Origin of the sequence: Streptomyces sp. NPDC014870 (assembly GCF_043081505.1) — a bacterium.
GTDB lineage: Bacteria > Actinomycetota > Actinomycetes > Streptomycetales > Streptomycetaceae > Streptomyces.
In genome coordinates this window covers 559,588-610,727 of the sequence record NZ_JBIBWQ010000003.1, presented here as the reverse complement: position 1 = coordinate 610,727, position 51,140 = coordinate 559,588, and the positions used below count along the sequence as shown (strand labels likewise).

Sequence of the window (51,140 nt, the reverse complement as noted above, 5' to 3'; positions counted from 1 at the left end):
CCCGGGGACCGGGGACCGGGGACCGGGGACCGGGGACCGGGGACCGGGGACCGGGGACCGGGGACCGGGGACCGGGGACCGGGGACCGGGGACCGGCTCCAGCGTCTCGACCGTCGTGGCGGACCGTGCAAAGGGGACCGGGACTGTCGACGTCCGGTCCTGGCATCCAGATCCGCCCCCCGAGCGACAAACGCCAGGTCACACGGGGTAGAGCAGTAGCCGCCCTCTCAGATACCAGCCGGGGACCGGGGACCGGTCCCCCAACCCGTCGGGGACCGAGCGGGGAGGCGCTCCGGGGACCGGGGACCGCGGGCAACAAGACCCGGGGACCGCGAGACGCCTGGGGACCGGGGACCGGTCCCCACCGGATCAGCGCAGATCAGGCCGTCACGGTCCCCTCCACCAATCTCAGGAGACGCCTCCCATGCACGACACGCACCCCACCCCGCAGCAGGCAATCGCCGCCGTCCCAGCCCCGGGCGGAGCAAGGTATGGCGTTGGACCGTCCAAGGGCCGGTCCAACGCAGGTTCCTCCACCCCGGGGGTGGCGGAGGAGGGGCTCCGGAGCGAGGGCGCACCGGAGCAGGAAGGGGTGGACGACTCCGTCGTCGTCCGTGCCGCCGACCACGCCGCGCTCTACCGCGTCGCACGCCGTCGCGCGCGAAAAGAAGTCCAGCGCAAGGAGCGCGTCGACGTCCGCTACAGCGTCGACGAGAAGACCGACATCCTTGCCGAGGCCCGCCGGCTCGGCCTGGCCGGCGCGCACTTCGTCGGCGCCGTCGTCATGGCCCACCTGTACGGCGACCTCGCCCTCCCCGACCAGCGCACCGGAGTAGACGACCTGATCGACGAACTCGCCGCCCTGCGCACGCAGGTCGCCAAGATCGGCACGAACGTGAACCAGATCGCCCACCGCCTGAACGCCGGCGGAGATCCACACCCTGTGGACACAGTCGTGCTCGCCGAGGCCGGACGGCTCCTGACTACAGTCAAGCAGGCGGCCACCGCGATCGACTCTGCCGCCGATGTGGCAGCCACCCAGCGTCGGGCGGCCTGATTGATCGCGAACATCGTCAAGCCCGGCCACAAGACCAGGGGCGTCCTCAACTACCTCTACGGGCCCGGCCGGGCCAACGAGCACACCGACCCGCACCTCGTCGCCTCATGGGACGGCTTCGCCCCCGACCCCGGCCGCGACCCCGACGCCACCCTCGCCCAGCTCGCCACCGCCCTAGACCTGCGCGTCAAGCAGGCCGGCGACCGCGCACCGAAGAACCACGTCTGGCACTGCTCGATTCGGGCCGCGCCCGAAGACCCCATGCTCAACGACGAGCAATGGGCCACGATCGCCCGTCGCGTCCTGAACGCCACCGGCATCGCCCCCGCCGGTGACCCCGACGCGTGCCGCTGGGTCGCCGTCCGCCACGCCGACGACCACATCCACATCGTCGCCACCAAGGTCCGAGGCGACCTCCGCCCGCCCCGGAACTGGAACGACTACCTGCACTCTGACAACGAACTCGCCGCCATCGAGAAGGAATACGGCCTGCGCCAGGTCCCGCGCGGCGACCGCACAGCCGCCAAACGCCCCACCCGGGCCGAACAGGAGAAGGCCCACCGCGTCGGAAACGCCAGGACCGCTCGCGAGCGCCTGCGCACTACCGTCCGCACAGCCCTGGCAGCAGCGACAGCCCCGGAGGAGTTCTTCCGCATCCTCAAAGGCTCCGGGGTCCTCGTGGACATCCAGCACTTCCCCTCCGGCGACATCCGCGGATACAAAGTCGCCCTGGACGGCGACACCAATGCCCAAGGCCAACCCGTGTGGTTCTCCGGCTCCACCCTCGCCCCCGACCTCTCCTATCCCAAGATCGCTGACCGTCTCGCAACCTCCGACACAGCATCGGTGTTCCCGCCCGAGTCCGCCGCCTGGTTGAGGCTCACCCAGGCTGTCGACCGGATGCCCGACCACATCGCCCACGACGACGACGGAGCCGGTCAGGCACACATCGTGGTCCTCGCCGAAACCCTCGACGCCCTGCCGATAGTCGCGCCAGCCAACCTCCAGCCCCAGCTCGTTCACGCAGCCGCCGCGTTCGAGCGGGCCAGCCGCTCCCGCATCCGCGCCCGCCACCAGCAGGCCCAGGCCACGCGACGGGCAGTGAAGGCGATCCTGCGTGAACCCGCCCCCAAGGACGGAGCCCTCCTCGCAATCCTCCTCGACGCCGTCCTACTGGCGGTCGTCGCCGCACAGCACTGGCACCGCACCCGTGACCACAGCCAGCAGGCCGAGGCCGCCCGACAGGCAGCCGAGCACCTACGCTCCGCCTACCAAGCCGCAGCAGCCGAGCCATTGGCCGTGCTCCACCAGCGCGGAAGTCGGCTGCCCGAGTCGGTGCGCCGCCACCAGGCCAACACCCTGCGCCAAGCGCTCCCGGATCTGGCCGACCAGATCCTCGCGGAGCCCGGCTGGCCCGCACTCGCAGCCACCCTCGCCGCAGTCCGGTCAGCCGGGCACAACCCCGGGACACTCCTCGTCGAAGCCGCCACGCAGCGAGAACTCGACACCGCGACGAGCGTCAGCGAAGTCCTCACCTGGCGCATGGCCCGCCTCAACGATCTGGCCTTGGACTCCGCCAGCCGTACCGACTCGACGAGCAGCGCCGTACCTGCTGCCGCCTTGGCTACGCCGAGCAGCTCTCGTCCCGGGTCCCGGCGAAGGGGATAGGCAGTCGAAGACACCGCGGAGCTAGGCCGCCCGGCATGTTCACGGAGTGAAATGCAAGGACGTTCACCCGGTGGGTGATCGCTCTGTTCACCAGGTGAACGGGAGGCAGGCCATGCGGCCGGCCGGCAGTCGTGTCCCATGGCCAGGCGCTCCATTGGGAGACTCCGGCCGGGGTCTGCCTCCGAGGCACGCGCCCCTGCGCACTTGCGTGCGCCGAGCTCCCCCTTCGTACCGTCCGGCGGATGGTCGATCGCTCGCCCAAGCCACGAGGGGGAACTCTGTGAAGCCGACCGAGGAAGTGCTCGAGTACCTGACCCACTCATCGAACGTCGCCGTGCACTCCGGCGACGCGCTCGTCGGAAAGGCGGAAGCCGCCGTCGCGGCGGACGACAAGAAGAGAAAGGAGAACGACGACGAGCCCCTCCGCCGTAAGCCTCGCCTCGTCCCCATCCAGCGGGCAGAGCTGCCCCGGCAGTTCGAAGTGACCGTCTGGGACGTGCTGCACACGCTCGGCCGAGCCACTGCCCTGTCGTGGCGAGGCGCGGGCCGGGGTCTGGCCGAACACTGGGGCGCCCTGAAGTACACGCAGGCCCTGGCAGGCGGCAGCGACTCGTTCCTCGGCCTCACCGACGAGGGACGCCACATCGCAGACCACTACAAGTCACTGCAGTCCGGCGAGCTCGGCATCGGCTTCGCGCTCACGCTCGCCGAGCATCTGCTGAGCCGCCGGTTCCCCGATCACTCCGTGACGATCGTCCCGGCCGACACGGCGTTACGCGCCGGCTGGGCCCTGACCAGCAGGGACAAGGGCGAGAAGGTGCGGTACCGCTACCGCCCCCAATACTTCGCCGAGGTCTGGCGGCCGGGCGAGCCGTCCCTCGTCATCCCCGTCGCCTGCAAGGGCAACCACAGCAACGCCGCCACGTCCGCCGACCAGCTGGCCTCCGCCTCCGCCCATGCCGAAGCGGTCCACATCGGAGCGTGGAACGAGACCCCCAGCTTGCTGTTCAGCACGGAGCTGCCGACGGACGGCACTGTGACCGTGCATGCCCTCCAGGCGCCAGGCCGGGGAGGACGTCTGTCCGCGACGCGAGTCCGGAAGGTGAACCTCGATGCGATGCCTGCGGAGGAGAACGTCATGCCGGGCATCCAGCCGCCGGACGAGGGTCTCGTGTCTCCGGAGCCCGTGCCCGGCTGCCACGTGACGCCCACGTACTACCCGTGGTTCCAGGAGACCCTCGCACACACGACGGCAGCCGGACTCATGGCCTTCACGGGCTCCGGCAAGGCGACGGCTCGTCACCTGACCGAGCGGCAGGGCAACAAGCGCTTCACGGGCTTCGAGCACGCGGCCAGCACGAGCGTGCAGGACATCACCCACGAGCTGCTCGGAACCGAGTTCGCCGGCACCGACCACGTCTTCCGGCTCAACGGCCCCCGCGTCGAAGCGTTCTCCGGTGTGGACAAGAGTCTCTTCGGTCTCCTTGCCGACGGGCACGTCGAGGAGTACCGCGCCGCCGTCCACGCGGCCCGTCACCATCGCCCCCAGCTCACGTTCGACGAGGACTGGGGCGGCCCCGTTTCGGTGCACGCCGACGGTTCGGTCTTCGCCCTCCGGCTATTGCCCGGCCAGGACCAGGCATCTTGCGAGTGCTCGGACGGGTGACGCTGTGGCCCCCTTCTGTTCGACGGTCCGTCCGGGCAGCTCCCGGGCGGACCCCTCCCGATGATCGGGCGATGCCGTAGGGCTGCAGTCACCTTCCAGCCGAGCGAGGAACCTTGCCGTCGAGCAGTTCCAGTGCTTCGTCCCACCGGAAGCGCTCCGCTCCTCCGCCCGCTTTCGGGCGATGCGGCTCGTACGAGCCGACCAGCACGCCCATCTGCCCCAGCTGCTCCAGACTCCGGCCGTAGGCCGGGTGTGCGGCCATGGCGGCGTTCACGTATGGCAGGACGGCGGTCGGGATGCCCATCCCGTACGCCTCGCACAGGATGCCGAGGGCGAGGGTGTCGGCGATGCCGGCAGCCCACTTGTTGATCGTGTTGAAGGTGGCGGGCGCGACGGCGATGGCGTCGGCGGGCGGTAGTGGGCGCGGGTCGCCGGGGCTGCGCCAGGCCGAGCGGATCGGGTAGCCGGTCTGGGCCTCGATCGCCTCGGTATCGAGGAAGCCGAGCCCCTGGGGGGTGGCTATGACGCCGACGCCCCAGCCCTGCCTCTGCGCGGCGGTGATCAGCTTGTGGGCGTCGCCCGCGATGCCGGCGGCGCAGACGACGACGTACAGGAAGGGCTGTGCTGTCACGCGGGGACTCCCAGTCGGCGGCTGAAGTGGTGGAGCTCGGGCAGGGTACGTCGCCGGTCGCGGGCGGCCATGTCGGCGACCAGGTCGCGGACAGCGGGGCGGCGTACGTCCTGGGCGGCGCAGGTCTCGGCGATCCGCAGGGCCTGATAGCCGTTGGCGAGACGGCCCTGCTGGCTGTAAGCACGTGCTGCTTCGACCCACAGAGCCGCTCTGCGTTCGGGGACAGGAATGTGGCGGCGCATGAGGGGCGCGGCAGTGTTCAAGGCGATGCCGGCGTCACCGAAGGCGACCGCAGCGCTGACGGCGTGGAGGGCGACGTTGGTAGGGCTGAAGTTCGCCCAGGCGTCTGGCCGGTCGAGTGCGACGTAGCGGGCGACGTCCTGGGCTTCGTCGAGGAATTCGCGGGTGGCGGCGCGGTCGCCGGCGGTGCTGGCGGCCGTCACGCCCCGCAGGAGGAGCAGGCCCACGGCGGCGAGATAGCGCGGCGGACGCTGGTCGTAGGAACCGGCGAGCTGTCCCGCCGTGTGGCGGACGAGAGTGACGGCCTGGGTGGTGTGCTTCTCGCGGGTCAGGACGTGGGCGTGCACACGGACGCTGGAGGCGAGGACGACGGGGTCGCCGGAGCGCTCGGCTTCGGCGAGGGCACGGCCCACCGCGAGCCAGGCGTTGCCGTGGTCCCCTTGCTTGAGCAGCAGGCTGGTCGAGGTCTGGTACGCGGTGGCCAGGAGTCCGGCCATCTCGGCCTCGTTGCGGTGGTCGCCTGCGGCTTCCCGCAAGTCGGCGAGGAGGCCGGGCAGGGTGGCCTCCAGCTCCGCGTAGTCGCATGTGCAGAACAGCCGCCGGGCGGCAGAGAGACGGGCTTCGAGCGAGCCCACGTCCACGGCGCCCTCCTGACCGGAGACCGTCCGCGGACCGGGGAGGAGGGCGCGGACGAGGTTGTCGTGGGCAGCCGTTGCAGGGGCGGTGGGGGCCGTGAGGGAGGCGATGCTCGCGGCGAGGAAGGTGCGGCGGCGCATGTCTTCTGTCTCGGGATCGTCGGTCGGTGCTGCGGAGGGGCCGTGGTCGCTCAGGCCGAGGAAGTGGAGTGGGATGGCGAGTTCGGCGGCGACGGCACGTAAGACCCTGGTGTCCTCCGTGCCCCGCCCGCTCTCCAGGCGGCTGAGCTTCGACTGGTGGTAGCCCAGCGCGGTGGCGACGTCCATCTGCGAGCGGCCGGTGTGCCGTCGGGCGTGCTTGATCGTCTCGCCGATCTTCTCGGCTTCGGTCTTCACGTCTGCCATCCATGCCCTTCCGTCCGCCCCGAGCATGCCCCTGCGGACGAGCGTAGGCGAGTCGCACGAGCACTTCATGCAGCTTCTGCATGGACGATGCGGTACGGGCACGGAGCGTCGCGAACTACTAAGTCCACGCGGTTCCTTGGGGTGGTCGATCCGACCCCTGGAGGCCGCTCGTGGAAGCGCACCAGCTCACCTTCACTCTCCCGCCAACACCGGTAGCCGTGCCCACGGCACGACACCAGGTACGGGAAGCCATAGCCGCCTGGCCGGCGGTGACCGCGGCGGAGGCCATCCAGACGGCCGAGCTGGTCGTCAGCGAGCTCGTCACGAACGCGGTCCGTTACGCCGGTCACCAGCCGATCAGCGTCGTAGCCCAGCTCTCCGACACGGTGCTGCGGGTGGAGGTCAGCGACGCAAGCCGCACTCTGCCGAAACCGGCGCTGCCGGACGAGGACAGCGAGGGCGGACGCGGTCTCTTCCTCGTCGGTGTCCTCGCAGACCGCTTCGGCACGGTGCCGACGGACTCCGGCAAGTGTTGCTGGGCCGAGATCGATGTCGTCGGCGCACCCGCCACCAGAGCCGACGCCGCCTTGTCCGTTCCCACGCAGAGGAGTTGTACGTGAGTACCCGCGTCCCCGCCGTCACGTCTCAGGTCATCGCGATCCGGCCCGGCCGCCCCCTCGCCGGTGCCGTGACGGTCGACGGCTCGAAGAACGCCGCGCTCCCGCTCGTAGCCGCAGCGGCAGCCCTCCTTCGCCCCGTCCGACTCGACAACGTGCCCGCCAGCTCGGACGTCCAGACCCTGCTGGACCTGCTGCGTCAGGCGGGCTGGAACACCGCCCATCCGGTCGGCCACGACCACACCGTCCTCGTCCTTCCCCGCGAGGCGGCCCCGACGCCCGACGGCCTGGGCGAGGCCGCGTCCAGCATCCGGGCCTCGTACTACCTCGTCCCCGCTCTGATCGCCCTGTGCGGCCGGGCCCGGCTCCCCTGGCCGGGCGGATGCCGGATCGGCGACCGCGGGATGGAGCAGCACTTCAAGGTGTACGAAGCCTTCGGCGACCGCGTCCGCGTGGACGATCGTGGGTACGTCGTTGAAGCCGGCAGGGCGGTCCGTGGCACGGTGTCGCTGGCCCTGCCGTTCCGGTCGCGCGGGGCGACGATCGCCGCAGTCCTGCGCGCCGTGGTCGCGGGTACGCCGCTTCGGCTCGGACAGCCGAACCTCTCCCCGGAGGTCCTCGGCGTCCTGAACGCGCTGACGTCCATGGGGTACCAGTGCCGTGCCGGCGAGCGTGTCCTCGCCCTCGTGCCGCCGTCTTCCCTCTCGGAGGAGGAGGTACCCGTCTGGAACGTGCCGGGAGACAAGATCGAGGCCGGGACCTTGGCCTGTGCCGTGGCCGCGACCGGCGGCACCGCGCGGATCGAGGGCGTCCACGGCCCCGATGTCGCGCCGCTGGTCACCGCCCTCCACCGGATGGGCATCCCCACGACCAACGAACCGGAGACCCTGGTCGTCCACGGTCGGGACACCCAGCCGACCGGCCGCCCCCTGCGGGCCTTGGCGACGCTGGCCCCGGGCGGCCTCGACGCCGACTTCGAGCCGCCGCTCCTCGGCCTGGCCCTGGGCTTCCCCGGCACCCACCTGTTCTCGGACCCGATCAACCCCGGCCGCCACAGCAACCTCATCCCGCAGCTCGTCCGCATGGGCGGCGAGATCACCGAACTGTCTTCCACCGAGTGCAAGTTCACCGGCCCTCAGCGGCTGACGGGTGCCGGAGTAGAGGCGACCGACATTCGCACGGGTTCGGCGCTGATGGTCGCCGGCCTCACCGCACGTGGCGTCACGACACTCGGCGGGGTCGACCAGATCCGCCGCGGCCACGCCGACCTGCCCGGCAAGCTCCTCGCCCTCGGCGCCGACATCTGCGAGGTCACCCCATGACCGCAGCCAGACATTTCCAACGGATCATCGCCACCACCGACTTCCACTCGGCATTCGACGACGCTGTGCCGATGCTCGCCCACCTGAACGCCATGAGGCACGACAGCCTCGTCGTCGATTGCGGCGACTTCTTCGAGGGCACGGGCTACTACCGCCTCGGTCAGGGCCGCGCCGAGCAGGACGCCCTCGTCCGTCTCTACGACGCCGTCGCCCCGGGCAACCACGGCTGGGGCCACCACTTCGAACCCGACCTCTACGACATCACCGTGTGCGCGAACGCCGTCGACGACGAGACCGGCGAACTGCTCTTCCACCCGCTCCGCCTGGTGAGCATCGGCACGCGCCGTGTCGCCATCACCGGCATCATCGGCCCGCGGGCGTTCAACGCCATCCCAGCCGACCAGCGCGCCGGCCACCGTGTCATCGAGCCCGTCCAGGCGCTACGCGAGCTGATGCTGGCCCATCACCACCAGGCCGACTCCTGGGTGGTACTGAGCCACTCCGGCTTCGACGAGGACCTCAAGCTGGCCGAGTCCTGCCCATTCCTGGACGTCGTCTTCGCCGGACACTGCCACAGCGACCGACCGGAGCCTGTGGTCGTCGGTGACACGCTCGTCCTCAAGGGTCGCGAGCTCGCGGCCGGGTACGCCGTGGCTCTTCCCGTGGGCTCCGGCTGGGCCGCTCATGTGTCCGCCTTCCCCTCAGCCGCCGTCATGCCCGACGAGCTCGGCTCGGTACGGGAGGCCATCGACGCCATCCACGAGGAACTGCGCACACCGCTCGGTCCGCTCCGCGCCCCGTACGCGAACGGCCTGCTCGACCGTCACGCACTGCTCACCGACATCGCCGGCCGCCTCCACAACGGTCTGGGCGCCGACGCCGTCCTGCTGAACGAGACCGCACTTCGGTCTCCCCGGCTGGGGACCGTACTCACGCAGGGCGACCTCCTGGCCATCGAGCCCTTCGACAACCAGCTCGTACACGCCCACGTACCAGAGCGCTGCCTCACAGACCCAGCGGCCCTCCTCGCCCACCTCACCGCGCAGGCCGGCCCGATGGTGTCCGCGCCAGTACCCCTGCCCGACCGCCTGCCGACCGTGCTGACCACCGGCTATCTCGCCGACGCGTATCTCGGAGGCCGCACCCGGCAAGCCGGCATCCGATTCAGCCAGGCCGTGCAGCGCACGCTCACCGATGGAGACTCCCGATGATCCTCACCGGCCCCGAGATCACCCAGGCCACGGCCGACGGCCGCATCCGTATCTCCCCGTTCGAGCCGACGCAGGTGAACCCGAACAGCTACAACGTCCGACTCGGCGGGACCCTGCTCACCTACAGCGCCGACACACTGGATGCCCACCGGCCGAACCCCACCGAGCCGACCGAGATCGGCCCGGACGGCTACGAACTCCAGCCCGGCCAGCTCTACCTCGGCCACACCATCGAGGAAGTCGGCTCGGACACCTTCGTGCCCCTGCTCTTCGGGCGCTCCTCGGTCGGCCGCCTCGGCCTGTTCGTCGAGATCACCGCGCCCATCGGGGACATGGGCTTCCACGGACAGTGGACGCTCATGCTCTCCCCGATCCGGCCCCTGCGCGTGTACCCGGGCATGCGGGTCGGACAGATCATGTTCTTCGTGTCGGTCGGCCCGGTGGCGCTCTACGCGGGCAAGTACCAGTCCTCCGCCGGCCCGCAGCCCTCCGCCTACTGGCGCGACCTCGCCGCCCTCGGGGCGCTGGCCTCGTGATCCTCACCGGCCCCGCCATCGCCGCCGCCAGAGCCGCCGGCGAGATCACCATCGAACCGTACGAGCCGCGGAGGATCTCCCCCAACGCCTACGACTGGCGCCTCGGCGACACCCTCCGCCTCCACGCCGGCTCCCTGGACGCGGCGACGCCGACCGACTTCCAGGAGGTGCCGATCCCCGCCACCGGCTACGTGCTCCGGCCGGAGGTCCTCTACCTGGGGACGACGTACGAGCGGACCGGCTCGGAAGCGTACGCGCAGTTCCTCAACGGCGACCGGACCATAGGCGCACTCGGCATCTGGGTCCACGTGTCCGCTCCCCTCGGGCACCAGGGCCACGCCATTCGCTGGACGCTGGAGATCCGCGCCAGCCGACCAGTCCGGGTCTATCCGCGCATGACCTTCGGCAAGCTGGTCTTCCTTCAGGCCCTCGGCGCTGCGGCCAGCTACCAGAACCACGGCCTCAAATACCGGGCCAGCCAGGGCATCGAAACGTCCCGCCTCTACGAGGAGAACCCGGGAGGCCCCGCGTGAACCCCACCGTCGTCACGGCCCTCGACCTGCCGTTCCCGAGCCCCGGCGGAAGCGTCGAACTCTTCCTCGACCTGTACACCGGCCGAAGTCCCCTCCTGCCCGCCCGCGCCTTCATGCTCGCGCCCGAGCACATTGGGCTGCGGCCGTCCATACCGGCGGGTCTTGAGCTGGTGCAGGCACCAAGGAAGTGCCTGAGCGGGTACCCGTTCCGCCGCTACGTGGCCACCCTCCAGCGAGCCCTCTCGCACGCAGTCGGTCCCCGCGACGGAGGAGTCCTGCATCTGCAGCACCTCGCCTTCGGGGCCACGCCGGCGCTGCTTCGTGCCTTCCCCCGTCACGCGCGGATCGCGCTCGTCCACGGCACCGACCTTCTCTTCGCCGAAACGCACCCCGACCAGCTCGCCACGCTGCGGGAAGCCGCGTGGGCCGCGGACGTCATCGTGGTGCCGACCGGGGCGATGGCGGACCGACTGCTGCTCCTCGCCCCCAACACCCATCGGAGCAAGATCGAGAAGATCCCCTGGGGCATCCCGAACCATCTCATCACCAGCCCGCCCCCACGGCGCCGGAACCAGCCCTCCAGCCACCTGCGGATCCTGTACGCCGGCCGCCTCACCCCCGAGAAGGGCTTCGACACCCTGCTCTCAGCCGTCCCGCTCACTCAGTCCGCCGAGCTGTCCATCGCCGCACCCCGAGCCGAGTTCCACGCCCTCCGCCCCCGCCTCCACCAGCACGGAGTACACGTCCACTACCTCGGCTGGCTACGCCGCCCACAGCTCTGGAAGACCTTCGCCGACCACGACGTCCTGGTCATGCCCTCCACGACACTGGAGGCCATGGGCCTCGTGGCCCTCGAAGCCCAGGCATGCGGCCTCCCCGTCCTCTACCAGCCGGTTCCCGGACTCACCGAGGCACTGGGCGGCACCGCCCTCGCGACCGACTTCGCCGACCCGCACGCCGTCGCCCGCGAACTCGACCGCCTCCGCACCACCCCTGGCCTCCTGCCGGCGCTCCGTGCGGCCGGCGTCACCAACGCGGCCCGCTTCCCCCTGAGTGCCACCGCCGAAGCCCTCGCCGAGCTCGGCAGGCGCCTCGCCTGATCACCCGTGGCGCATCCCCACCAGACCCGGCCGTCTCACTACGATCGGAACACCATGACGCTCGACACCGCACGCATTGAGCAGCTCCTCCAGGCCGGCGTCCGCGACCGGGTCTACCCGGGAGCCGTCTGGGCCGTCGGCGACGCCGGGGGCACGACGGCGAGCGGCGCGGTCGGTCTCCTCGACCCGACCCGTCCCGACGAGCCGATGCGGCTCGACACCGTCTTCGACATCGCCAGCCTCACCAAGATCGTCGCCGTGTGGGCCGTCATCGGCACCCTCGTCGAAGAAGGCAAGCTCCAGCTCCACACCCCACTCGGCGCCTTCTGGCCCGAGGTCGCTGGCCACCCGCTCGCCCAGGTCACCACCCACGAGCTCCTGACCCACACCGCCGGTCTCCCCCTGCGCGCCAACCTCAGAAACCTCTACGGCACCGACCCCCAGGACATCCGCGACGGCGTCCTCCACGAGGCTCTCCACCGTGCGCCCAGCCAGGCCGTCGAGTACACCGACCGGGCCGCCCTCATCCTCGGCTACCTCGCCGAGTACCTCGCCGGTCAGCCCCTCGACCTCCTGGCGGCCAGCCGCGTCTGGGAGCCGCTCGGCATGACCGAGACCCGCTTCGGCCCCCTCCCCGCGGCCGTAGTCCCCCGCTGCGCCCCCACCGAACGGGACGAGGAAACCGGCACCCACCTCCAGGGCACCGCCCACGACTTCTCCGCCCGCCTCCTCGGCGGCACCTGCGGCATCGCCGGCACTTTCTCCACCCTCGACGACCTCACCCGCTTCCTCCAGCACATGCTGGCCCCGACGCAGGCCGCCTTCGGCCGGACCTGGATCTGCGACTCCCTGCGCATCCACACCGGAGAACTCACCCCGGCACGCGGCCTCTTCTGGCACCCAGCCCCCGGCACCGGGCTGCGCGACGACGTCTGGGTCCACTACGGCTTCACCGGCACCGGCATGTGGATCAGCCCGAGGCAGCAGCGATGGGCAATCCTCCTCACCAACAAGCTCTACTTCACCCGCGACCGCGAACCGCTCACCGCCGTACGCGACTCCTACCGCGAGTCGGTCTTTACGGACGGCACCCTGCCGGGACGCGCACGGGCCGATCGGTGATCCAGTCCCCAGACGCGACGAGGCCGCGGGTCCCGCAGAGCGGCACGAGCCCTGCGGGGTTCCCACGGCCCGTTGGCCGGTCACTTCGATCAACACCCGTGACATGTACAAGGCGGACAGGGCATGGGTATGGACCTCGGTGACGCCGAGCGCGTCGGTCACCACCTGTGCGGCCTCGGGGCGTCGCGGGTCAGCAGACGCAGGCGGGAGACGCCGAGTTCGCGCAGTTGGCTCACGCCGGCGCCGGCGCGCACGGCGTCGGAGACGCCTGCGAGCACGAGCCAGCGGCGTGAAAGCCCCCGGCCGGACGGTGGTCGCAGCCACGGCACCGTCCGGCCCGGCCTGCCTGTCGCGCGCAGGTCAACAGCCATGCGCACGCCCCAGTACCGGGTGATTCCCAAGCTTGTAGCGCGGGTTCAATTCCCGTCATCCGCTCGTGAACGAAACCCAGGTCACGGTCTCGGGACTTCTTCGTTGTCCAGGTCGCGTGGGGCTGCCGTGCCGCGCACGCGTCCATCAAGGCCATTCGGTGGCCGCTTGCTGTGGCTCGTCGCACAGATGTGGGTCTGGCGGGGCTGTGGCCGGTTCTGCGATGCTTCCGTCCGTCAAGCGACGGCGGAACGAGGAAGCCGGTGAGATTCCGGCACGGTACCGCCACTGTGTAGGGGGAGCGACTCCGCCCATGGCCACCGCCCCATCCGGGGGTGGGAAGGCCGGAGAAGCTGTGATCCCGAGTCAGGAGACTCACGCCGTCGCACCTCGATGTACGGGGCGGATTTCCCCAGGAGAGGCGGTGGCACTCGTGTGCCTGTGTACGTGTGGGGTCGGCTTCACGCTGCCCTTGGCCCGTCGGAGCCGACCTGTCCGGCTTGACGTAGGGGTCCGTTCCCCCAGGTTCTGACGACCTCCTCCTTCAGCGAGTTCCTTTTCGTACGCCTCATCCGCGCACCGGTATGCCGGTACGCGCTGCCCACGCACGCCACCAGGAGTCACCTTGTCCGTACGATCCGTCATGCCCGACCGGCGTCGGGCCGCCGCGGCGGCCTTCCTCGCCGTCGCCCTCACGCTCACCGCGTGCGGCGGCGACGTCGGCACCACAGCCGACCCCAAGACCCGGGCCGAGGGTGAAGGGTGCATCAAGGACTTCGACCCGGCCAAGGACTACTTCCCGGTCAAGTCGACGATGAAGCACGCCGAGAACTTCACGCTCCGGTACGAGAAGAGCTATCAGGTCCTCACCGTCAAGGAGCCCTTCCCCAAGGGCAAGCCGGAGTCGTACGTACTGGTCAAGTGCGGTGCCCCCAAGCCGAAGCTGACCGGTGACCTGGCCTCCGCGCAGCAGGTCACCGTCCCCGTCAAGAGCCTGTACTCCGCCTCCACCACCCACTTGCCGCTGCTGACCGAGACCGGCACCCTGGACGTCCTGACCGGTGTCGCGAGCGCCACCGCCATCTCCTCCGCCGAGGTGCTCGAGCGGGTGAAGGCGGGCAAGGTCACCGAGTACGCCAAGGACCGCACCCTCAACGCCGAGACGGTCATCGGCGCCAAGCCCGATGTGCTGATGACCCAGGGCACCGACGACCCGCAGTACCCGAAGCTGCGTCAGGCGGGCATCGCCGTGGTCGCCAACGCCGAGTGGCTGGAGGCCAGTCCGCTCGGCCGCGCCGAGTGGGTCAAGGCGATGGCCGCACTCACGGGGGCGGAGAAGCGCGCCGGCGAGGTGTTCGACACCATCGAGGGCGACTACCGGAAGGTCGCCGCGAAGGGCGCGCAGGCAGTCAAGGCGGGCAAGCCCGTCGAGGTGCTGCCCGGCACGATGTATCAGGGCACATGGTCCATGCCTGCGGGCGGCAGCTACGCCGCCCGGCTGATCAAGGACGCGGGCGGTACCTACCCGTGGGCCGGCGAGGCGGGCACCGGCGGCCTCCAGCTGAACTTCGAAGCCGTGTACGCCAAGGGCGGCCAGGCCCCGGTCTGGATCGCCGACCAGCAGTGGAAGTCCACCGCCGACGCGGTGAAGGCCGACAGCCGGTACGGGCAGCTGAAGGCCGTGTCCGGCGGCGCCGTGTGGACGAACCAGAAGGCGCTCGGTCCCGGCGGCGGCAACGACTACTTCGAGCGCGGTGTGCTGCGCCCGGACCTGGTCCTCGCCGACCTGTTCGCGCTGATGCACCCGGACCAGGCGAAGGGGCACACCTTCACCTTCTACCGGCCGGTGCCCAAGGCGTGACGATGCATCAGACAGCCGTGTCGGCACCGGCCGCGGGCACCCCGCGGCCGGTGCGGCGGCGCCTCGTCGTCGTCCTCGCCCTCGCGGCCGGGACCGCCGTGCTGTTCGTCCTCACCATCGCCACCGGCTCCCATCCGGTGCCGGTTGCCGAGGTGGTACGGGTCCTGTTCGGTGGCACTGCCGAGGACCCGCGGTGGAACGTGATCGTCGAACAGGTCCGGCTGCCGCGCGCGCTGACCGCCACTGCCGTCGGCGCCGCTCTCGCGGTGGCCGGCGTACAGATGCAGACCCTGTTCCGCAACGCGCTGGCCGACCCGTTCTCCCTCGGGGTGAGCTCGGGGGCCAGCATGGGTGTCGCCGCCGTGGTGGTCGGCACCGGCGGGGTCGCCGGCAGCTTCACCGGAGACCTGGCCGGCCTCGGGCGGGTGGGCGTCGTCATCGCCGGCTCGCTCGGCGCCGCCGCCGTCCTGGCCCTCGTGCTGCTGCTCTCGCGATGGGTGCGGTCGGCCGTCACCCTGCTCGTCATCGGCGTCATGATCGGCTCGGCGGTCACCGCGGTGGTCGGCGTGATGCTCGTCTACGCCCGGCCCGAGCGAGCCCAGCAGTTCGTCGTGTGGAGTCTGGGCAGCTTCGGTGGCACGACCTGGCCGGACCTTCAGGTCATGCTGCCCGTCGTCGGTGCGGGCCTGCTGGTCGCGTTGCTGACGGCCAAACGACTCAACGCCCTGCTGCTCGGCGAGGACTACGCCCGCACCATGGGCCTGAACGTGCGGCGCAGCCGCGATCTCGCCCTGTTCGCCACCTCGCTGCTGGCGGGCGCGGCCACCGCGTTCTGCGGCCCGGTCGCCTTCCTGGGCCTGGCCGTTCCACATCTGACGCGGGTGGCGCTGGGGACCTCGGACCACCGGGCGCTGATCCCGGCGTCGATGCTCGCCGGGGCGTTTCTGGCGCTGGCGTGCGCGCTGCTGAGCCAGCCGCCCGGCACGGATGCCGTGCTGCCGCTGAACGCCATCACCTCGCTGTTCGGCGCACCGGTCGTCATCGCGTTCCTGATCCGCAGCCGTCGCGGCGTACAAGGAGTGGCCTCGTGACCGACACCATGACCGAGCCGGTCACGGACGCGACCGGCGGGTCGGGCCGCTTCGGCGGCCTGGTCACGCAGGGGCTCGCCGTCGGCTACCGCACCCGGTCCGCCCGCAGGCCGGGAGCAAGGCGGGCCGTGCTCTCGGGGCTCGACCTCGAAGCACGGGCCGGCGAACTGACCGTCCTTCTCGGCCCCAACGGCGCGGGCAAGTCCACGCTGCTGCGCACCCTGTGCGGGCTCCTTCCGCCGCTCGACGGACGGATCCGGATCGGCGGCGCCGACCTGGCGCAGACGTCGCCGACCGCGCTCGCCAGGCGGCTGGCGGTCGTCCTCACCGACCGGGTGGACCCCGGGCTGCTGTCCGTACGGGAACTGGCCGGGCTCGGTCGCCACCCGCACACCGGGTTCACCGGCCGCCTCACGGCCGCGGACCACGCGGCCGTCGAGTGGTCACTGAAGGCGGTGGGCGCGGGGCATCTGGCGGACCGGCCGGCCGCCGAACTCTCCGACGGCGAACGCCAGCGCGTCCTGACCGCGCGCGCCCTCGCCCAGGAGCCCGAGGTCGTCCTGCTCGACGAGCCGACCGCCTTCCTCGACGTCCCCTCGCGGGTGGCGCTCACCGTGCTGCTGCGCGACCTGGCCCGGGACAAGGGCCTGACCGTAGTGGTCAGTACGCACGACCTGGAGCTGGCCCTGCGGGTGGCCGACGCCGTCTGGCTCGTCGACCGCGAATCCCGCGTTCACGCCGGAGCACCCGAGGACCTGATCCGCAGCGGCGCCGTCGCGGGGGCGTTCGACGCCGACCACCTCGCCTTCGACCCGGCCTCCGGCACCTTCGGCCTACGCCGCACCGCACGCGCCGCCGTCGCGGTGGACGCGCCGGCCGATGTGCTCCCGCTCCTCGAACGCGCCCTCGCCCGGGAAGGACTGGCCGTGGCGGACCAAGGCGACCCGCCTGCCGACAGGAAGGTGAGCTGGGACGGCGCGGACCGACTCACCTTGACCGGACCGGACGGACGGAGCGCCTCCGTCCGAGGCTTCCACGAGCTCACACGGACGGTACGGACGTGGTGACCACGGCTCTCACCCCCGACGCCCTGGCGCGGGTCTCCACGATCGGCCCGTACTTTGCGCTGGCCACCGGCCATTGCCCCGACACCGAGGGCTTCCGTCCCCTGACCGACCTGTACGCGGACCGGGGCGCGCTGGAGGAATGCGTACGGGCCGTCTCCGGGCGGCTCGGCACCGACCAGCCCAGGGTGGCCGCGTCCACCCTGCACCTGGGCACCGCCTCCCGGCTCTGGTCGATCGCCCTGGCCTGCGCCACGCTCACCGGCCGCGTCCCCGACCTGGCGCCCGACCGGCTGTGGTGGCGCCTGCCCGCCTCCGGCCCCCTCGACCTGTGGCTCCCCGACCTGAGAGAGGTCGACCAGGAGCCGCTCCCGGCCCTGCTCCGCACCGTCGTCGTCCAGAACCTGGGCCCCTGGGCCGACGCCGTACGGCACGTGGCCGGTGTGTCCCCGCACACCCTGCGCGGCAACGCCGCCTCGGCACTGCTCGGAGCCCACCGCGTCCTTCTCGCCAGGGCGCCGGACCCCTTCCTCCCCGTCGTCCCTCTCGTCCGCGCGCTGCTGGACCGGCCTCCGCTGGCGGGCACCGGCACGTACCGCGCCACGCCTCCCGGACCGCTCGCCTTCCGACGCCGCAGCTGCTGCCTGTACTACCGCGTGCCGGGCGCGGGCACCTGCGGCGACTGCGTACTCAACCCCAAGGAGAAGACCTCATGACCACCACCGAGCCGACCGTCGTCGAAACCCCCGGCGGCGGCACCCAGCACGTCTGGCCCCTCCCGGTCGACGAGGCCACCCTCCTCGACCTCGTCACGACCGTCTTCACCGACCACTGGCAGCACATCCACTTCGGCCCCATCATCGAAGGCGCTGCCTGGGAGGTCGGTGCCCCGGGCGCCCCGACCGCCATCACCATGAACGACGGTTACGCCACCATCGACTTCGGCGCATGGCACTTCCACCTGTGCATCGGCGAGCACACCGCCTCCGGCCCCGAACTCGGCCGCATCCGCCGCTGCTCGCGCGCGGAGCTCTACCGCAGCATCGGCTCCGACGGCTCCCCCGTCAGCTGGGGGATCCGCCTGTTCAACGGCCGCGACGAGCAGATGATGACCGTCCTGCTGCCCAACCCCTTCCTCACCGACCGCCAGGACATCCTCGACGCGCCCGACTTCAGCCGCCTCGCCGCCTGGGACGCCCTCCGCGACCAAATCCTCGGGCTCGCCCCCGACCCTCTCGACCGCACGGGCAAGGGCTTCCGACACGGCGGCTGACGCAAGGACGGATCCCCCTTAGGCGCGGCAGACACAAGCAGCCCTACGCACGGGGAGGCGCTCGCTCGGGACCGGGATCCGGCTTCCGCGGGTGCTCGATCGGATCGGGCTCCCAGTACCAGTCCTCACCCTGGTGGACCGCCCGTCCAGGCCGGGGGTTCGGTCCGCCGTCCCGGCCTGCGTCCCAGTGGATGAAGACCACCACCGCGATGAAGACCAGAGGTAGTGCCCGAGCCACCAGGCCGCCATCACCAGCACATACCCGAGCCCCAGGAGGAAAGGCAGGAAGACCAGGCCGATCGCCAGACAGCCCTTGTCCACGCCTCCCCGGTTCATCGCCGCCCCCGTTTGCCGCTCCGTGTCGCCGAGGCGGGGTATGCCCGGCCTCAGCCACAGGACCCCGGGTGAGTCGTCGGCCGCAGCAGAGCCGGCAGACGCCGTCGCCCCAGTTGTTGCCTGCCCGATCTCCCTGGGCAGGCAGTACCTCGGACTGGTCCCTGGAGGACCCGGCCGGCAAAGGCGTCGAGGCCATCCGCCCCATCCGCGACCAGATCAAGAACCGCATCGAGGACCTGATCGCCGAGAAGACTCTCGGCGCTCAACCGTCGGACGTCTGTCCCCGGCCCGGTACCTGGGGCGCCTTCGCGGCCTCGGCCTCGGCCTTCGCGTCGCTGACTACGGCGTCGGCCTGTCTCGCCACCTCATCAGCAGCCGCGGCGGCGTCGAGCGAGAGGGGCGAGCCTCCCTCCAGCTCCGGCGCCCCGCCTTCGTCCGCCACGCCGTCGGCATCGGCAGTGGCTTCTCCTTCCGGTGACGCGGCTGACACGGCTCCGGGAAGACCCATCGTCGACCGGTCGCCGAATGCGCTGGTCACAGCACGGACCGCTTCGGTCAGTTCCCCCGGGATGACCCAGAACGTGTTGTTGTCGCTCTTCGCCAGATGCGGGAGCGTCTCAAGGTACTTGTACGCCAAGATCTTCGGGTCGGCGTTGTTGCGATGAACGGCCTGAAAGACGCGCTCGACCGCTTTCGCCTCTCCGTCCGCCCGCAGGATCATGGCTTGCTGCGTGCCCTGCGCCTCCAGGATGTCCTTCTGCTTCGTACCCTCCGCCGTGAGGATCTTGGCCTGTCGCTCCCCCTCGGCGTGCAGGATCGCCGCACGCTTGTCGCGTTCGGCCCGCATCTGTTTCTCCATCGCCTCCTTGATGGTGTTCGGCGGGTCGATGGCCTTGATCTCGACGCGGTTGACCCGGATCCCCCACTTGCCGGTGGCGTCATCGAGGACGGCGCGGAGGCGGGCGTTGATCTCCTCGCGCGAGGTGAGCGTCTGCTCCAGGTCCATGGAGCCGATGACGTTCCGCAGGGTGGTCACGGTGAGCTGATCGATCGCCTGTAGATAGTCGGCGACTTCGTAGGCGGCCGCCCGCGGGTCGGTGATCTGGTAGTAGAGGACCGTGTCGATGTTGACCACGAGGTTGTCCTCGGTGATCACCGGCTTGGGAGCGGACGAATACACCTGCTCGCGCACGTCGAGTTTGGTGTTGACACGGTCCGCCACCGGTACGACGAAGTTCAAGCCGGGCTGCAGCGTCCGCCGGTACCGGCCGAACCGCTCGATGTTGTAGCGACGCGCCTGCGGAACGATCCGCACCGTCGAGGCGACGAGGAAGACGACGACGATCGCTGCCACGAGAAACGGGATGACAACCGGATCCACAATTCCTCCCTTGGGACGTGCTCAGCCGTTCATGGAAGGAGCTCGCGGGGGTAGACCACAGCCGTCGCGCCTTCGATCTCCATGACGTCCACCAAAGCGCCTACGGGGATCACCAGGCTCTCGTCCAGAGCGCGGGCGGACCATTCCTCCCCGTATATCTTGATCAGGCCGTGCGTGGCGGTGACCTCCTGCATGACCTCGGCCCGCTTCCCGATCAGCGCATCGCTGCCCTCGCGCGAGAGAGGCGCCTGAGCCATCTGCCGCAGCGCGAAGGGACGGACGACGAGGAGACCGGCGGCCGCAGTCACCCCGAACGCCACGAGCTGGCCGAGGAGGCCGACGCCCACGCCTGCGACCACAGCTGCGACCAGGGCGGCGCCCGCCAACAGCCCGAAGACCAACGTCAGGGTGAGAAACTCCGCGGCACCGAGCGCCGCGGCGGCGAGCAGCCATACGAACCACGGCATGGAACCAGCCTCCCTCAGGGCGACCTACCCAACACCTACCCACTTGGCCCCCGGACAGAACAGACTCGTTCCACCCGGCCCGCGGCACCTCGGACAGCGTCTGGCTTCGGGCCCACGTGGCTGAGGCAGTCGTCCCCGCTCCCGGAGCTGTCAGCCGAGCCAGTGGCGCCAACGGGCCGCAGGCGGGTCGCAGCGCCCGGAGGCAACCATGTCCTGGTAGACGCGTTCCCCCAATTCATCCCACGTCACTTGCTCCCCGCTCTCGGAGAGGGGTTGTCCGTCGGCATCCGTGATGGCGGAGAACGTGACGTCGCAGTCGGGAGGGCGAACGGTCTGGGTGGCGTACCACCCGAACGCGAAAATGGCGACGACGCTGCAGGCCAGCAGGATCCGGGCACGATGGTTGCGTTTCACCGGCCGCATCGCAGGACACACATTCGACTCCCTCTGGGGTCACGCGCGTGGCCGGTTGCTCGGGCGCGATTCCCGGGCACCGTCGACTCCGTCCAGGGGCGTCCGCCCGGCCGCCACCACCGCAGGACCCGTCAGCCGACGGTGGACTGGGCCAGGGAGGTGGAGAACACGCGGGTGTCCGCGTCCGTGTCGATCAGACCGATCAGGACCGGGTTGGGGCCGGGCGGGGCGCCGGTCGCGGCGCGGAGGCGGTAGCGGTGGGTGGCCACCGCGTTCTTGGCGAGCGGGTTTCCGCCCTTGTAGAGCGTGTACGGCAGAGCGTCGTTGGCGATGCGGAGCGTCGCTGGACGCCAGGTCCCAGTCGCTCGGTCCCAGCGTTCCAACGTGTAGCCGGGGTGGGCCGAACCGCCCGGCATGGCCTCCATCTGGAAGGCGAGCAGCAGGTGTTGGTACGAGCGGCTGTTGCCGTTGCGGAGGGTGACGGTGAACTCCCGTGCGGGCCAACCGGGCTCAAGGGTGAGTCGGCCGTCCGGCGCCGCCGCGCACGGGTACGGCGCATGGGGTGCCCCTCGTTGATGGTGGTCGTTGCCGGGAAACGTAACGAAGGGAGGACACGGGGAAGCCGAGAGGGCGCAGCGATTTGCGGACGACCATGCGAGCCTGGCCAAACCCCAAGGCCAACCTGGTTGATCGCCGCCCAGCCAAGGAACGGACCGCTCAACTGGTGGCCGCAGAGGGACCTGTTGTCAGTGTGTGCGTCCACAATCGAGTCATGTGGGACAACTCTCCGTTCCCCATGCCGGACGGTGCGAAGATCACCGGCCGCCGGGGAGACCAGTACAAGGTGAGCGTCAGCATGCCGTTCGACCCGGACGGCTTCTACGGACGCCAATGCCCCGAGTGCTCGATGCTCTTCCGCGTCAACGCCGATGACTACGAGGCACTGCCCGAAGGGCTTCAGCTCTGGTGTGTGTACTGCGGCCACAACGCGGACCACACGGAATTCTGGACCGACCAGCAACGCGAGCGAGCCATGGAAGCGGCACGAGCTCTGGGCGCACAGATCGTGCATCAGGGGTTTACTCGTATGCTCCGCAAGTCACGGAGCACGGCGCGGCGCGGCCAGGTTTCGATCTCGTTCCGCAATCGCCCCCCTTACCCCCGTCCCCTGCCCGGGATCGACGAGGAACGCCTCGCCCGTACGCGGACGTGCGCCGGGTGCGAGATCCGGTACGGCGTCTTCGGCGAGCACCGCTACTGCCCGGTCTGTGGTCGGCTGCCGGCCGCTACCGTCGCCTTCGACGCCCTGCAGGCGGAGACCGCCCGGCTCGACGCGCTGGCCTCACTCCACGACGAAACCAAGGCCGTACTGCGTGAGCAGGGCGTCTTCACACGCAGTTGGGTCGACGCCGTCGAGAACGTCGTAGGCGTCGTGGAGGCGCTCGGGTCCTCGGTCTTCCATGAACGGGTCACAGACTCGGAGGAGCGGCTGCGCGGCAAGGGAAGCGTCTTCCAACGGCTGGACGACATGGCCGACCTCTTCGTCTCGGCGGGCTGCCCTGACGTACGGGCCTTGGTGGGGCCTTCCACCTGGAACCGCCTGACCCGGACCTGGGCAGCACGCCACGTCTTCACCCATAACGACGGCGTCGTCGACGAGAGGTACCTGCGCCGAGTACCGGGTGCAAGGACGTCCCTCGGTCAACGGCTGGTGATCTCGGAGGCCGAATGCCGAGAGGCGATCGCGGACGCGACCGCACTCTGCCGTGCGCTGGTGGACCTCGGCCCTTCACCCGCCCCGTAACCCCTGTGCGGCCACCCGAGATGCTGCGTGAGCCAACCAGTCCAGACCTTGTGCGTCTGCAACGCACCGATCGCCCATACGGCCTCCTCGCGAAAAAGCTCCCTGGGAGAAATCTGGGAGATGATCTTCCCCCAGAGCGCTACCGAGGACAGGTCAGACCAACGGCAACCAATGCCCTGACCTGCCCGTTTGCGATGATGGCCAGCCCACGAGCCAGGTCGGACGTTCTTCGGGACGAAGAGGTCGTGGGTTCAAATCCCGCCACCCCGACAGCTGAAATACCAGGTCAGGGGCCTGATCCGCGCGAGCGGGTCGGGCCCCTGAGTGGTTTCCTGGGCGTGGGGGCGCCATCGGGAAGGAGCCACGGCATGGGTGGGAACGTCTCGACCGCGCCCGCGTCGCATCTGAGTGGGACCGAGCGGGTTCGGCTGGCCGTCTATCACGGGTTCGCGCGGGCCGGGGTCGCCCCGGGCGTGGCCGAGCTTGCCGGGCTCACCCGGCTGAGCGGCGAGGAGGTGCGGCGGGAGCTGCGCCGGCTGCACGAGAGCCGTGATCTTGTACTGGATCCGGAGGACGGCGACCGGGTCGTCCTGGCGCACCCCTTCGCGGCCGTGCCGCTCGGGTTCTCCGTGATGGGGGCGCACACGCTGTGGTGGGGCGGCTGTGCCTGGGACTCGTTCGCCCTGCCGCACCTGCTGGACGACGAGCCCGACGTCCTGGTCGCCACCCGCTGCCCGGCCTGCGACGCCCCGCACGCCTGGGTCGTCGGCCGGGAGGCGCCGCCGGAAGGCGGGCAAGTGGCCCACTTCCTCGTGCCCATGGCGCACGCCTGGGACGACGTGCTGCGCACCTGCGGCAACCAGCGGCTGTTCTGTTCCGAGACGTGTGTCGACACGTGGCTGCGGCGGACCGGACAGGAACGCGGCTACGTCATGGGGCTCGACACCCTCTGGCGCTTCGCCGGTGACTGGTACACCGGACGCCTCCACCCGGGCTACACCCGCCGCGACCCCGCCTCCGCCGCCGCCTACTTCGCCGAGGTCGGTCTGCACGGAGCCTTCTGGGGGCTGCCCGACTAGGGAGTGTCCGGAGACCGGGGCGTGTGCGGGAAGTCGATCAAGCGGCTCTACGCTGTTACGGCGGTGCGTGCTGCTGTCAGGTGTCGACCAGGTCGTCGACCGTCGAAAGGCTGGGTCTCAATTGCTGGTCGCGGACCGATATCGGCTTCATACGTGTGTCGGCCGCGGCGGCATGGGCGAGGTGTGGCAGGCCACGGACGAGGTGCTCGGGCGGTCCGTGGCCGTGAAGTTGATGCTCGGGCACGAGCACGACCCCTCCGCGGGCGAGCGGTTCCGTCTTGAGGCGCAGACCGCCGCGCGGCTCAGCCACCCGCACGTCGTCGGTGTCTTCGACTTCGGTACGTGGGACGGAAAGCTGTTCCTCGTCATGGAGTTGGTCGAAGGATCCAGCCTCGCCTCCGAACGCGGAGCACCGCCCCTGGTGCTGCCCGCCGAGCGGGTGGCCGTCGTCGCCGGTCACGCCGCAGCCGGGCTCGCCGCCGCGCACCGGGAAGGGGTCGTGCACCGGGACATCAAGCCCGGGAACCTGCTGCTCGACGGCGACGGGACCGTGAAACTCGCCGACTTCGGGATCGCCCGGTTCGTCGACGACCCGTCCGCCGCGCTCACGACCACGGGCCAGATCGTCGGCACCGGCCTCTACCTCGCCCCCGAGCGGGCGCTCGGCCGGGCCGCCTCGCCGGCCTCCGACGTGTACTCGCTCGGCTGCGTGCTGTACCAACTGCTCACCGGACGGCCCCCGTTCCAGGGCGACACCGCCACCTCCCTGCTCTACCAGCACATCGACACGCCTCCCGCGCCGCCCAGGCAGCTCGGAGTGGGGCTGCCCGCGGCGTTCGAGGCGTACCTCCTCTCCATGCTGGCCAAGGAGCCCGAACAGAGACCTCCGGCCCAGGCGATCGCCGACTGGTTCACCTCCGGTGCCTGGCGGGAGCACCCGCTTCCTCCGGCTCAGCCGCGGAGTCAGACTCAGCCGCGGAATCAGACTCAGCCGCGGAATCAGGCTCAGCCGCCGCGTGCGGCACAGACCGTGCCCCGGTCCGCGCCCCGGTCCACGTCGCGGCGCCAGGCGCGGCGCGCGGAGAGCGGGCTCGCCGCCCTCTCCCGGCGGCGGCCCCGGAAGACCGCGGCCGTCGCCGGCGGCATAGCCTTCGTCGTCTTCCTCCTGATCGGCATGGCCTGGATGTCCTGAGTGACCCGAACGGGGGTCGCCGGGTGGCCCGGGGTGGGGCGGTCCGGTCCCCTGGGGACATGCACCCCCTCCGGACAGCCGCCGAGGCGGCGGCCACCGTTCCCGCCGAGGTCGTCTCCGACTCCGGCCCGTCCGCCCTCGCCCTCGGGGTCGGCGCCGCCGCCGTCGCGGGGGCCATCGGCACCGCCGTCGTACGGCGCGGTCGCACGGCGAAGGGCCACGACGGGTCGGCCGAGCGCACGGCCGGGCAGTCTCCGGGGCCGGAAGCCGGTTCCGAGCGGGCCCAGAACTGACATCGGCGCCGAGGCCCTCACGGCGCCTCGTGCGCCAGTGCCTCCAGGCCCCGGCGGGCGCCTTCCTCGTACGCCCGGGTCAGCTCCCGGGCCGGTAGCGCCTCGCGGAGCGCGCTGTCGCTGTGCCGGCGCGCCGGGGCGCAGAACGGGGCGGCGCTGTACGAGTCGTCGAAGGCGGACCTCCGCAACAGGTCCACGGCGCCCAGCAGATGGGCCGCGTCCTTCGGGCGGCCGGCGAGGATCCGCAGGCGGGCGACGAGTTCGGCCGCGCAGGTCGCCCCGACGACGCCGCCGAGTCCGAGGTGGGTGCGCAGGGCGCGGAGCGCGTGCCGTTCGGCGCGTAACGGATCGCCCTCCCAGAAGTGGATTTCGGCACGGGCGTAGGACGTCCAGGCCTCGGCCATGAGGTCGCGGCCGGTCCAGTTCAGGACCGCGGCGCGGTCGAGGGCCTCCTGGGCCGCCTCCGGGTCGGTGCGGATCAGGGCGAGCGCGAGCGCCGCCCACACGGCCTCCCGGCTCGGGCCCACCTCGGGATGGTCGCCGATGGTGTTCAGGGCCTCGCGGAACTCCGCCGCCGCGGCCTCCGTACGCCCCTGGAACAGGGCCGTGGAGCCCCGCAGATGGGCCAGGAGGCCCAGGCAGCGGTCGTCGCCCTCGCGCACGGCGGCGGCCCAGGCCTGGACGAGCAGGGGGTCGGCGTCCTCCGGGCGGCCGGCCTCCAGTTCGAGGAAGGCGGCCAGCCAGAGCGCTCGGGCCGGCAGCGGTCCTGGGTGCTGGGCCATGGCGTGCCGCAGCCGTGTCAGGCCCTCGACGACCCGCCCGCAGGCGATCCAGAGGAACCAGAGCGAGACGGCGATCTCCACCGCCGAGTCCGCCTCTGCCGAGGGCGACAGCGGGGCGGTCGTCGGGTCCATGGCGGCGGTCAGGTCGGGGAGTTCGCGCAGCGCGAGCGCGCGGGCGTCCTCCTGCCGTCCGCCGTGCCACCAGTCGGCGGCCCGCCGGGCGACCTTCACGTACCACCTGCGGTGGTGCAGGACGACGGCCCAGCGGTCCCCGCGCTCGGTGAGCCTGCGGGCTCCGACGGCCCGCATCGGGTGGGGCATCCAGTAACCGGGTCGGCCGCCGGCGCCCTCGACGGGCAGCAGCGCGAGCGGAGCGAGGCGGTCGAGGACCCCGAGGATCTCGGAGGCGGGCAGCGCGCCCGACGCGCAGACCTCCCGTACCGCCTCCGGGCCGAAGGCGCCCTCGAAGACGGACAGTCGCTCCCAGAGGAGCTGTTCGGCGCGGTCGCAGGCCGCGTATCCGGCGTCGGCCGCGGCCAGTTGCTCGGCGGTCGACCACGGGGCCGGGCCCTCGCGCAGGCGCGCGCGTACCGCCCGGAGATCCCGTTCACTGCCCGCCGTCCTGATGCCCGGACGCTCTGTGTCCCCCATCGCTACGGCCCCTGCCTTGAGTCTCGCTTCATGGCTTTTCACAGCTCTTACGGTTTGAATGCCAGTGCCTCGGGCCATCCTGGGGCGCCGTGGCGCAGGCACCGGCGGTTTGCCGGAGAACGGCCAGGGAGGGAAATGCGTACCGGGGAATCCGTCCTGGGAGAGGCGGATCTGGCGCTCATCCACGCATTGCAGCTGGCACCCCGTGCCACGTGGACGGACCTCGCGGCGGTCGTCGGCACCAGCCCCGACACGCTCGCGCGGCGCTGGGAGCAGCTCACCTCGGGCGGTTACGCGTGGGCCGGCCTCCTGGCGCGGTACCACGCCTCCGCCCTCGCCCTCTACGCCTGGGTGGAGGTGGACTGCGCCGCCGGGCGGTCCGAGGACACCGCCGTCGAACTCGCGCGGGACCCGCAGACCCACAGCGTCCACCAGGTCACCGGGGACACCGACCTGGTGCTCCTGGTGACCTGCCCCGACCTGGTGGCCCTGGACGAGTACCTGGTGCGGCGCGTCCAGGGGCTGCCGGGCGTGATCCGGTCCCGTACGCAGGTGATCACCCGGATGCATCCGCTCCGCAACGGCCGACAGCTCGACCAGCTGACGCCCCAGCAGGCGCATCGGCTCACGGAACTCACCGGGCCGGTGGCGGGCCCCGGGCGCAAGCCCCACCGGTTCACGGACGCCGACCGCAGGATCGTCTCCGCGCTGGCCGGGGACGCCCGGATCAGCGCCGCCGAGCTCGCCCGCCAGGTCGGTACGAGCGAGTCGACCGTGCGCCGCAGGCTGGAGGCCCTCGCGACGGGCGGGGCGCTGTTCCACCACTGCAAGCCGGCCCCCCGCTTCTCGGGGCGCCCGGTGTTCGCGCTGGTCAAGGCGGACGTGCCGCCCCTGGAGGCCGCGTCGGCATCGGCGGCCGTGGGGCGGCTGCGGCAGACCCGGCTGGTCACCTCGGTGACCGGGCCGCACAACCTGAGCGCGGGGGTGTGGCTGCGCTCGGTCGACGAGCTGAACGACGTGACGGCGGCGGTCGCCCGGGCCGTGCCGGGGCTGCGCATCACGGGTACGGTCCTCTCCCTGCGTGTCCACAAGCTCGGCGCCCAGGTCCTGGGCCCCGACGGCCGCCGCACGCACCACGTCCGCCCGGCCGGCCTGCCTTCGGCGGAGGGGTAGCCGGGGCGCGGACCACCGCCGGACAATGGGGCGCATGGAGTTCGCCGTGTTCGTGACGCTGCCGGGTCTTGTCATCCTGCTGACCGTGGTCGCCTTCGCCGACCAGATCCTGCGCATGACCGGGCGCGGACGGCGGACGGGCCAGGTGTCGTCGACCGGTTTCGAGCAGCTGCACGCCACCTTCTCGCAGGGCAAGCAGAACGAGCTGAAGGAGCGGCAGAGCGCCCTCGTCCTGCGCGACGACGAGGAGGACGGCGCGCCGCCGCACCGCTCGACGGTGGATCTGGCGGGCGGACGCGCGGTCATCCGCATGCCCTGAGCCATCCGCATGCCCTGAGTCATCCACTGCACCGAGTTATCCACAGGCTGCGGACGCGGGCGCCGGAATGTCCGCCGTTCGGAGCATGATGGGGGGCATGACCGAGAGCAACGAGAAGACCGCCACCCCCGACCTCCGCGCCGTCCCCGCCTGGGAGCAGCGGTTCCGTGCCCCGCGCGTCTCCCTGCCCGAGTGGGCCGAGGAGGCCCCCGATCGTTCGCTGTTCGTGTCCAACGCGACGGGGACGTACGAGCTGTACGCCTGGGACCGGGCGACCGGCGCCCAGCGCCAGGTCACCGACCGGCCGAACGGGACGACGGACGGCACGCTGTCGCCGGACGGGCGGTGGATCTGGTGGTTCTCGGACAAGGACGGCGACGAGTTCGGGGTCTGGATGCGCCAGCCCTTCGAGGGCGGGGCGGACGAGCCCGCGGTGCCCGGGCTCGCGCCGTCCTATCCGGCGGGGCTCGCGATCGGCCGGGAGGGCACGGTGGTCGTCGGCCGCTCGACGGACGAGGAGGGCTCGACGATCCATCTCGTACGGGACGGAGCGGCGCCCGTCGAGATCTACCGGCACCCGGAGTCGGCCGGGGTGGGCGACCTCTCGCACGACGGTTCGCTCCTGGTGATCGAGCACACCGAGCACGGCGACGCGATGCACGAGGCGCTGCGGGTGCTGCGCACCGAGGACTCCTCGGTGGTGGCGGAGCTGGACGACTCCAAGGGCGGCACGAAGGAGCTGGGGCTCTCCGTGCTCGGCTTCGCGCCGGTGGACGGGGACACCCGGCTGCTCGTCGGCCACCAGCGGCGGGGCCGCTGGGAGCCGATGCTCTGGGACGTGGCGACGGGCCGGGAGACCGACCTGCGCCTCGACCTGCCGGGCGACGTGGCGGCGGAGTGGTACGTGGACGGGACGGGCCTGCTGATCGTCCACAGCTTCGAGGCGCGCAGCGAGCTGTGGCGGTACGACATCGCGACGGGCGCCCTGGTCCGGGTGGAGACCCCGGCCGGTTCGGTGTCGGAGGCCACGGCCCGCCCCGACGGCAGCGTCGAGTTCCTGTGGTCCTCGGCCGCCGAGCCGGCGAGCGTGCGCTCGACGTCCGGCGGCGTCGTGCTCGACCCGCCGGGGCAGCGGGCGCCCGGTTCGGTGCCGGTGGAGGACGTGTGGGTGGAGGGCCCGGGCGGCCGGATCCACGCCCTCGTGCAGCGGCCGGCCGAGGGCGAGGGCCCGTTCCCGACGGTCTTCGAGGTGCACGGCGGACCCACCTGGCACGACAGCGACGCCTTCGCCTCGGGCCCGGCGGCCTGGCTCGACCACGGGTACGCGGTGGTCCGGGTCAACTACCGCGGCTCGACCGGTTACGGCCGGGAGTGGACGGACGCGCTCAAGCACCGCGTCGGCCTGATCGAGCTGGAGGACATCGCGGCGGTCCGCGCGTGGGCGGTGGACTCGGGGTTCGCCGATCCCTCGAAGCTGGTCCTGGCGGGCGGCTCGTGGGGCGGGTATCTGACGCTGCTCGGGCTCGGCACCCAGCCCGGGGCGTGGTCGTTGGGGCTCGCCGCCGTCCCGGTCGCCGACTACGTGACGGCGTACGCCGACGAGATGGAGGCCCTGAAGGCGCTGGACCGGACGCTCTTCGGCGGCTCGCCCGAGGAGGTGCCGGACCGGTTCGAGGCCTCGTCGCCGCTGACGTACGTGGACCGGGTCACGGCCCCCGTGTACATCTCGGCGGGGGTCAACGACCCGCGCTGCCCGATCCGCCAGATCGACAACTACGTGGACCGGCTGGCCGCCCGGGACGCGGTCCACGAGGTGTACCGGTACGACGCGGGGCACGGCTCGCTGGTGGTGGAGGAGCGGATCAAGCAGGTCCGCCAGGAGCTGGCGTTCGCGGCGCGTCACCTGGGGACCCGGCCGGTCGAGGGGTGAGGCGGCTGCGTACCGTGGAGGGGTGTACCGGTTCCTGAGAACGCCCCGCTGGTGGGGGATCAACGTCTTCGTCCTGTTGGCGATCCCGTTCTGCCTGTTCATGGGGACGTGGCAGATGGGGAAGTTCGAGGACCGTGTCGACTCCCACCGGGAGGCGGAGCGGGCCCCCGACCCGGGCACGCTGAAGACCGAGCCGCTGGCCTCGCTGCTGCCCGTGGACAAGGAGACCTCGGGCCGGCACGCGGAGGTGAGCGGCCGGTACGACCAGCAGTTCCTGGTGCCCGACCGTGAGCTGGACGGACGCGCGGGCAGTTACGTCCTGACGCTCCTGAAGACGGACGCCGGCAAGTCCCTGCCGGTGGTACGGGGCTGGCTGCCGGCCGGCGCGAAGGCACCGGCCCCGCCGTCGGGCGAGGTCACGGTGGTCGGCTCGCTCCAGGCGTCGGAGACCGCGGGCACGAAGGGCGTCCACGCGGCCGGTGGTCTGCCCGAGGGGCAGCTCGCCATGATCAGTGCCGGTTCGCTGGTCAACCTGGTCCCCGACGAGGTCTACGACGCGTGGGTCACGCTCACGGACTCCCCCGCCGGGCTCACCCCCGTCCCGGCGACGGCCGCGGCGGGGACCTCACTGGACCTGAAGGCGTTCCAGAACCTCGGCTACACCGCGGAGTGGTTCGTCTTCGCGGGCTTCGTCCTCTTCATGTGGTTCCGGCTGCTGCGCCGCGAGGTGGAGGCCCAGCGCGACGAGGCGCTGGGGCTGTAGGGAACCCCTCCGGGCCCCTCGGCGCCCCTCTGCGCCCCTCTGCGCCCCTCTGCGCCCCTCGGCGCCCCTCGGCGCCGGGCTCGTGCCCGGCTGCCGTAGGGCACCGGTCAGGACGCGTCCAGGACGCCCGTGCGGTAGATGGTGCCCGCGCAGGCGTTCGGGATGGTGGTGGCCGCCTGCGGGGCGCCCGGCTCGGCCGTGTGGCTGATCGAGACGCTGCCGTCGGCGGGCGTGCCGTCCAGGACGAACTGCGGAGCCGTGCCCTCGGCGGATTCACCCGAGCCGGTCGAGCCGCCCGAGGCCCCGGTCGACGTACCCTCGCCGTCCTTGGTCGGGGTCGGGGTCGGCGTCGGGGTCGGCGTGGGGGTCGGGTCCGGGCCGGGGCCGGGGTCCGGGGTGGTGCCCGTGGTGGGACAGGTCGACGCCGGGACCCAGGCGAACTTCACCTCGTAGGCGTTGTCCGGCTTCAGGAGCAGCGTGGACGACTCCTGCGAGGGGTCGGGCAGTCCGCTCGCCGCGTCACCGGCGGTGTGCGCGACGACCGAGATCTTCGACGGGTCGGCCGCGCCGCGCGCCTGGAAGTCGATCGTGCCGTCGCCGCTGACCACGCACTCCTTGCCGGAGATGTTGGAGATGCGGAAGGTGCCGTAGACCTTCCCCTGGGCGTCGGGGCCGCCGGACTGCGCCGAGCCGACGGCCAGCTGCCCGGCCTCGCAGACCGGAAGGGAGCCCGCCGAGGAGCTGGGGCCGCTGCCGGTGGCGCCGTTGACGGCGTCCTCCGCCTCGCCCCCGCCTGCGGCCGCGCCCTGGCTCGGGGCCGCGGTGCCGCTCGGCTTGCCCGCGCCCTGCCCGCCGCCCTCGACGCCGGTCTCCGAGCCGGTGCCGCCCTGGGCCTGTTCGCCGTGGCCGGCGTTGATGGCCTGGTCGGCGGTGAGGCCGCCGGAGCCCGCGACGTGCACGAGGGCGGGCACGGCCGTGCCCAGCAGCACGGCGGCCGCGGCGAAGCCGACGACGGCCTGGCGCTTGCGGGTGCGCCGCGCGGGGACGGCCCGGCGCAGATGGTCGAGGGCGCCGTCGGAGGGCTGGAGGTCGCCCACGGCGCCGTGCAGCAGCCGCCGCAGCGCCAGTTCGTCGCCGTCGAAGAGTTCGTCGTGGCCGTCGGCCCGCTCGTTGTCCGGCCCGTCGTTCACAATCCCGTGTCCCATGTCGTCGCGTTCACCGTCGGGCAGTCCGCTCGTACCACCGGAACTCGTACCGCCGGAGCTCATGCCGTCGCCTCCATCGCGACGCGCAGCGCCGCGATGCCACGCGAGCCGTACGCCTTCACCGACCCCAGGGATATCCCGAGGGTCTCGGCCACCTGGGCCTCCGTCATGTCCGCGAAGTATCGCAGGACGAGCACCTCGCGCTGCCGCCGCTGAAGTCCGCGCATCGCCTTGATGAGGGCGTCACGCTCCAGCTGGTCGTACGCGCCCTCCTCCGCGCTCGCCATGTCGGGCATCGGCTTGGACAGCAGCTTCAGCCCGAGGATGCGGCGGCGCAGCGCCGAGCGCGAGAGGTTGACGACCGTCTGGCGCAGGTAGGCCAGGGTCTTCTCCGGGTCACGGACCCGTTTGCGCGCGGAGTGGACGCGGATGAACGCCTCCTGGACCACGTCCTCGCAGGAGGCCGTGTCGTCGAGGAGCAGCGCGGCGAGACCGAGCAGCGAGCGGTAGTGCGCTCGGTAGGTCTCGGTCAGGTGATCGACGGAGGTGCCCGCGGACACGATGCCGTCAGCGCTCTCGCGGGGCGCGGGTATGCCGTTCACACCGGCCGCCCTGGTCCCCGCGGGCATGGGGGCGATCACCGGCATGCCGCCGGTCGCCGGACGCGGGCGCGGCTGCCGGAGCGGGCGCACCACAGGGACGCCACCGCCCAGGCCGCTGCCGGCGCGTGCCGGAACCGTGAACGTGCCGCGGAGCGGGACGACCGCCGCGATATCGAGTACCTCTGCCACGTCTGTTGGACACGCTTCCCCCCGTCAGGGTTGTACGAGTACGCCACCGTTCTTGACGGTGCCCCTATTGCCCTCATGCGTACTCGTTCATCCCCAATGCCCCGTATTCACAGCCTGTTTTGCGACACGCCACCGGCACACCCCATGGGTGCGCTAAGAGACGCCCTGGCCCAACTGGCGGTTGCGGCAAGGGTGAAGAGCATCGTCGAACATGGCGTCACCCCAGTTCAAGGGGCATCTGGAGCCGACTTGCTCACAGGTCTTTCACAGATCCTACAAAGTCGAACGATCAACCGTCGTCGATTTCCGGACGCTCCGGGCGAATGATCGACTCCGCGATCTGTACGGCGTTCAGCGCCGCGCCCTTGCGGAGGTTGTCGCCGCAGACGAAGAACTCGAGCGCCCGCTCGTCGTCCATCGAACGGCGCACCCGCCCCACCCAGACCGGGTCGGTACCGACGACGTCGGCCGGCGTCGGGAAGGCGCCCGAGGCGGGGTCGTCGAAGAGGACCACGCCGGGGGAGGTCGCCAGGATCTCGTGCGCCCGCCCGACGCTCACCGGCCGCTCGAACCGCGCGTGCACGGAGATCGAGTGGGCGGTCACCACCGGGACGCGGACGCAGGTCGCGGCGACGGGCAGCCCGGGAAGGTCCAGGATCTTGCGGGTCTCGGCGCGCAGGGCCAGCTCCTCGGAGGACCAGCCGTCCTCCGCCGGCACGCCGGACCAGGGCACCACGTTGAGCGCGACCGGCCCCGGGAAGGGCCCGGTGTCGTCGCCGACGGCCCGCCGGACGTCTCCGGGGTGCGTGCCCAGTTCGGTCCCCGCGACCAGCGAGAGCTGCCCGCGCAGCGCGGCGACGCCCGCGTGCCCGCCCCCGCTCACGGCCTGCTGGGCGGTCACCACCAGCTCGCCGAGCCCGAATTCGGCGTGCAGCGCACCCACGGCGACGATCAGCGCGAGCGTGGAGCAGCCGGGGCTCGCGACGATGCCGCGGGGCCGTACCCGTGCGGCGTGCGGATTGATCTCGGGGACCACCAGCGGCACGTCCGGGTCGCCCCGGAACGCCGCCGAGGTGTCCACCACCACCGCGCCCTTGGCGGCGGCGATCGGCGCCCAGCGCGCCGCGATGTCCTCCGGCACCAGGAAGAGCGCGAGGTCGACGCCTTCCAGTGCCTCCTCGCTCAGCGCGAGTACCTCGGTCTCCTCGCCCCGCACGGCCAGCTTGGCGCCGGCCGAGCGGGGAGAGGCGACGAGTCGGATCTCACCCCAGACGTCCGCGTGCTGCGTGAGCATCTGGAGCATGACCGCACCGACGGCTCCGGTCGCACCGACGACCGCGAGCGTCGGCTTGGCGGTCATCGTCCGGTGCCTCCATAGACGACGGCCTCGTCGGAGTCGCTGTCCAGGCCGAAGGCGGAGTGCACGGCGCGCACGGCCTCGTTGACGTCGTCGGCGCGGGTGACGACCGAGATACGGATCTCCGAGGTGGAGATCAGCTCGATGTTCACCCCGGCGTCCGAGAGCGCCTTGAAGAAGTCGGCGGTGACGCCCGGGTTCGTCTTCATGCCCGCGCCGACCAGGGAGATCTTGCCGATCTGGTCGTCGTAGCGCAGCGAGTCGAAGCCGATGACGGTCTTCGTCCGCTCCAGGGCGTCGATGGCCTTGCGGCCCTCGGCCTTGGGGAGGGTGAAGGAGATGTCCGTCAGACCCGTCGACGCGGCCGACACGTTCTGGACGATCATGTCGATGTTGATCTCGGCGTCCGCGACGGCACGGAAGATGGCCGCGGCCTCGCCCGGCTTGTCCGGCACGCCGACGACGGTGATCTTCGCCTCGGAGGTGTCGTGGGCGACGCCCGAGATGATGGCCTGCTCCACCTTGCGGTCCCCTTGCGGCTCGTTGCTGACCCAGGTGCCCTGCAGCCCCGAGAAGGACGAGCGGACGTGGATCGGGATGTTGTAACGACGTGCGTACTCGACGCAGCGGTGCAGCAGCACCTTGGAGCCGGAGGCGGCGAGCTCCAGCATGTCCTCGAAGGAGATCCAGTCGATCTTCTTCGCCTTCTTCACCACCCGCGGGTCGGCCGTGAAGACGCCGTCGACGTCCGTGTAGATCTCACAGACCTCGGCGTCGAGGGCGGCGGCCAGCGCGACGGCGGTCGTGTCGGAGCCGCCGCGGCCCAGCGTGGTGATGTCCTTCTTGTCCTGGGACACACCCTGGAAGCCCGCGACGATGGCGATGTTGCCCTCGTCGAGGGCGGTACGGATCCGGCCCGGCGTGACATCGATGATGCGCGCTTTGTTGTGGACCGAGTCGGTGATGACACCGGCCTGGCTGCCCGTGAACGACTGGGCCTCGTGGCCCAGGTTTTTGATCGCCATGGCCAGCAGGGCCATGGAGATCCGCTCTCCGGCGGTCAGCAGCATGTCGAACTCACGCCCGGCCGGCATCGGGGATACCTGCTCGGCGAGATCGATCAACTCGTCCGTCGTGTCGCCCATCGCGGAGACCACGACGACCACCTGGTGGCCGTTCTTCTTGGCTTCCACGATCCGCTTGGCGACGCGCTTGATGCCTTCGGCATCGGCAACGGAGGAGCCTCCGTACTTCTGCACGACAAGGCCCACGTGCGCTCCTCGCTCAGTCTTAGCCGCAGTCATCACTGCGGTCGGCTCAGTTTAACGAGCGGCCCGGAATCGCCGACCGTATATCGCATCCTGAGATGTCCCGCTCAGGACGTGATCACGACCGTGGAGCCCGGGCCGCCCGTGGAAGACCGCATGCCCGGGGTGCGCGGGGGTACGCGGGGGTGTGGCGGGGCTCACAGGGTGGGGCGGACTCACAGGGGTGGGGCGCCGAGCCGGGGCCGGTTCGGCAGAACGGGCCGGGGAACCTCAGCAGAACGGGCCGGGGAACCACCCGAGCGGCCTGCGATGCCCGCCCGGGGGCGAGACGTGCATCAGGTGGCTGGTGAAGTGATGATCCTCCCCCAGCGCATCCAACGTGTCCTCGACCAGCGCGTCGAACTCGGCCACCGCCCGCTCGACCTCCCCCACCAGCTCGTACAGCCCGACCAGGTTCAGCCGCGAGGTCAGCGTGTCGGGGTGGTCGGGCCCGAGCAGGCTCCGCCGCTCGCGGAGGGTCGTCTCCTGGAGGGCGATCGCGTCGTCCAGGCGCCCGGCGTCCTGGTAGGCGATGCCGAGGTTGCTCCGCACCAGGAGCGTCTCCCGGTCGCCGGGTCCCAGCAACCGTTCGAGCCCGGCCAGCGCCCCTTCGAGGAGCGTGACCGCGCCGTCCTTGTCCCCCAGATGGCGCCGGTTGATCGCGAGCTTGCCCCGGGCCACGTGCGTCTCCACCCGGTCCTCACCCAGCACCCGCTCCAGGTCGGCGACGACCCGCGCCAGGAGTTCGCCCGACCGCTCCAGATCCCCACTGATGCCCAGGCACTCGGCAAGGCACTCCCGGCCGGCGACGGTCTCGGGGTGGTCCGCGCCGAGCACCCGTTCCCGGCAGGCGACCGCCCGCTCGTACCAGTCCTCCGCCTCCCACGTGTCCCGGTCCGACACCAGGAACTGCGCCCCTCGGTGCACCAGCGCGGCCGTGCGCGCGGTGTCGGTCGCCGGGTCGGCCTGCCCGACGTACGTCTCGACGTGCGGGCGCAGTACGCGCCAGGCGCTCCACTCCTCCCGGCTGTCGACGTGCTGCGGCAGGGCGGACATCAGCGCCTCCTCCGCGAGGGCGCGGGCCTCGTCGATGTCGTCGGCACGCCGGTGCGGATCGTCCCCGTCCGCCATGCGCGCGACGGCCTGGACGAGCCGGTGCACGGAGACGGCGCCGTCCTCGTGCAGCGTGACCATGCTGTGCGCGGCGAGCCTGCCGACCGCGCGGCGCACACGCGGCGCGGGACCGAGCCGGTCGAGGAGGTCACGGGGAATCCGGTCGGGCCCCCACCAGGCGAGGACGCGGAGGATGACCCCGGTCAGGGGGTCGGCCGCGGCGAGCCGGTCCAGGGTGAGCCGCCAGGTCCAGGCGACGGCCTGCTGCCCGTCGCCGGGCGCCGTCTCGTACAGGTCCGCCGGGTACTGCCGCAGCTGGTCGAGGTACTCGACGGGCGACGTGCGCGTCTCGGCGCAGTAGGCGGCCGCCTGGGCGACGGCGAGCGGCAGGTGGCCGAGCCTGGCGCAGAGGACGCGCACGTCGTAGCTGTCGCGGGGGCCGAGACCGGTGACGGTCTGCGCGAACATCGCGTACGAGTCGTCCACGTCCGGCACGGTCAGCGCGAGAACCTCGGCGAGACCGTCCCAGCCGGCCGCCTGCCTGGTCGTGATCAGGATCCGGCCGCGCCCGGAAACCCGGGCGAGCAGCGGCTCGACGTCGGCGGCCTCGGTGACGTTGTCGAGCACGAGCAGCCACCCGTCGTGCGTGGACAGCCAGTGCAACGCCCGCTCGCACAGGGCTGCCCTCGGGAGTACGTCGATGAGTGCGGGCTGCATCGCCCCGGCGAGGTCGGCGAGCCCGGCGTCGAGTTCGGCGCGGCTCTCGGCGGTGATCCACCACGTGGGGCGATGGCCCTCGGCCCGCAGGGCCGCCCAGTGCGCCGCGAGCGTCGACTTCCCGACGCCGCCGAGGCCCCGGAGGATGACGACACCGTCCTCCGGGATGCCCAAGTGATCGTCCAGCCACCCCAGTTCGCGTGCACGTCCGACGAACCGCACGCCCTTGCGCGGGATCCTGGAAAGACCGGCCGGACATGCGGCGGGCGCGAGGGCCTCGGGCGGGAGCAGGACCGCACGCTCGACCTGGGTGACGTAGTCACCGGTGGCGACCCGCCCGATGTTCCCGCCGGCCGCGACGGCCCGGTCCCCGGCGGCCTCGACCCCGCGCCCCTTGTCGCTCACGCGTCCCCCGTCGACACGCTCCCGATGTCCCCGCCCGCGGCCACGGAGCGGTCTCCTGAGGCCGTGACGGACCCTTGCGCGGGTGGCGGGGTGGGGCTGGGAGCGGGGTTCGGCGCGGGGGCCGGTGCCGGTGCCTGCGCGGGTGCCTGCGCGGGGGTCGTACCGCTGCCCGTGGCCACGGACCCGATGCTGCCGCCCGCCGCGACGGAGCCGGCGCCGGAGGCGGTCACGCTGGGCGGGGGCGCGGGCGCGGGCGCCTGAGGTGCGGCGGCTCCCCGGCCGAACTGGCCCCAGAGGGTGAGCCCGATGCCCACGGCGGCGAGCACGGCCCCGGTGACGCTCGCGATCTGGTCGGCCTTGCCGAGGTCGGTGAGCGCGACGGCGATCAGCGCGCCGAGCCCGACGACACCGACGCCAACGCCGGTCCAGAGGAGTGCCTTTGAGTTCACGCGCGTCGCCATGTGCCCATGATGACAGCGCGGCTGCGAGGCCGTGCGGGGCTCAGGCCAGCTCCTCCCGGACGAGCTGTGTCAACGAGCACTCGCCGAGCACCCGCAGGCAGTCGTCGAGCAGTTCGGCCGCCAGGGCCTGAGCCCGATCGCGTTGCTCCTGCGCGCCCTGGTTCAGCACATGGACGGAGGTGAGGCGCGACAGGAAGATGTGCGCGTCGTTTCCTCCGCCGATGCGCCGGGACATCTCGGTCACCTCCTCTGCGACGCAGAAGGCTCGCTCCGTCTCCCCCGCGGCGGAGAGCGCCAGCGCCAGGGAGCGCTTGATGGTGGTCTCCAGGAGGGGATCCCCGGGGGCCGCCTGCTCTGCCTCCGTCGCCAGTGCCTCCAGCTCCGCCACGTCCGGGTTCTGGCCGGTGAGGGTCTGGAGCAGTGCGTACCGTGCCTGGATCGTCAGGGGGTGTGAGGGCCCGAGAAGACGACGGCTGTGCTCGATGTTCTCGGTGAGCAGTGCCTCCGCCCGCTCCGGGTCGCGCCCCTGGACGGCTTCGGCCAGGAACCAGCGAGCTCGCAGGGTGTCCGGGTCGTCGGGACCCTGGACCCGCAGCCGGTCGGCGAGGTTGCCCGCCAGGAGGTCGATCGACGCGTCCTCGCCCTCCGCCATCCTCATCGTCAGGGCGAGGCTCTGCACCGCGCCCAGCGTGTGCGGATGGTCCGGGCCGTGCACCCTGCGCAGGGAGTGCACCGCCCGCTCACAGAGCGGGCGGGACCGGCTGATGGCCGTGTCCATCCCGAAGAACGTTCCGGCCAGCCAGAACAGCATGGCCGCACTGTCGGTGTCCTCCGCCTGAGGAGTGTGACCGGCCAGCGCCTCCGCGTGGACGGCCACCTGCCGTTCCACACCGGCCCCGTCCAGCGAGACGCCGTCGTACAGGAGCGCGACGGCGAGCTCACGGGCCAGGGCCGTGGGCTCCGCCAGGTCCGCCCGGACCACCGCCTGCACCAGCCGGTGGACGGCCAGCTCCCCGTTCCGCAGCGTGATCATGCTGTGCGCGGCGAGGCGTCGCACGGCCTCCGTGATCTCCAGGGGCGTGCCCAGCGGCTCCAGAAGCCGGCGCGGGATGCCTTCGGGGGCCCACCAGGCGATGACCCGGAGCAACGTCACCGCCAAAGGGGTGTCCCCCAGCCGGTCCAGGGTCACCTGCCACACCCGCGCCAGCGTCCGCGCCGCCTCGCCGCCCTCCGTCGTCGCCGCGAACATCTCCGCCGGATACGCGGCGAGCAGTTCCGCGTACGTACGTGGCGTGATGCCGGCCTCCGCGCAGTACGCCGCCGCCTGCTTCAGCGCGAGCGGGAGGCAGCCCAACTCCTCGCAGAGCGCGTCGAGTCCGTCGTCGGCCTCGCACACGCCCCTGAAGAGTTCCGCCGCCTCCCCCGGGTCCAGGACCTCAAGCGCCACCGCCCGCCCGATGTCCTGCCAGCCCGTCGCCCGCCTGGACGTGACCAGGACGCGGCCGGACCCCGCCCTCGCCAGGAGGGGGCGCAGGTCCGCCGGGTCGGAGACGTTGTCCAGGACCAGGAGCCAGCCCTCGTTCGTCGCCAGCCACTGCAACGCCCGCTCGCGCAGGGCGTCTTCGGGAAGGACGCCCACCACCGACGGCTGCATCGCCCGCGCGAGTTCCGCGAGGCCCGCGTCGAGTTCCGCCGGGGTCTCGGCCGTGATCCACCAGACCACCGTGTGGTCGGCCACCCGGTCCGCCGCCCAGCGGGCCGCCAGCGTCGACTTGCCGATGCCGCCCAGGCCGCAGATGACCTGGACCCCCGATCCCGCGTCTAGCAGGGCCAGTTCGCGCTCGCGGCCCACGAACAGCCGCGTCCGCTCCGGGAGATGGACCAGTCCGGACGCGCCCACCCGCAACGCCTCAGGCGGCAGCAGCGTCGCCCGTTCCACCTGCGTGACGAAGTCACCCGTGTTGACGCGGCCGATCGCCCCGCCCGCCGCCACCGAACGCTCGCCGGACGCCTCGGCCCCGGCCGCCCCCATAACCCCCGTCATAAGCCCTGAACGTTACTTCTTCAGCCCGAGCCCCAGCGGTCCCGCGATCTCCTCGGCCATCACGCGCCCCGCCTCCTCGGCGAGGTCGTCCTCCGTCAGGTCCTCGTCCGTGTCGAGGCCGTCGAGGGCGGCCAGGGGCTGGTCGAGGCGGACGTGGGCGACGAGGGACTGGAGGGCACGGAGGGTCGCCGAGGCCGTGGGGCCCCAGTTGGAGAAGTACGAGAACTGCCACCACCACAGCGCCTCGCTGGTGCGCCCCGCGCGGTAGTGGGCCAGGCCGTGGCGGAGGTCGGTGACGATGTCGGCCAGGTTGTCGGAGATCCGCGCCGGGACCGGGGCCTTGCGCGGCTCGTAGGGGTCGAAGACCTCCGAGAAGACGTCCACCGGGTCCAGGAGCGTGGCGAAGCGCTCGCGCAGCTCGTCCACGTCCGGCTCCGGGCCCGTGTCGGGCTCGTAGCGCTCGTCCGGGAGGATGTCCTCGTGCGCGCCGAGCCGGCCGCCCGCGAGCAGCAGCTGGGAGATCTCCAGGAGCAGGAAGGGCACCGCGCTGTCGGGCTCGTCGCCCTTGGCCACTTCCGTGGTCGCCACGATGAACGACTCGATCGAGTCGGCGATCTGGACCGCGAAGTCGTCCGGGTCCTGCGTGATCGCGTGCAGTGTGGCGTCAGACATCGCGAGTGCCTCCTTGGAGCGCGGGCGCGGGCGCGCAGACCCTGTCGTCATACATCTAGCAGTCGCCGCCCCTCGAAGGCACGCCCCAGGGTGACCTCGTCGGCGTACTCGAGGTCGCCGCCGACCGGCAGGCCGCTCGCGAGGCGGGTGACCTTGAGGCCCATGGGCTTGATCATCCGCGCCAGGTACGTCGCGGTGGCCTCGCCCTCCAGGTTCGGGTCGGTCGCGAGGATCAGCTCGGTGACCGTGCCGTCCGCGAGCCGCGCGAGCAGCTCCCGGATGCGCAGGTCGTCGGGGCCGACGCCCTCGATGGGGCTGATCGCGCCGCCGAGCACGTGGTAGCGGCCGCGGAACTCACGGGTCCGCTCGATCGCCACGACGTCCTTCGGCTCCTCGACCACGCAGATGACGGTCTGGTCCCGGCGCGGGTCGCGGCAGATGTTGCACTGCTCCTGCTGTGCCACGTTGCCGCAGACCGCGCAGAACCTGACCTTCTCCTTGACCTCCAGGAGCGCGTGCGCGAGGCGGCGGACGTCGGTCGGCTCGGCCTGGAGGATGTGGAAGGCGATCCGCTGGGCGCTCTTGGGACCGACGCCGGGCAGCCTGCCCAGTTCGTCGATGAGGTCCTGAACCACGCCTTCGTACAATGCCGGCGCCCTTCTCAGAAGTGCTTGTTTCTTACGGTAGTGGCTGCCGGGGCACCTTAGAAGCCCAGGCCGCGAAGCTGCTCGGAAGCGGCTCCGGAACGGCTCAGAAGCCCAGGCCCGGCATTCCGCCGCCGAGGCCCTGCGCCAGCGGGCCCAGCTTCTGCTGCTGGAGCGCCTGCGCGTTGTCGTTGGCGGCCTTGACCGCCGCGACGACCAGGTCGGCCAGGGTCTCGGTGTCCTCGGGGTCGACCGCCTTGGGGTCGATCACCAGGGCGCGCAGTTCGCCGGAGCCGGTCACGGTCGCCCGCACGAGGCCGCCGCCCGCCTGGCCCTCGACCTCGGTCGCCGCGAGCTCCTCCTGGGCGCGGGCGAGGTCCTGCTGCATCTTCTGGGCCTGCTGGAGGAGCTGCTGCATGTTGGGCTGGCCACCACCGGGAATCACGGTCACTCCTGGCATTCCGCCGGTATCCGGAGGACACCGGGACGACTGATGTTCGGTATGCCGAGCCTACGTGGTCCATGCCCGGCCTGCCGCCACAACTCTTTCGAGTGAGAAACTGCGGGCTCCTCTACCTGATCAAGACCCTCTTGCGGGCGGAAATCCCGGGATTCCGGGCCCACAGCCCACCATTCGGCGGTAGGAAGGGCAGGCACCACGTGCACCGCACGTCACAGAGCGACACGAGCGCTGAGCTGAACAGAGGAGTGCCCCGGTGAGCCAGCAGCCGGAGATGCCGCCGCAGCCGCCGCCCGGGCAGCCGGGACAACCGGGACGGCCCGGGCGGTCCGCCGCGCGCCGCGATCTGACCGGGACACCCTTCCCGCTCGGCGACTGGGGCGAGCCCGCGGAGCGTCTGGACGAGCTGTACCGCTGGGTCGAGTCCAACGCGCTGCGCACCGCGGAGTGGTACCTCTCCGACCGGGTCTGGAAGCGCCGCTGCGCCCGGGCCCTGCGCATAGGTACGGCGCTGGGCGTCATCGCGGGCGCCGCGCTGCCCCTCCTGGACCTGACCGACGTCGCCGAGGGGGCGGCCGGCTGGGGGTACCTGTCCCTGCTGCTCGGCGCCGCCTGCATGGCCTGCGACCGGTACTTCGGCCTCACCTCGGGCTGGATCAGGGACGTGGCGACCGCGCAGGCCGTACAGCGCCGGCTCCAGGCCCTGCAGTTCGACTGGGCGTCGGAGAGCGTGCGGGAGGTCCTCGGGCCCACCGAGGGCACCGCGAGCGAGGCGGCCGAGCGGTGCCTGGGGGTGCTGCGCCGGTTCTCGGAGGACGTCACCGAGCTCGTACGGGCGGAGACGGCCGACTGGATGGTCGAGTTCCGTTCCGGTCCCGCGCCGCTCGCGCTGCAGTCGGTCGGGGGCGGCACGCCCCGCCCCGAGGGCGGGCACCCGTCCTCCCGCTTCCCGCTCCCCCCGGGCACCCGCCCGAACATGCCCCGGCAGCGGCCGCCCGAGCCCCGCTGAACGTACGAGGACACGCGAGAAGGGCGCCCCCTCGGGGGCGCCCATCCGCTGTCCGGGCGCGTCAGCTGAGGATGATCATCGAGCCCTGGCCGAGGCTCCGCGTCGCCGCCGCGTGCAGCCCCAGCCACACATGGCGCTCGCGCGCGAACGGACTGTCGTCGTACGCGATCGGCCGGGCCGGCTCCTCCAGGGACGTGGGCCGCTCCGGCGGCAGCGGCGGGGCCGGCGGGTTGGCCGGGTCGATCCCGATGACGGGCGCCACGAACTCCAGCTCCCGCAGCAGCCCGTGCGAGGAGCCCAGCGGGCCGCCGCCCTCCAGGAGCTCGTCGGTGGAGAGCGGGGCGGGGAAGTCCACCGGGACGTACGCCCCGGCGTGGTCGTAGTGCCAGACGAGGTGGGACTGCTGCGCGGCCGTCTCGAACATCTCCAGGAGCTGTTCGTAGTCCCCGCCCAGCTCGTCGACCGGCTCGACGGGCAGGCCGCACAGGTGCAGCAGATAGGCGCGGCGCAGGAAGTGCAGCGCGTCGTAGTCGAACCCGGCGACGGGCGCGACGTCACCGGAGAGCCCCGGCATGTAGGCGTACACGGGGACGGTGGGCAGACCGGACGCGGTCAGGGCCGTGTCGTAGGCGGCGATCTCTTCGGCGAAGGGATTGTCGGGGCTGTGGCACAGCACGTCCACCAGCGGGACCAGCCACAGGTCACAGGCCAAGGGAGGCTCGCTCTCCGTCAGTTGCAGGGACGGCCAGGGTAGTCGGCGCGGTCGGCGCCGCACACCCGGTGGGGGGCCTGCCCCTCACCTGCCCCTCGACACGCCTCCCGACACGCCTCCCGACACCCGAAAGCGGCCGGGGAACGATCAGCGGGTCCGCGCCTCCAGGCGTTCCGCCCACTCCAGGGACTGCCGGTTGTACGCCCGCATGACCTCGGCCGCCGCCTCGGCGTCGCCGAGGGTCAGCGCGTCGACGAGGTCGACGTGCCCGCTCCACAGCCAGCCGAGGACGTCCCGGTCGGCGCGCAGGTACGGCACGGAGAACACCCAGGCCTGGACGCGGAGCCGGTGCAGGAAGTCGGCGATGTAGTCGTTGTCGGAGACCAGCCGGGCCAGCTCGCGCCAGTAGCGGATGTCGTAGCCGATGAGGATGTCGAGGTCGCCGGCGCGGGCCGCACGGGAGGCCGCCTCGCCCCGGCGCCGTATGGAGACGAGCGCGACCCCGCGCGAGACGTCGGGGCCCGGCGGGTGGGCGACGGGGTCGTGGCGGCGGAAGATGCCGTCCACGACGAGCATGCGGGCCTCGACCATGCCCCGGTAGTCGGCGATCGAGAACTGGTGGACCCGGAAGCCGCGGTGCTCCACGGAGTCGAGGAGCCCCTGCGCGGAGAGGTCGACGAGGGCCTCGCGGACCGGGGTCGCCGAGACGCCGTACTGCTCGGCGATCTGCTTGACGGTGAATTCCTCACCGGGCTGCAGACGCCCGGCGAGCACTTCGTCACGGAGCGCGTCCGCGATCTGCCGCCGCAGCGTGTTGCGGGTGACAGCTCCGCTCGCGGGCATGTGGTCGGTCCCCTCCGTCCGGCTTCGGGACACCCTAGACCAGACGGAGGGTTCGGCTCCGTGACGCTTCCCACCCCTTACGGGACCGGTACGCGCGTCACACCGTGTGCTCGTCGGCGACGGAGAGCGCCGCGTCGAGGGCGGCGAGGCCCTCCTTGGCCTCCGCCTCGGAGACGTTGCAGGCGGGGACGGCGTGGGTGCGGTTCATGTTGATGAAGGGCCACAGGCCGTGCTTCTTGGCCGCCGCGCCGAAGGCCGCCATGGGGGCGTTGGCCTCGCCGACCGCGTTGTACGGGACGAGCGGCTCGCGGGTCTCCTTGTTCTTGACCAGGTCGAGCGCCCAGAAGGTACCCATGCCGCGGACCTCGCCGACGGACGGATGACGCTCCGCGAGGTCGCGCAGGCCCGGGCCGAGGACGGTCTCGCCGATGTGGGCGGAGTGCTCGACGACCTTCTCGTCCTCCATGACCTCGATGGTCGCGACGGCGGCGGCGCAGGCGAGCGGGTGACCGGAGTAGGTCAGTCCGCCGGGGTAGGGCCGCTTGTCGAAGGTCGCGGCGATCTTCGCGCTGATCGCGACGCCGCCGAGCGGCACGTAACCGGAGTTCACGCCCTTGGCGAAGGTCATCAGGTCGGGCACGACGTCGAAGTGCTCGGCGGCGAACCACTTTCCGGTGCGGCCGAAGCCCGCCATGACCTCGTCGAGGACGAAGACGATGCCGTACTTGTCGCAGATCGCGCGGACGCCGGCCAGGTAGCCGGGCGGCGGGGTCATGATGCCGGCCGTGCCCGGGACGGTCTCCAGGATGATCGCGGCGATCGTGCCCGGGCCCTCGAAGGCGATGGTGTCCTCCAGGTGCGCGAGGGCGCGCTCGCACTCCTGGGCCTCGGTCTCGGCGTAGAACGGCGAGCGGTAGAGGAACGGCGCCCAGAAGCGCACGACGCCCGCGGAGCCCGTGTCGGAGGCCCAGCGGCGCGGGTCGCCGGTCAGGTTGATCGCGGTGGAAGTGGCGCCGTGGTACGAGCGGAAGGCGGAGAGCACCTTGTGGCGGCCGGTGTGCAGCCGGGCCATCCGTACGGCGTTCTCGACGGCCTCGGCGCCGCCGTTGGTGAAGAAGATCTTGTCCAGGTCGCCGGGGGTGCGCTCGGCGATGAGGCGTGCGGCCTCGGAGCGTACGTCGATGGCGAAGGCGGGCGCGAAGGTGGTGAGCTTCGCGGCCTGCTCCTGGATGGCGGCGACCACGCGGGGGTGCTGGTAGCCGATGTTGGTGTAGACGAGGCCGCTGGTGAAGTCGAGGTAGCGGTTGCCGTCGTAGTCCCAGAAGTACGAACCCTCGGCGCCGGCGACGGCGAGCGGGTCGATCAGGCCCTGGGCGGACCAGGAGTGGAACACGTGCGCGCGGTCTGCGGCCTTCACGGCCGCGCCGGCCTGAGGGTCGGGTTCGACATGAGGGGTCATATGCCCAGGGTAAGTACGTGCAGGTCGGAGCGGCCATGACCATCTTGTCCACCGAGACCGGGGGCGACGCGACAGGTTGCGTGCTCGGCCTCCCGGACGGCAATGATTGACAGCATGCTGTCGTCATGACAGTCTTCTGTCATCAGCGCCACGGCAGCACCGACAACCGCAGGAGGCCCGCAATGCCCCGCACCGTCCACCTCGCCGTCTACGACACCCTCGCCGACTGGGAGACGGGCCACGCCACCGCCTGGCTCGCCCGCTCCGGCTTCACGGTCAGGACCGTCGGCACGGCCGCCGACAAGCCCGTCACCACCATCGCCGGGACGCGGATCCTGACCGACCTCTCGCTCGACGACCTCAGGCCCGAGGACAGCGCGATGCTGATCCTGCCCGGGGCCGACCTCTGGGACGCGGGCGACGACCTCGCCCCCTTCGCGGCCGCCGCCCGCCGCTTCCTCGACGCGGGCGTCCCCGTCGCCGCCATCTGCGGCGCCACCGCAGGACTGGCCCGGGAGGGCCTGCTCGACGACCGCGCGCACACCAGCGCCGTCTCGTTCTACCTGGCCGCGACCGGCTACGCGGGCGGCGAGCACTACGTCGACACGGACGCGGTCACCGACGGCGACCTGATCACCGCGGGACCGACCGAGCCGGTCGCCTTCGCCCGCGAGGTCCTCGGCAAGCTCGGCGCCTTCGACGGAGCCAAGCTGGACGCCTGGTACCGGCTCTTCCACGACTCGGACCCGGCCGCCTTCGAAGAGCTGAACGCGTGAGCAGGGACGAACAGGACGCCCTGTCCCGCACGGCCCTGGGCGTCTTCCGGCTGAACGGCCAGTTCCTCGCCACGTCGGAGCAGCTGGCCGAGCCGGCCGGCCTGACCGCCGCCTGGTGGCAGGTCCTGGGCGCCGTGCTGACCGAGCCGCTGCCGGTCGCCGGGATCGCCCGCGCCATGGGCATCACCCGGCAGAGCGTGCAGCGGATCGCGGACCTGCTCGTGGAGCGCGGCCTCGCCGCCTACGCCCCGAACCCCGCCCACCGCCGCGCCAAGCTCCTCGCCCCGACCCCCGAGGGCCGCGCCGCGATCCGCCGCATCGACCCGGGCCACGCGGACCTGGCGGCCCGCCTGACCCGCGAACTGGGCGGCCTGGAGGCCTTCCAGGAGACCGTACGGGTCCTGGAACGGCTCTCGGGGGCACTGGACGCGCTGGATGCGCAGGAAGAGGCCCGCTGAGGCGCGCCTCCCCTAGGCGTCGGGGTTCTTGCCCGTGGCAGCGGTATTGATGCGCTGGACCTGAAACGTGGCGAACGACTGCAGGTCGTTGTCCTTGGGCAGGGACTCGCCGAAGACGAACGCCACGACGGTGCCTACGCGCAGCACCACGCCCGGGCGGTCCCCGTCCGCGTAGGCATCGGTCTCGTCGGCGCCCGCGTCGACGGTCAGCGGCTTGGCGTCGGGCTTCCCGTCGTGGATGTCGGAGACCATCGACTTCATGCCCACCTTGGCGTTGTCGATCGAGTCGTACGCGAGGAGCTCGAAATCCACGAACGTCCCACTCGTGGTGTACCGACTGTTCCCATGCGAGGTGAGCCCGGCACAGCTGAATCGGGCCCCCTGCTCGCAAAGCTTCTGCAATTCACTCCCGTCCCTGACGAGGGGCGAATCCCCCTTCCAGCCCTTCGGGGCGGCGAGTTCGCTCGGGATGGCCTGGGCCAGCTGAGACGGGTTGAACGGCGCGTCGGCCGCGCGACCGTCACCGGCGCCGCCACCACTGGTACTGCCCTCCGAGCAGCCCGCCAGCGCTAGTACCAGCGTGATACCCGCAGCCGCGCCACGCTTCGTTCGGAGTCTCCTCACTCGCTCCCCCATCAGTGATTGCCTATCAGCTGTACTTTGATGCAACGGAGTTCGAACCAAGTGCCGGAAGAAGAGGCTCCGGTCAGTAGCGCTCCCACGGCTTCTCGCCGCCGGTGCACACGAAGGTCGCTCTGTTCCACCTGCCCAGGGTGTCGCTGCTGGAGCCGCCGGAGCGAATCGTGCCGAGGATGAGGAAGGACGGGTCACCGACTACGATCTCACCGCGCTTCCACTCCCAGACGACGGCGGTCACGGGCAGCCTGTTGACGTACGAACCGATGTAGTAGCCCTCGACGGAGAGGCACGCCTTCGTGCTGGTGGACGTCCAGTTCAGGTAGGTGAAGTCGCCGCCCTTGTAGAGGCAGAGCTTCGCGCTGGGGCATGCGGTTGCCGCGGCCGCCGGAGCCGCGTTGACGAGGGCTCCGCCCGAAGCAAGGGCGAGCGCGGCGGTCATCGTTGCGGCCATGCGCTTGAAATTCATGGATTGGTCCCCGTTTCTTCAGTGATCGGTGGATTCTTGGCGTCCAGGCCGGGCGATCCGGCCTGGCGTGGCGGACGGCTGTCCGGGCCGCGTCGGCGATCCGGTCGTGATGGTCGCGTGGCGGCGTCAGACCTCTTCGAGCACCGGGGGCCAGTACGGTCCGGCGCCGCCCGTGCACATCAGGTTCGCCTCGTCCAGAGCCTGCGAGGTGTTGCTACTGGAGCCTCCGGGGCTGGTGGCACCGACCAGGTACGCGGTCGTCTCCGTCGCCTTCCAGTACTCCACTTTCACCGGCAGGTTGTTGTCGTAGGACCAGATGCTGTAGAGGCCGGGACCCAGGTGGTACTCCGCCAGCCTGAAGCACCGGGCGGTCCTACCTGTCTCGAACATCATGGTCCGGTACAGCGTGCTTCGGTAGAGACAGAGCTTTCCGGCGCCGCACGGCTCGGCGGCCGATGCTTGAGGTGCGGCGGCCAGGGAACCGAGCACCGCGGCGCCCGTGGCGAGGAAAGCCGAGACGTTCCTACGAAAACGCATACTGCTTCCTCCGCTGACTGACCGCCATCAGCCCCGCACCCCGCCGGCGCAGGTATCGGATGGCTCCCGGCCAGAGTCTTGCCCCAGGTGATCAGCCTTTCCAGGGTCGGCGAGTGCAGATAATTGGGTTGCCCTGGCTGGCGCCCGGGCTCAGCCCTAGTGAGAGGTTCCGCATGAAGCTGCCGGCCAGCGACCGAGGCCGCCTCAAGGAGATCCTTCAGGCGCGCCGATCCGCGATCGACCCGGTCACCGTGGGGTTCCCCAAGCGCGGACCTGGTCCCGGTCGACGGGCCGCCGGCCTGAGTCAGGAACAGATGGACGTGCTGCTCACGCGCACTCCGGGCACGTACAACCGGTTCGAGAACGGCCAACTCGCCAACCCCGGTTCCGATCTCCTCACCTCAGTCGCGAGGACGCTGCTGCTGGACGAGCAGGAGTGGGCGTTCATGTGGCTGATCACCCGCAAGGAGAACCCGCCCCATGCCCTGTACAGCAACTCGGGGACAGCCATAGCCAACGCGTGGCAGCGGCTCATCGATCACATTCACGGCGCGTTGGCGTACGTCAATGACGCAGAATGGAGCGTCATCGCTCACAACGAGGACTTCCGACGCCTCTTCCCTCGCGGACAGGCCCCCACCAACGTCATGCGCTGGATGCTCCTCGACCCCGAGGCACGCACCGACGTGCTGATGCAATGGGAGACCCATTGGGTGCCGGCCATGATGCCCCACCTGAAACACAGCGTTGAGCTACGACCGGAGAATCCTGCGCTCGGTCGTCTCGCGTACGACGTTCTCAACGACCCCGTGACCGGCCCGCTGTACCGGGAGCATGCCGCAGCCCCCGTGCCCTTTTTCGACGGCTCCGAACTCCCCATCCGCCACGCCGTTCACGGACCCGGCCGACTCACGACCTGCCTCGCCGAACCCGTCACAGCACCCGGCGCCAGCCTCAACCTCAGCTACTACGCACCTCTCTAGGACGGCCCCCCGCCCGCCAGGATGTCGGCGTAGACGATGATCGCGGCGCTCTTGCCGTACTTCTCCGCCTTCGCCTGCTGGAACTTCCCGCTCCGCACGAGGACCTTCCTGATGTGGATCCTCGTGCCGATCGGGAAGGTCATCTCCTGCTCGGACTTGTTGTTCTTGCCGAGCTCCCGTCCGCGGTGGCCCTCCGGCAGGGTGAAGTCCCACACGATCTCCTTGCCCGCCACGTACGTGTGGGTCAGCGGATCGCCGTACGTGGTCGACAGGATCGCCGGCCATTCGATCGTCTCGTCGAGGGACACCTCGCCACCCTCCGGGTGGCTCTCCTGCTGCTTCAGGACCCCGCCGAACGACTCGTACATGTACTTGCTGTCACCGCGTACGACGTTGCCCTCCTCGTTCGCGGGCGGTGTCGCGAAGTCGTCCCACACGCCGTTGATCCGCGCGAAGATGTCGAAGGTGTCCGCGAGGCTCTTGGTGTCCCAGCTCTGCGTGATCTGCTCGTCCGCGTAGCCCCGTGCCATGGCGATGTTGCGCCACGTCAGCAGGACGTCGTTCTCCTTGGACAGGTAGGAGAAGCCGGGGGTCCCGATCGCGGACGGACTGAAGCCGACCTGGACGAGGGCCGCGAGGAGCGGGTTGATGCGGCGGTAGTCGGCGCTGAGGTAGTTCTCGCCGAGGTCGAGGTCCTTCTGCTTCTGCTTGGCGGCTAGGACCGCCGGGTCCAACTCCTGCGCGCGGGCGGCGTCGTACTCGGCCCGCGAGGCCTCACGGCCCTCGACCGTGCCCCACGACTTGTCCTTCGTGGACGCCCGGGGCTTCTTGCCGTCCTTGCCCTCGGACATCAGGTAGGACCCGAACCTGAAGCTCAGGATCGTGTGCCCCTCGATGTCCCCCTCGTCCGTGTGCCGGACGACCGGAGTCCCCTTCTCAAGACCCTCCGCCAGGGTGCGCTGCACGGGCGCCTCCGCCGCGCCCGTCGTAGCGGTCTCGGGGCCGGCCTCCGCGCGCTGCACGTCCGAGGAGGCCTCGGGAGCCGGACGGCTCATCACCGCGCGGGCGTTGGCCTCGGCGGCGCGCTCGAAGCGGTC

General features: G+C 71.4%; 52 protein-coding genes and 1 riboswitch (1 of these 53 running past the window's edge). Of the genes, 27 read left to right on the top strand and 25 right to left on the bottom strand.

Annotation, left to right across the window (positions count from 1 at the left end; genetic code table 11):
• The first annotated feature begins 592 nt into the window (after nt 1-592).
• The 3 genes from mobC to ACF09C_RS11490 all read left to right on the top strand — a co-directional run bounded on the left by mobC (nt 593) and on the right by ACF09C_RS11490 (nt 4,391).
• Complete coding sequence (gene mobC / locus ACF09C_RS11500; RefSeq protein WP_392091148.1) at nt 593-1,057, top strand: plasmid mobilization relaxosome protein MobC; 465 nt, start codon at nt 593-595, stop codon at nt 1,055-1,057.
• Nucleotides 1,058-2,725, top strand: a complete 1,668-nt coding sequence (locus ACF09C_RS11495; RefSeq protein WP_392091146.1) for a relaxase/mobilization nuclease domain-containing protein — start codon at nt 1,058-1,060, stop codon at nt 2,723-2,725.
• A 280-nt stretch (nt 2,726-3,005) separates the two neighbouring features.
• Entirely contained in the window at nt 3,006-4,391 is a 1,386-nt protein-coding gene (locus ACF09C_RS11490) for a hypothetical protein (protein ID WP_392091144.1), read from the top strand.
• An 88-nt stretch (nt 4,392-4,479) separates the two neighbouring features.
• Here the strand turns inward: ACF09C_RS11490 and ACF09C_RS11485 are convergent, their stop codons facing one another.
• Together ACF09C_RS11485 and ACF09C_RS11480 are read right to left on the bottom strand one after the other, a co-directional pair.
• Nucleotides 4,480-5,022 (bottom strand): flavoprotein, encoded by a 543-nt coding sequence (locus ACF09C_RS11485; protein ID WP_392091143.1) that lies wholly within the window; start codon nt 5,020-5,022, stop codon nt 4,480-4,482.
• Nucleotides 5,019-6,302, bottom strand: a complete 1,284-nt coding sequence (locus ACF09C_RS11480) for a helix-turn-helix domain-containing protein (protein WP_392091142.1) — start codon at nt 6,300-6,302, stop codon at nt 5,019-5,021. The genes ACF09C_RS11485 and ACF09C_RS11480 overlap by 4 nt, the downstream gene beginning before the upstream one ends.
• A 218-nt stretch (nt 6,303-6,520) precedes the next feature.
• Here ACF09C_RS11480 and ACF09C_RS11475 point away from each other — a divergent pair, with 218 nt between their 5' ends.
• From ACF09C_RS11475 to ACF09C_RS11445, 7 genes are read left to right on the top strand one after another with little or no spacing between them, the layout of a single operon-like run.
• A complete protein-coding gene (locus ACF09C_RS11475) occupies nt 6,521-6,922 on the top strand; it encodes an ATP-binding protein (RefSeq protein WP_392091141.1) in 402 nt (133 codons plus the stop codon).
• Complete coding sequence (locus ACF09C_RS11470; protein ID WP_392091139.1) at nt 6,919-8,241, top strand: UDP-N-acetylglucosamine 1-carboxyvinyltransferase; 1,323 nt, start codon at nt 6,919-6,921, stop codon at nt 8,239-8,241. The genes ACF09C_RS11475 and ACF09C_RS11470 overlap by 4 nt, the downstream gene beginning before the upstream one ends.
• The gene (locus ACF09C_RS11465) at nt 8,238-9,452 is read left to right on the top strand and encodes a metallophosphoesterase (RefSeq protein ID WP_392091137.1); all 1,215 of its coding nucleotides are present in this window, start codon (nt 8,238-8,240) and stop codon (nt 9,450-9,452) included. The genes ACF09C_RS11470 and ACF09C_RS11465 overlap by 4 nt, the downstream gene beginning before the upstream one ends.
• The gene (gene dcd, locus ACF09C_RS11460) at nt 9,449-9,988 is read left to right on the top strand and encodes a dCTP deaminase (protein ID WP_392091136.1); all 540 of its coding nucleotides are present in this window, start codon (nt 9,449-9,451) and stop codon (nt 9,986-9,988) included. Before ACF09C_RS11465 ends, dcd begins: the two co-directional genes overlap by 4 nt.
• Nucleotides 9,985-10,521, top strand: coding sequence for a deoxycytidine triphosphate deaminase (locus tag ACF09C_RS11455; protein WP_392091134.1), 537 nt, complete (start codon nt 9,985-9,987; stop codon nt 10,519-10,521). The genes dcd and ACF09C_RS11455 overlap by 4 nt, the downstream gene beginning before the upstream one ends.
• Nucleotides 10,518-11,621 carry a glycosyltransferase family 4 protein gene (locus ACF09C_RS11450; RefSeq protein ID WP_392091133.1) on the top strand — a complete coding sequence of 368 codons (1,104 nt, stop codon included), beginning with the start codon at nt 10,518-10,520 and terminating at the stop codon, nt 11,619-11,621. The genes ACF09C_RS11455 and ACF09C_RS11450 overlap by 4 nt, the downstream gene beginning before the upstream one ends.
• Nucleotides 11,622-11,675: 54 nt before the next feature.
• Nucleotides 11,676-12,743: a serine hydrolase domain-containing protein gene (locus tag ACF09C_RS11445; RefSeq protein ID WP_392091131.1), complete on the top strand. Its 1,068-nt coding sequence runs from the start codon at nt 11,676-11,678 to the stop codon at nt 12,741-12,743.
• Nucleotides 12,744-12,901: 158 nt separating this feature from the next.
• Here the strand turns inward: ACF09C_RS11445 and ACF09C_RS11440 are convergent, their stop codons facing one another.
• Nucleotides 12,902-13,114, bottom strand: coding sequence for a hypothetical protein (locus tag ACF09C_RS11440; RefSeq protein WP_392091130.1), 213 nt, complete (start codon nt 13,112-13,114; stop codon nt 12,902-12,904).
• Nucleotides 13,115-13,324: 210 nt separating this feature from the next.
• Nucleotides 13,325-13,510, top strand: a riboswitch (cobalamin riboswitch).
• 227 nt (nt 13,511-13,737) lie between these two features.
• Between ACF09C_RS11440 and ACF09C_RS11435 the strand changes: the two genes are divergently transcribed.
• From ACF09C_RS11435 to ACF09C_RS11415, 5 genes are read left to right on the top strand one after another with little or no spacing between them, the layout of a single operon-like run.
• Nucleotides 13,738-14,973: an ABC transporter substrate-binding protein gene (locus ACF09C_RS11435; RefSeq protein ID WP_392091128.1), complete on the top strand. Its 1,236-nt coding sequence runs from the start codon at nt 13,738-13,740 to the stop codon at nt 14,971-14,973.
• A 2-nt stretch (nt 14,974-14,975) separates the two neighbouring features.
• Nucleotides 14,976-16,064, top strand: a complete 1,089-nt coding sequence (locus ACF09C_RS11430) for a FecCD family ABC transporter permease (protein WP_392091127.1) — start codon at nt 14,976-14,978, stop codon at nt 16,062-16,064.
• Nucleotides 16,061-17,131: an ABC transporter ATP-binding protein gene (locus tag ACF09C_RS11425; protein WP_392091126.1), complete on the top strand. Its 1,071-nt coding sequence runs from the start codon at nt 16,061-16,063 to the stop codon at nt 17,129-17,131. The genes ACF09C_RS11430 and ACF09C_RS11425 overlap by 4 nt, the downstream gene beginning before the upstream one ends.
• On the top strand, nt 17,125-17,844 hold the full coding sequence (locus ACF09C_RS11420) for a (2Fe-2S)-binding protein (RefSeq protein ID WP_392091124.1): 720 nt from the start codon (nt 17,125-17,127) through the stop codon (nt 17,842-17,844). Before ACF09C_RS11425 ends, ACF09C_RS11420 begins: the two co-directional genes overlap by 7 nt.
• A complete protein-coding gene (locus ACF09C_RS11415) occupies nt 17,841-18,401 on the top strand; it encodes a hypothetical protein (RefSeq protein ID WP_392091123.1) in 561 nt (186 codons plus the stop codon). The genes ACF09C_RS11420 and ACF09C_RS11415 overlap by 4 nt, the downstream gene beginning before the upstream one ends.
• Before the next feature lie 598 nt (nt 18,402-18,999).
• Here the strand turns inward: ACF09C_RS11415 and ACF09C_RS11410 are convergent.
• The 4 genes from ACF09C_RS11410 to ACF09C_RS11395 form a co-directional block, all read right to left on the bottom strand.
• Nucleotides 19,000-20,118, bottom strand: a complete 1,119-nt coding sequence (locus tag ACF09C_RS11410) for an SPFH domain-containing protein (RefSeq protein WP_392091122.1) — start codon at nt 20,116-20,118, stop codon at nt 19,000-19,002.
• 29 nt (nt 20,119-20,147) lie between these two features.
• Nucleotides 20,148-20,585 (bottom strand): NfeD family protein, encoded by a 438-nt coding sequence (locus tag ACF09C_RS11405; RefSeq protein WP_392091121.1) that lies wholly within the window; start codon nt 20,583-20,585, stop codon nt 20,148-20,150.
• A gap of 150 nt (nt 20,586-20,735) precedes the next feature.
• The gene (locus ACF09C_RS11400; protein ID WP_392091120.1) at nt 20,736-20,999 is read right to left on the bottom strand and encodes a hypothetical protein; all 264 of its coding nucleotides are present in this window, start codon (nt 20,997-20,999) and stop codon (nt 20,736-20,738) included.
• Between the two features lie 131 nt (nt 21,000-21,130).
• Nucleotides 21,131-21,415, bottom strand: coding sequence for a hypothetical protein (locus ACF09C_RS11395; RefSeq protein WP_392091119.1), 285 nt, complete (start codon nt 21,413-21,415; stop codon nt 21,131-21,133).
• 356 nt (nt 21,416-21,771) lie between these two features.
• On the opposite strand from ACF09C_RS11395, the gene ACF09C_RS11390 reads away from it, so the two are divergent.
• The 4 genes from ACF09C_RS11390 (at nt 21,772) to ACF09C_RS11375 (ending at nt 25,367) form a co-directional block, all read left to right on the top strand.
• The gene (locus ACF09C_RS11390) at nt 21,772-22,803 is read left to right on the top strand and encodes a hypothetical protein (RefSeq protein ID WP_392091118.1); all 1,032 of its coding nucleotides are present in this window, start codon (nt 21,772-21,774) and stop codon (nt 22,801-22,803) included.
• A gap of 368 nt (nt 22,804-23,171) precedes the next feature.
• Nucleotides 23,172-23,882 (top strand): organomercurial lyase, encoded by a 711-nt coding sequence (gene merB, locus ACF09C_RS11385; protein ID WP_392091117.1) that lies wholly within the window; start codon nt 23,172-23,174, stop codon nt 23,880-23,882.
• Nucleotides 23,883-24,054: 172 nt separating this feature from the next.
• Nucleotides 24,055-25,074: a protein kinase gene (locus ACF09C_RS11380; protein ID WP_392091116.1), complete on the top strand. Its 1,020-nt coding sequence runs from the start codon at nt 24,055-24,057 to the stop codon at nt 25,072-25,074.
• 59 nt (nt 25,075-25,133) lie between these two features.
• Nucleotides 25,134-25,367 (top strand): hypothetical protein, encoded by a 234-nt coding sequence (locus tag ACF09C_RS11375; RefSeq protein WP_392091115.1) that lies wholly within the window; start codon nt 25,134-25,136, stop codon nt 25,365-25,367.
• 17 nt (nt 25,368-25,384) lie between these two features.
• Here the strand turns inward: ACF09C_RS11375 and ACF09C_RS11370 are convergent, their stop codons facing one another.
• Nucleotides 25,385-26,800, bottom strand: coding sequence for a tetratricopeptide repeat protein (locus ACF09C_RS11370; protein ID WP_392091114.1), 1,416 nt, complete (start codon nt 26,798-26,800; stop codon nt 25,385-25,387).
• Nucleotides 26,801-26,935: 135 nt separating this feature from the next.
• Between ACF09C_RS11370 and ACF09C_RS11365 the strand changes: the two genes are divergently transcribed.
• The 4 genes from ACF09C_RS11365 (at nt 26,936) to ACF09C_RS11350 (ending at nt 30,985) form a co-directional block, all read left to right on the top strand.
• Complete coding sequence (locus ACF09C_RS11365) at nt 26,936-27,973, top strand: Lrp/AsnC family transcriptional regulator (protein WP_392091113.1); 1,038 nt, start codon at nt 26,936-26,938, stop codon at nt 27,971-27,973.
• A gap of 34 nt (nt 27,974-28,007) precedes the next feature.
• The gene (locus ACF09C_RS11360; protein ID WP_362414927.1) at nt 28,008-28,292 is read left to right on the top strand and encodes a DUF6191 domain-containing protein; all 285 of its coding nucleotides are present in this window, start codon (nt 28,008-28,010) and stop codon (nt 28,290-28,292) included.
• A gap of 97 nt (nt 28,293-28,389) precedes the next feature.
• Nucleotides 28,390-30,222, top strand: a complete 1,833-nt coding sequence (locus tag ACF09C_RS11355) for a S9 family peptidase (RefSeq protein ID WP_392091112.1) — start codon at nt 28,390-28,392, stop codon at nt 30,220-30,222.
• Between the two features lie 22 nt (nt 30,223-30,244).
• Nucleotides 30,245-30,985: an SURF1 family protein gene (locus ACF09C_RS11350; protein ID WP_392091111.1), complete on the top strand. Its 741-nt coding sequence runs from the start codon at nt 30,245-30,247 to the stop codon at nt 30,983-30,985.
• Between the two features lie 107 nt (nt 30,986-31,092).
• On the opposite strand, the gene ACF09C_RS11345 is transcribed toward ACF09C_RS11350, so the two are convergent.
• The 10 genes from ACF09C_RS11345 to ACF09C_RS11300 all read right to left on the bottom strand — a co-directional run bounded on the left by ACF09C_RS11345 (nt 31,093) and on the right by ACF09C_RS11300 (nt 42,146).
• The gene (locus ACF09C_RS11345; RefSeq protein WP_392091110.1) at nt 31,093-32,253 is read right to left on the bottom strand and encodes a hypothetical protein; all 1,161 of its coding nucleotides are present in this window, start codon (nt 32,251-32,253) and stop codon (nt 31,093-31,095) included.
• The gene (locus ACF09C_RS11340) at nt 32,250-32,981 is read right to left on the bottom strand and encodes a SigE family RNA polymerase sigma factor (protein ID WP_392091109.1); all 732 of its coding nucleotides are present in this window, start codon (nt 32,979-32,981) and stop codon (nt 32,250-32,252) included. The genes ACF09C_RS11345 and ACF09C_RS11340 overlap by 4 nt, the downstream gene beginning before the upstream one ends.
• Nucleotides 32,982-33,270: 289 nt before the next feature.
• Nucleotides 33,271-34,341 carry an aspartate-semialdehyde dehydrogenase gene (locus ACF09C_RS11335; protein WP_392091108.1) on the bottom strand — a complete coding sequence of 357 codons (1,071 nt, stop codon included), beginning with the start codon at nt 34,339-34,341 and terminating at the stop codon, nt 33,271-33,273.
• Nucleotides 34,338-35,609 (bottom strand): aspartate kinase, encoded by a 1,272-nt coding sequence (locus ACF09C_RS11330; protein ID WP_392091107.1) that lies wholly within the window; start codon nt 35,607-35,609, stop codon nt 34,338-34,340. The genes ACF09C_RS11335 and ACF09C_RS11330 overlap by 4 nt, the downstream gene beginning before the upstream one ends.
• Before the next feature lie 267 nt (nt 35,610-35,876).
• Nucleotides 35,877-37,880, bottom strand: a complete 2,004-nt coding sequence (locus ACF09C_RS11325; RefSeq protein ID WP_392091105.1) for a tetratricopeptide repeat protein — start codon at nt 37,878-37,880, stop codon at nt 35,877-35,879.
• Nucleotides 37,877-38,341 (bottom strand): hypothetical protein, encoded by a 465-nt coding sequence (locus tag ACF09C_RS11320; protein WP_392091104.1) that lies wholly within the window; start codon nt 38,339-38,341, stop codon nt 37,877-37,879. The genes ACF09C_RS11325 and ACF09C_RS11320 overlap by 4 nt, the downstream gene beginning before the upstream one ends.
• A gap of 40 nt (nt 38,342-38,381) precedes the next feature.
• Entirely contained in the window at nt 38,382-40,373 is a 1,992-nt protein-coding gene (locus tag ACF09C_RS11315) for a tetratricopeptide repeat protein (RefSeq protein WP_392091103.1), read from the bottom strand.
• 24 nt (nt 40,374-40,397) lie between these two features.
• Complete coding sequence (locus ACF09C_RS11310) at nt 40,398-41,057, bottom strand: DUF5063 domain-containing protein (RefSeq protein ID WP_392091102.1); 660 nt, start codon at nt 41,055-41,057, stop codon at nt 40,398-40,400.
• A 47-nt stretch (nt 41,058-41,104) separates the two neighbouring features.
• A complete protein-coding gene (recR, locus tag ACF09C_RS11305; RefSeq protein ID WP_362414947.1) occupies nt 41,105-41,704 on the bottom strand; it encodes a recombination mediator RecR in 600 nt (199 codons plus the stop codon).
• A gap of 103 nt (nt 41,705-41,807) precedes the next feature.
• Nucleotides 41,808-42,146 carry a YbaB/EbfC family nucleoid-associated protein gene (locus ACF09C_RS11300; RefSeq protein WP_362415098.1) on the bottom strand — a complete coding sequence of 113 codons (339 nt, stop codon included), beginning with the start codon at nt 42,144-42,146 and terminating at the stop codon, nt 41,808-41,810.
• Between the two features lie 289 nt (nt 42,147-42,435).
• On the opposite strand from ACF09C_RS11300, the gene ACF09C_RS11295 reads away from it, so the two are divergent.
• Entirely contained in the window at nt 42,436-43,170 is a 735-nt protein-coding gene (locus tag ACF09C_RS11295) for an SLATT domain-containing protein (RefSeq protein ID WP_392091416.1), read from the top strand.
• Nucleotides 43,171-43,231: 61 nt separating this feature from the next.
• Here the strand turns inward: ACF09C_RS11295 and ACF09C_RS11290 are convergent, their stop codons facing one another.
• The 3 genes from ACF09C_RS11290 to ACF09C_RS11280 form a co-directional block, all read right to left on the bottom strand.
• The gene (locus ACF09C_RS11290) at nt 43,232-43,882 is read right to left on the bottom strand and encodes a hypothetical protein (protein WP_392091100.1); all 651 of its coding nucleotides are present in this window, start codon (nt 43,880-43,882) and stop codon (nt 43,232-43,234) included.
• A gap of 147 nt (nt 43,883-44,029) precedes the next feature.
• Entirely contained in the window at nt 44,030-44,725 is a 696-nt protein-coding gene (locus tag ACF09C_RS11285) for a GntR family transcriptional regulator (protein WP_392091099.1), read from the bottom strand.
• A gap of 97 nt (nt 44,726-44,822) precedes the next feature.
• Nucleotides 44,823-46,184: an aspartate aminotransferase family protein gene (locus tag ACF09C_RS11280; protein ID WP_392091097.1), complete on the bottom strand. Its 1,362-nt coding sequence runs from the start codon at nt 46,182-46,184 to the stop codon at nt 44,823-44,825.
• A gap of 182 nt (nt 46,185-46,366) precedes the next feature.
• Here ACF09C_RS11280 and ACF09C_RS11275 point away from each other — a divergent pair, with 182 nt between their 5' ends.
• Together ACF09C_RS11275 and ACF09C_RS11270 are read left to right on the top strand one after the other, a co-directional pair.
• Nucleotides 46,367-46,960, top strand: coding sequence for a DJ-1/PfpI family protein (locus ACF09C_RS11275; RefSeq protein ID WP_392091096.1), 594 nt, complete (start codon nt 46,367-46,369; stop codon nt 46,958-46,960).
• A complete protein-coding gene (locus ACF09C_RS11270) occupies nt 46,957-47,418 on the top strand; it encodes a MarR family winged helix-turn-helix transcriptional regulator (RefSeq protein ID WP_392091094.1) in 462 nt (153 codons plus the stop codon). Before ACF09C_RS11275 ends, ACF09C_RS11270 begins: the two co-directional genes overlap by 4 nt.
• 12 nt (nt 47,419-47,430) lie before the next feature.
• Here the strand turns inward: ACF09C_RS11270 and ACF09C_RS11265 are convergent, their stop codons facing one another.
• The 3 genes from ACF09C_RS11265 to ACF09C_RS11255 form a co-directional block, all read right to left on the bottom strand.
• Entirely contained in the window at nt 47,431-47,730 is a 300-nt protein-coding gene (locus tag ACF09C_RS11265) for a hypothetical protein (RefSeq protein WP_392091093.1), read from the bottom strand.
• Nucleotides 47,731-48,124: 394 nt separating this feature from the next.
• Complete coding sequence (locus tag ACF09C_RS11260; RefSeq protein ID WP_392091091.1) at nt 48,125-48,523, bottom strand: proteinase inhibitor I36 SMPI; 399 nt, start codon at nt 48,521-48,523, stop codon at nt 48,125-48,127.
• 126 nt (nt 48,524-48,649) lie between these two features.
• Complete coding sequence (locus tag ACF09C_RS11255) at nt 48,650-49,060, bottom strand: peptidase inhibitor (protein ID WP_392091090.1); 411 nt, start codon at nt 49,058-49,060, stop codon at nt 48,650-48,652.
• 173 nt (nt 49,061-49,233) lie between these two features.
• Between ACF09C_RS11255 and ACF09C_RS11250 the strand changes: the two genes are divergently transcribed.
• Entirely contained in the window at nt 49,234-50,043 is an 810-nt protein-coding gene (locus ACF09C_RS11250; protein WP_392091089.1) for an XRE family transcriptional regulator, read from the top strand.
• Here ACF09C_RS11250 and ACF09C_RS11245 read toward each other — a convergent pair.
• Nucleotides 50,040-51,140, bottom strand: partial view of a DUF4157 domain-containing protein gene (locus tag ACF09C_RS11245; RefSeq protein WP_392091087.1) — the 3' portion only. It continues 570 nt past the right edge of the window; only the last 1,101 of its 1,671 coding nucleotides appear in the window; its start codon lies off the right edge, out of view; it ends in the stop codon at nt 50,040-50,042. The genes ACF09C_RS11250 and ACF09C_RS11245 overlap by 4 nt on opposite strands.

Bases quoted from the DNA above. Each gene is read 5' to 3' on its own strand.
- ACF09C_RS11480 (WP_392091142.1), bottom strand. From the start codon at position 6,302: ATGGCAGACGTGAAGACCGAAGCCGAGAAGATCGGCGAGACGATCAAG.
- ACF09C_RS11465 (WP_392091137.1), top strand. From the start codon at position 8,238: ATGACCGCAGCCAGACATTTCCAACGGATCATCGCCACCACCGACTTC.
- dcd (WP_392091136.1), top strand. From the start codon at position 9,449: ATGATCCTCACCGGCCCCGAGATCACCCAGGCCACGGCCGACGGCCGC.
- ACF09C_RS11445 (WP_392091131.1), top strand. From the start codon at position 11,676: ATGACGCTCGACACCGCACGCATTGAGCAGCTCCTCCAGGCCGGCGTC.
- ACF09C_RS11440 (WP_392091130.1), bottom strand. From the start codon at position 13,114: ATGGCTGTTGACCTGCGCGCGACAGGCAGGCCGGGCCGGACGGTGCCG.
- ACF09C_RS11430 (WP_392091127.1), top strand. From the start codon at position 14,976: ATGCATCAGACAGCCGTGTCGGCACCGGCCGCGGGCACCCCGCGGCCG.
- ACF09C_RS11415 (WP_392091123.1), top strand. From the start codon at position 17,841: ATGACCACCACCGAGCCGACCGTCGTCGAAACCCCCGGCGGCGGCACC.
- ACF09C_RS11405 (WP_392091121.1), bottom strand. From the start codon at position 20,585: ATGCCGTGGTTCGTATGGCTGCTCGCCGCCGCGGCGCTCGGTGCCGCG.
- ACF09C_RS11395 (WP_392091119.1), bottom strand. From the start codon at position 21,415: ATGCCGGGCGGTTCGGCCCACCCCGGCTACACGTTGGAACGCTGGGAC.
- ACF09C_RS11390 (WP_392091118.1), top strand. From the start codon at position 21,772: ATGTGGGACAACTCTCCGTTCCCCATGCCGGACGGTGCGAAGATCACC.
- merB (WP_392091117.1), top strand. From the start codon at position 23,172: ATGGGTGGGAACGTCTCGACCGCGCCCGCGTCGCATCTGAGTGGGACC.
- ACF09C_RS11380 (WP_392091116.1), top strand. From the start codon at position 24,055: ATGGGCGAGGTGTGGCAGGCCACGGACGAGGTGCTCGGGCGGTCCGTG.
- ACF09C_RS11375 (WP_392091115.1), top strand. From the start codon at position 25,134: ATGCACCCCCTCCGGACAGCCGCCGAGGCGGCGGCCACCGTTCCCGCC.
- ACF09C_RS11370 (WP_392091114.1), bottom strand. From the start codon at position 26,800: ATGGGGGACACAGAGCGTCCGGGCATCAGGACGGCGGGCAGTGAACGG.
- ACF09C_RS11365 (WP_392091113.1), top strand. From the start codon at position 26,936: ATGCGTACCGGGGAATCCGTCCTGGGAGAGGCGGATCTGGCGCTCATC.
- ACF09C_RS11360 (WP_362414927.1), top strand. From the start codon at position 28,008: ATGGAGTTCGCCGTGTTCGTGACGCTGCCGGGTCTTGTCATCCTGCTG.
- ACF09C_RS11355 (WP_392091112.1), top strand. From the start codon at position 28,390: ATGACCGAGAGCAACGAGAAGACCGCCACCCCCGACCTCCGCGCCGTC.
- ACF09C_RS11345 (WP_392091110.1), bottom strand. From the start codon at position 32,253: ATGAGCTCCGGCGGTACGAGTTCCGGTGGTACGAGCGGACTGCCCGAC.
- ACF09C_RS11335 (WP_392091108.1), bottom strand. From the start codon at position 34,341: ATGACCGCCAAGCCGACGCTCGCGGTCGTCGGTGCGACCGGAGCCGTC.
- ACF09C_RS11320 (WP_392091104.1), bottom strand. From the start codon at position 38,341: ATGGCGACGCGCGTGAACTCAAAGGCACTCCTCTGGACCGGCGTTGGC.
- ACF09C_RS11315 (WP_392091103.1), bottom strand. From the start codon at position 40,373: ATGGGGGCGGCCGGGGCCGAGGCGTCCGGCGAGCGTTCGGTGGCGGCG.
- ACF09C_RS11310 (WP_392091102.1), bottom strand. From the start codon at position 41,057: ATGTCTGACGCCACACTGCACGCGATCACGCAGGACCCGGACGACTTC.
- ACF09C_RS11295 (WP_392091416.1), top strand. From the start codon at position 42,436: ATGCCGCCGCAGCCGCCGCCCGGGCAGCCGGGACAACCGGGACGGCCC.
- ACF09C_RS11285 (WP_392091099.1), bottom strand. From the start codon at position 44,725: ATGCCCGCGAGCGGAGCTGTCACCCGCAACACGCTGCGGCGGCAGATC.
- ACF09C_RS11280 (WP_392091097.1), bottom strand. From the start codon at position 46,184: ATGACCCCTCATGTCGAACCCGACCCTCAGGCCGGCGCGGCCGTGAAG.
- ACF09C_RS11275 (WP_392091096.1), top strand. From the start codon at position 46,367: ATGCCCCGCACCGTCCACCTCGCCGTCTACGACACCCTCGCCGACTGG.
- ACF09C_RS11260 (WP_392091091.1), bottom strand. From the start codon at position 48,523: ATGAATTTCAAGCGCATGGCCGCAACGATGACCGCCGCGCTCGCCCTT.
- ACF09C_RS11255 (WP_392091090.1), bottom strand. From the start codon at position 49,060: ATGCGTTTTCGTAGGAACGTCTCGGCTTTCCTCGCCACGGGCGCCGCG.
- ACF09C_RS11250 (WP_392091089.1), top strand. From the start codon at position 49,234: ATGAAGCTGCCGGCCAGCGACCGAGGCCGCCTCAAGGAGATCCTTCAG.